Annotated in this window: 54 protein-coding genes, 2 pseudogenes and 1 riboswitch (1 of these 57 only partly in view); of the genes and pseudogenes, 34 read left to right on the top strand and 22 right to left on the bottom strand. The window is 58.1% G+C overall.

The genetic code is table 11. From position 1 onward, the window contains the following. A protein-coding gene (locus tag F8N44_RS28305) for an ABC transporter ATP-binding protein (protein ID WP_150652646.1) crosses the window boundary here: on the top strand, positions 1–1096 show its 3' portion. Its footprint begins 764 nt before the window's first position; only the last 1096 of its 1860 coding nucleotides appear in the window; its start codon lies beyond the left edge, outside the window; it ends in the stop codon at positions 1094–1096. A gap of 208 nt (positions 1097–1304) precedes the next feature. Then, entirely contained in the window at positions 1305–2294 is a 990-nt protein-coding gene (locus F8N44_RS28300) for a hypothetical protein (RefSeq protein ID WP_150652645.1), read from the top strand. Positions 2295–2503: 209 nt separating this feature from the next. On the opposite strand, the gene F8N44_RS28295 is transcribed toward F8N44_RS28300, so the two are convergent. After that, on the bottom strand, positions 2504–2917 hold the full coding sequence (locus F8N44_RS28295) for a PaaI family thioesterase (RefSeq protein WP_150652644.1): 414 nt from the start codon (positions 2915–2917) through the stop codon (positions 2504–2506). A 215-nt stretch (positions 2918–3132) separates the two neighbouring features. Between F8N44_RS28295 and F8N44_RS28290 the strand changes: the two genes are divergently transcribed. Continuing rightward, positions 3133–3663, top strand: a complete 531-nt coding sequence (locus F8N44_RS28290) for an adenylate kinase (RefSeq protein ID WP_150652643.1) — start codon at positions 3133–3135, stop codon at positions 3661–3663. An 18-nt stretch (positions 3664–3681) separates the two neighbouring features. On the opposite strand, the gene F8N44_RS28285 is transcribed toward F8N44_RS28290, so the two are convergent. The 3 genes from F8N44_RS28285 to F8N44_RS28275 all read right to left on the bottom strand — a co-directional run bounded on the left by F8N44_RS28285 (position 3682) and on the right by F8N44_RS28275 (position 7029). Next, on the bottom strand, positions 3682–4782 hold the full coding sequence (locus F8N44_RS28285; RefSeq protein WP_150652642.1) for a GlxA family transcriptional regulator: 1101 nt from the start codon (positions 4780–4782) through the stop codon (positions 3682–3684). A 53-nt stretch (positions 4783–4835) separates the two neighbouring features. Beyond that, complete coding sequence (gene gabP, locus F8N44_RS28280) at positions 4836–6236, bottom strand: GABA permease (protein ID WP_150652641.1); 1401 nt, start codon at positions 6234–6236, stop codon at positions 4836–4838. 310 nt (positions 6237–6546) lie between these two features. Beyond that, positions 6547–7029 (bottom strand): HIT family protein, encoded by a 483-nt coding sequence (locus F8N44_RS28275; RefSeq protein WP_150652640.1) that lies wholly within the window; start codon positions 7027–7029, stop codon positions 6547–6549. A 293-nt stretch (positions 7030–7322) separates the two neighbouring features. Here F8N44_RS28275 and F8N44_RS28270 point away from each other — a divergent pair, with 293 nt between their 5' ends. Then, the gene (locus F8N44_RS28270) at positions 7323–8855 is read left to right on the top strand and encodes a hypothetical protein (protein WP_150652639.1); all 1533 of its coding nucleotides are present in this window, start codon (positions 7323–7325) and stop codon (positions 8853–8855) included. A 222-nt stretch (positions 8856–9077) separates the two neighbouring features. Here the strand turns inward: F8N44_RS28270 and F8N44_RS28265 are convergent, their stop codons facing one another. Further along, positions 9078–14552, bottom strand: coding sequence for an AAA family ATPase (locus F8N44_RS28265; RefSeq protein WP_150652638.1), 5475 nt, complete (start codon positions 14550–14552; stop codon positions 9078–9080). Positions 14553–14581: 29 nt separating this feature from the next. Then, complete coding sequence (locus tag F8N44_RS28260) at positions 14582–15253, bottom strand: response regulator transcription factor (RefSeq protein ID WP_150652637.1); 672 nt, start codon at positions 15251–15253, stop codon at positions 14582–14584. Positions 15254–15452: 199 nt separating this feature from the next. Here F8N44_RS28260 and F8N44_RS28255 point away from each other — a divergent pair, with 199 nt between their 5' ends. From F8N44_RS28255 to F8N44_RS28235, 5 genes are all read left to right on the top strand, one after another. Then, entirely contained in the window at positions 15453–16469 is a 1017-nt protein-coding gene (locus F8N44_RS28255; protein WP_150652636.1) for a GlxA family transcriptional regulator, read from the top strand. A 130-nt stretch (positions 16470–16599) separates the two neighbouring features. Then, on the top strand, positions 16600–16965 hold the full coding sequence (locus F8N44_RS28250) for a response regulator transcription factor (RefSeq protein WP_150652635.1): 366 nt from the start codon (positions 16600–16602) through the stop codon (positions 16963–16965). Between the two features lie 217 nt (positions 16966–17182). Continuing rightward, a complete protein-coding gene (locus F8N44_RS28245) occupies positions 17183–18385 on the top strand; it encodes an NAD(P)/FAD-dependent oxidoreductase (protein ID WP_150652634.1) in 1203 nt (400 codons plus the stop codon). Positions 18386–18438: 53 nt separating this feature from the next. Continuing rightward, a complete protein-coding gene (locus tag F8N44_RS28240; protein ID WP_150652633.1) occupies positions 18439–19368 on the top strand; it encodes an MBL fold metallo-hydrolase in 930 nt (309 codons plus the stop codon). Positions 19369–19527: 159 nt separating this feature from the next. Next, on the top strand, positions 19528–20004 hold the full coding sequence (locus F8N44_RS28235; protein WP_150652632.1) for a short chain dehydrogenase: 477 nt from the start codon (positions 19528–19530) through the stop codon (positions 20002–20004). Positions 20005–20050: 46 nt separating this feature from the next. On the opposite strand, the gene F8N44_RS28230 is transcribed toward F8N44_RS28235, so the two are convergent. After that, complete coding sequence (locus tag F8N44_RS28230) at positions 20051–20485, bottom strand: DNA methylase (protein WP_150652631.1); 435 nt, start codon at positions 20483–20485, stop codon at positions 20051–20053. 193 nt (positions 20486–20678) lie between these two features. Between F8N44_RS28230 and F8N44_RS28225 the strand changes: the two genes are divergently transcribed. The 4 genes from F8N44_RS28225 to F8N44_RS28210 all read left to right on the top strand — a co-directional run bounded on the left by F8N44_RS28225 (position 20679) and on the right by F8N44_RS28210 (position 22150). Beyond that, positions 20679–20927 carry a DUF6555 family protein gene (locus F8N44_RS28225; protein ID WP_150652630.1) on the top strand — a complete coding sequence of 83 codons (249 nt, stop codon included), beginning with the start codon at positions 20679–20681 and terminating at the stop codon, positions 20925–20927. Between the two features lie 2 nt (positions 20928–20929). Then, on the top strand, positions 20930–21322 hold the full coding sequence (locus F8N44_RS28220; protein ID WP_150652629.1) for a GFA family protein: 393 nt from the start codon (positions 20930–20932) through the stop codon (positions 21320–21322). A gap of 110 nt (positions 21323–21432) precedes the next feature. Further along, a complete protein-coding gene (locus tag F8N44_RS28215) occupies positions 21433–21720 on the top strand; it encodes a hypothetical protein (protein ID WP_150652628.1) in 288 nt (95 codons plus the stop codon). Between the two features lies 1 nt (position 21721). After that, complete coding sequence (locus F8N44_RS28210; RefSeq protein ID WP_150652627.1) at positions 21722–22150, top strand: hypothetical protein; 429 nt, start codon at positions 21722–21724, stop codon at positions 22148–22150. A 111-nt stretch (positions 22151–22261) separates the two neighbouring features. On the opposite strand, the gene F8N44_RS28205 is transcribed toward F8N44_RS28210, so the two are convergent. Continuing rightward, positions 22262–23269, bottom strand: coding sequence for an NAD(P)-dependent oxidoreductase (locus tag F8N44_RS28205; protein WP_150652626.1), 1008 nt, complete (start codon positions 23267–23269; stop codon positions 22262–22264). A gap of 495 nt (positions 23270–23764) precedes the next feature. Between F8N44_RS28205 and F8N44_RS28200 the strand changes: the two genes are divergently transcribed. After that, entirely contained in the window at positions 23765–24127 is a 363-nt protein-coding gene (locus tag F8N44_RS28200; RefSeq protein ID WP_137216921.1) for a DUF6124 family protein, read from the top strand. Between the two features lie 1128 nt (positions 24128–25255). After that, positions 25256–25723, top strand: a complete 468-nt coding sequence (locus F8N44_RS28195; RefSeq protein ID WP_150652625.1) for a thiol-disulfide oxidoreductase DCC family protein — start codon at positions 25256–25258, stop codon at positions 25721–25723. On the opposite strand, the gene F8N44_RS28190 is transcribed toward F8N44_RS28195, so the two are convergent. The 3 genes from F8N44_RS28190 to F8N44_RS28180 form a co-directional block, all read right to left on the bottom strand. After that, the gene (locus F8N44_RS28190; protein WP_150652624.1) at positions 25707–26198 is read right to left on the bottom strand and encodes a DUF2269 family protein; all 492 of its coding nucleotides are present in this window, start codon (positions 26196–26198) and stop codon (positions 25707–25709) included. The genes F8N44_RS28195 and F8N44_RS28190 overlap by 17 nt on opposite strands. 1 nt (position 26199) lies before the next feature. Then, positions 26200–27327 (bottom strand): saccharopine dehydrogenase family protein, encoded by a 1128-nt coding sequence (locus F8N44_RS28185; protein ID WP_150652623.1) that lies wholly within the window; start codon positions 27325–27327, stop codon positions 26200–26202. 115 nt (positions 27328–27442) lie between these two features. Next, positions 27443–28195 carry an autotransporter outer membrane beta-barrel domain-containing protein gene (locus F8N44_RS28180; protein WP_224794825.1) on the bottom strand — a complete coding sequence of 251 codons (753 nt, stop codon included), beginning with the start codon at positions 28193–28195 and terminating at the stop codon, positions 27443–27445. 276 nt (positions 28196–28471) lie between these two features. Continuing rightward, a riboswitch (cobalamin riboswitch) is annotated at positions 28472–28678 on the top strand. 91 nt (positions 28679–28769) lie between these two features. On the opposite strand from F8N44_RS28180, the gene F8N44_RS28175 reads away from it, so the two are divergent. From F8N44_RS28175 to F8N44_RS28160, 4 genes are read left to right on the top strand one after another with little or no spacing between them, the layout of a single operon-like run. Next, on the top strand, positions 28770–30707 hold the full coding sequence (locus tag F8N44_RS28175) for a TonB-dependent receptor plug domain-containing protein (protein ID WP_150652622.1): 1938 nt from the start codon (positions 28770–28772) through the stop codon (positions 30705–30707). After that, entirely contained in the window at positions 30707–31066 is a 360-nt protein-coding gene (locus F8N44_RS28170) for a (2Fe-2S) ferredoxin domain-containing protein (protein ID WP_150652621.1), read from the top strand. Before F8N44_RS28175 ends, F8N44_RS28170 begins: the two co-directional genes overlap by 1 nt. Beyond that, on the top strand, positions 31063–31983 hold the full coding sequence (locus F8N44_RS28165) for an ABC transporter substrate-binding protein (protein ID WP_150652620.1): 921 nt from the start codon (positions 31063–31065) through the stop codon (positions 31981–31983). Before F8N44_RS28170 ends, F8N44_RS28165 begins: the two co-directional genes overlap by 4 nt. 50 nt (positions 31984–32033) lie before the next feature. Continuing rightward, positions 32034–32237 (top strand): PLD nuclease N-terminal domain-containing protein, encoded by a 204-nt coding sequence (locus tag F8N44_RS28160; protein ID WP_007916127.1) that lies wholly within the window; start codon positions 32034–32036, stop codon positions 32235–32237. Positions 32238–32298: 61 nt separating this feature from the next. Here the strand turns inward: F8N44_RS28160 and F8N44_RS28155 are convergent, their stop codons facing one another. Then, complete coding sequence (locus F8N44_RS28155) at positions 32299–33525, bottom strand: zinc-dependent alcohol dehydrogenase (protein WP_150652619.1); 1227 nt, start codon at positions 33523–33525, stop codon at positions 32299–32301. A 315-nt stretch (positions 33526–33840) separates the two neighbouring features. On the opposite strand from F8N44_RS28155, the gene F8N44_RS28150 reads away from it, so the two are divergent. The 3 genes from F8N44_RS28150 to F8N44_RS28140 all read left to right on the top strand — a co-directional run bounded on the left by F8N44_RS28150 (position 33841) and on the right by F8N44_RS28140 (position 36988). Next, a complete protein-coding gene (locus F8N44_RS28150) occupies positions 33841–34317 on the top strand; it encodes a hemerythrin domain-containing protein (protein ID WP_095118528.1) in 477 nt (158 codons plus the stop codon). 102 nt (positions 34318–34419) lie between these two features. Further along, entirely contained in the window at positions 34420–35484 is a 1065-nt protein-coding gene (locus F8N44_RS28145; protein WP_150652618.1) for an NAD(P)/FAD-dependent oxidoreductase, read from the top strand. A gap of 103 nt (positions 35485–35587) precedes the next feature. Next, positions 35588–36988 (top strand): PLP-dependent aminotransferase family protein, encoded by a 1401-nt coding sequence (locus tag F8N44_RS28140; RefSeq protein ID WP_150652617.1) that lies wholly within the window; start codon positions 35588–35590, stop codon positions 36986–36988. Here F8N44_RS28140 and panB read toward each other — a convergent pair whose 3' ends face one another. Then, positions 36989–37804, bottom strand: coding sequence for a 3-methyl-2-oxobutanoate hydroxymethyltransferase (panB, locus tag F8N44_RS28135; protein WP_150652616.1), 816 nt, complete (start codon positions 37802–37804; stop codon positions 36989–36991). It lies immediately after the preceding gene. Positions 37805–38098: 294 nt separating this feature from the next. On the opposite strand from panB, the gene F8N44_RS28130 reads away from it, so the two are divergent. Together F8N44_RS28130 and F8N44_RS28125 are read left to right on the top strand one after the other, a co-directional pair. Further along, a complete protein-coding gene (locus tag F8N44_RS28130; RefSeq protein WP_150652615.1) occupies positions 38099–38521 on the top strand; it encodes a bleomycin resistance protein in 423 nt (140 codons plus the stop codon). Between the two features lie 154 nt (positions 38522–38675). Next, positions 38676–40217, top strand: coding sequence for a class I SAM-dependent methyltransferase (locus tag F8N44_RS28125; RefSeq protein ID WP_150652614.1), 1542 nt, complete (start codon positions 38676–38678; stop codon positions 40215–40217). 117 nt (positions 40218–40334) lie between these two features. On the opposite strand, the gene F8N44_RS28120 is transcribed toward F8N44_RS28125, so the two are convergent. After that, positions 40335–40805 carry an anti-virulence regulator CigR family protein gene (locus F8N44_RS28120; protein WP_191630966.1) on the bottom strand — a complete coding sequence of 157 codons (471 nt, stop codon included), beginning with the start codon at positions 40803–40805 and terminating at the stop codon, positions 40335–40337. A gap of 106 nt (positions 40806–40911) precedes the next feature. Between F8N44_RS28120 and F8N44_RS31915 the strand changes: the two are divergent. From F8N44_RS31915 to F8N44_RS28105, 3 genes and pseudogenes are all read left to right on the top strand, one after another. After that, positions 40912–41025 (top strand): annotated as a pseudogene (locus tag F8N44_RS31915) (methylmalonyl-CoA epimerase); the annotation flags it as partial. 65 nt (positions 41026–41090) lie between these two features. Then, positions 41091–41999, top strand: a complete 909-nt coding sequence (locus F8N44_RS28110; protein WP_150652612.1) for an alpha/beta fold hydrolase — start codon at positions 41091–41093, stop codon at positions 41997–41999. Positions 42000–42168: 169 nt separating this feature from the next. Beyond that, positions 42169–42324 carry a DUF2986 domain-containing protein gene (locus tag F8N44_RS28105; protein ID WP_077572520.1) on the top strand — a complete coding sequence of 52 codons (156 nt, stop codon included), beginning with the start codon at positions 42169–42171 and terminating at the stop codon, positions 42322–42324. Positions 42325–42589: 265 nt separating this feature from the next. Here the strand turns inward: F8N44_RS28105 and F8N44_RS28100 are convergent, their stop codons facing one another. Continuing rightward, positions 42590–43474 carry an ETX/MTX2 family pore-forming toxin gene (locus F8N44_RS28100; RefSeq protein WP_150652611.1) on the bottom strand — a complete coding sequence of 295 codons (885 nt, stop codon included), beginning with the start codon at positions 43472–43474 and terminating at the stop codon, positions 42590–42592. Positions 43475–43717: 243 nt separating this feature from the next. On the opposite strand from F8N44_RS28100, the gene F8N44_RS28095 reads away from it, so the two are divergent. The 3 genes and pseudogenes from F8N44_RS28095 to F8N44_RS28085 all read left to right on the top strand — a co-directional run. Next, entirely contained in the window at positions 43718–44440 is a 723-nt protein-coding gene (locus F8N44_RS28095) for a helix-turn-helix transcriptional regulator (protein WP_191630963.1), read from the top strand. A gap of 149 nt (positions 44441–44589) precedes the next feature. Continuing rightward, on the top strand, positions 44590–45138 hold the full coding sequence (locus tag F8N44_RS28090; RefSeq protein ID WP_224794824.1) for a GNAT family N-acetyltransferase: 549 nt from the start codon (positions 44590–44592) through the stop codon (positions 45136–45138). Between the two features lie 46 nt (positions 45139–45184). Continuing rightward, positions 45185–45683: pseudogene (locus F8N44_RS28085) on the top strand (helix-turn-helix domain-containing protein); the annotation flags it as partial. On the opposite strand, the gene F8N44_RS28080 reads toward F8N44_RS28085, so the two are convergent. From F8N44_RS28080 to F8N44_RS28050, 7 genes are all read right to left on the bottom strand, one after another. Further along, a complete protein-coding gene (locus tag F8N44_RS28080) occupies positions 45643–46398 on the bottom strand; it encodes a class I SAM-dependent methyltransferase (RefSeq protein WP_150652609.1) in 756 nt (251 codons plus the stop codon). The pseudogene F8N44_RS28085 and the gene F8N44_RS28080 overlap by 41 nt on opposite strands. A 116-nt stretch (positions 46399–46514) precedes the next feature. Beyond that, positions 46515–46949: an SRPBCC family protein gene (locus tag F8N44_RS28075; protein WP_150652608.1), complete on the bottom strand. Its 435-nt coding sequence runs from the start codon at positions 46947–46949 to the stop codon at positions 46515–46517. Positions 46950–47013: 64 nt separating this feature from the next. Further along, on the bottom strand, positions 47014–47400 hold the full coding sequence (locus F8N44_RS28070; protein ID WP_150652607.1) for a nuclear transport factor 2 family protein: 387 nt from the start codon (positions 47398–47400) through the stop codon (positions 47014–47016). Positions 47401–47481: 81 nt separating this feature from the next. Beyond that, the gene (locus F8N44_RS28065; protein WP_150652606.1) at positions 47482–48225 is read right to left on the bottom strand and encodes an SDR family oxidoreductase; all 744 of its coding nucleotides are present in this window, start codon (positions 48223–48225) and stop codon (positions 47482–47484) included. Positions 48226–48271: 46 nt separating this feature from the next. Then, complete coding sequence (locus F8N44_RS28060) at positions 48272–49375, bottom strand: alkene reductase (protein WP_150652605.1); 1104 nt, start codon at positions 49373–49375, stop codon at positions 48272–48274. 133 nt (positions 49376–49508) lie between these two features. Continuing rightward, the gene (locus tag F8N44_RS28055; protein ID WP_150652604.1) at positions 49509–50765 is read right to left on the bottom strand and encodes a cation:dicarboxylate symporter family transporter; all 1257 of its coding nucleotides are present in this window, start codon (positions 50763–50765) and stop codon (positions 49509–49511) included. A 112-nt stretch (positions 50766–50877) separates the two neighbouring features. Continuing rightward, on the bottom strand, positions 50878–51303 hold the full coding sequence (locus F8N44_RS28050; protein WP_026000724.1) for a VOC family protein: 426 nt from the start codon (positions 51301–51303) through the stop codon (positions 50878–50880). 156 nt (positions 51304–51459) lie between these two features. Between F8N44_RS28050 and F8N44_RS28045 the strand changes: the two genes are divergently transcribed. The 4 genes from F8N44_RS28045 (at position 51460) to F8N44_RS28030 (ending at position 55970) form a co-directional block, all read left to right on the top strand. Next, positions 51460–52338 carry a LysR family transcriptional regulator gene (locus tag F8N44_RS28045; protein WP_150652603.1) on the top strand — a complete coding sequence of 293 codons (879 nt, stop codon included), beginning with the start codon at positions 51460–51462 and terminating at the stop codon, positions 52336–52338. A 144-nt stretch (positions 52339–52482) separates the two neighbouring features. Then, entirely contained in the window at positions 52483–52758 is a 276-nt protein-coding gene (locus F8N44_RS28040; RefSeq protein WP_150652602.1) for a hypothetical protein, read from the top strand. Between the two features lie 168 nt (positions 52759–52926). Then, positions 52927–55311 carry a DUF3772 domain-containing protein gene (locus F8N44_RS28035; protein WP_150652601.1) on the top strand — a complete coding sequence of 795 codons (2385 nt, stop codon included), beginning with the start codon at positions 52927–52929 and terminating at the stop codon, positions 55309–55311. A 197-nt stretch (positions 55312–55508) separates the two neighbouring features. Then, the gene (locus tag F8N44_RS28030) at positions 55509–55970 is read left to right on the top strand and encodes a DUF3574 domain-containing protein (protein WP_150652600.1); all 462 of its coding nucleotides are present in this window, start codon (positions 55509–55511) and stop codon (positions 55968–55970) included. Positions 55971–56205 lie beyond the last annotated feature (235 nt).

The raw sequence follows: 56205 nt of genomic DNA, 5'->3' as shown, positions 1-56205 counted from the left end.
GCTCACCGGTTTTCGCCAGATGCGTCTGGTCAGCCAGTTCGAAATCGTCAATCAAGCGCTGGTGGTCGGGCTGATTATCGGCGCCGGCGGCTATGCCCTGTGGCTGTGGCATCTGGGCCAGGTCGGCACCGGTGCGGTGGCGGCGATTACCGCCATGGCGTTGCGCATCAACGGCATGTCGCACTGGATCATGTGGCAGATGACGTCTCTGTTCGAAAACATCGGCACTGTGCAGGATGGCATGGCCACCCTCACCCGCGGCCCCAAGGTGCAGGATGCGCCGAACGCCAGCGTGCTGGTGCCGGCTGGCGGCGCGGTGACGTTCGACAAGGTGAATTTCAACTACAACGGCGAACGTCAGGTCCTCGACAATTTGAGCCTGAGCATCCGCGCTGGCGAGAAAATCGGCTTGGTCGGCCGCTCCGGTGCGGGCAAATCGACGCTGATCAATCTGCTGCTGCGGTTTTACGATGTCGACAGCGGTGAGATCCGCATCGACGGGCAAAACATCGCGCACGTGACGCAAGACAGTCTGCGCAGCGCAATCGGCATGGTCACTCAGGACACGTCGCTGCTGCACCGCTCGATACGCGACAACATCGCCTACGGTCGCCCGGACGCCACCGACGAAGATATCCGCCGCGCCGCCGCCAATGCCCAAGCCGACGGTTTCATCAGCCAGCTCAGCGACAAGCAAGGCCACAGCGGCTACGACACCCTGGTCGGTGAGCGCGGCATCAAGCTTTCAGGCGGCCAGCGCCAACGCATCGCCATCGCTCGCGTGATGCTGAAGAACGCGCCGATCCTGTTGCTCGACGAAGCCACCAGCGCGCTGGACTCTGAAGTCGAAGTGGCCATTCAGGAAAGCCTCGATGAAATGATGCAGGGTAAAACCGTGATCGCCATTGCCCATCGGCTGTCGACGATTGCGGCGATGGATCGACTGATTGTCATGGATGAGGGGCGGATTATCGAGCAAGGGACGCACACTGAACTGCTCAACAGAAACGGCATTTATGCGCGACTCTGGCAGCATCAGAGTGGTGGGTTTCTGGGTGAGGATCAGGGCGTGGCGGCGGCGATGGATCAGGCTTGATGGGGCTGAGCCCGAATGGGAGCGGTCGTACAAGAGCGACTGCTTCCCGTAGCCTCCCGACTCTCAAAACTTCCAACGATATGGTTGACACTGATGCTCATCATCGCGCTGCGCGGCGAAGGCTCAAGGCCGACAATTTCAATGCTGGCTTGGGGCAATCTGCAGCTAAGATATAAGTCCGATTTCGCCACATAAGGTTTTTTTGCGAATGAGCAGAGGTATCAAGATGCTGTCCGCACTGGATGCTGCCAACCGGCCGCAATCACTCCAGTCCCTGCAGCAATTGATTGACACTAACCAACTAGTCCCCCCGCTCCGGTGCGACGGGAAAAGTTGCCTGACGCCCGTTCGGTTCGTGCCGCAGCGCATAGACCCGAAAAAAGAGAATTCGGTGAGGTCGGCCTACATAGGGTTGACGGCAAGTGTATCGTCAGATCACACCGTGACCTGTCAATACAATGCTCTCGCGCAGCTCAATGCCATTCTGGCCGCTCAGTCGGATCCTAACTTCATCGGCGCGCTGGACAAAGGAGCGAAGGAACTGCGTCTATTGCTGATGCACAATAAAATCGGGGGGGAGAATCAGCCAGCAATTACAGGAGCAGATTCAACGGCTGACGGGCGCTCCGCGCAACGTAAATCAAACAACTACAAACCTACCAGTACTCAACTGGATAGCTACCTGCGAACGACTGCCGATATTCTCAAATTACGTAAGCTCTGTGAGGACGACAAACTGCTTGCGCAGACCCTCATCTTGCGTTTTGGGCAGCAAAAAATTTCTTGGAGTGATTTTTATTTTGAGCATGGCCGTTACGAAGACGCGTGGAAGATGGCAAATAAACAAGGGGATGCATGTCACCCTTTCGCAGTAATGGGAACAGTGGAACAGTTCCGCGCACCCGCCGACGGAGCGGAGCACCCGATTGGCTGGCTAAAATTTAGATCGGAACGGGACAAGCCGAACGCAAAAAACGTTGCGAACTCGTTTTCAATCAGTGTTGGCGCCCGGGAATTAGCTTGGTTGAGAGCATTCCCTGCTGGCACAGAGATCATTATGTTTGGCGTCTGGAAGGCATCGAAACCAACAAAGAATATTTATAACGTTCCCAGCGACCCACCTAGGCAAATCACCTACTCCAATCACGGCTTAATTCTCTATCCTAAATTTCACTCCCAGCTCTTTGAGGTAAGTTAGTCGCCTCCAGGTTGCCAAGAAAAACGCAGTGCACAGCAGGCGAGGTTAGTCAGGCTCCTTTGCGTCTGCGCCCAGGGCCGGAATAGCGAAGCCTGGTGTCGCAAATCAGCGTTTTCAACACTGGCCCCCGGACGAATTAACCTTCAACTACTCGCTGTGCATCAAGATGCGCTCTACCGACTGCCAATGCCGTAATAGGCAGGCACAGCTCAACCCATTGGCACCGCAAACACCGCACTGGCCCGCGCAACGGTTCGCTCACCAACATATAAACCAACAGCGGCAAACGCCAGTTGGCGTCCTTTTTTCGAGTACTCGAGGCGCACTTCCAGCCACTCGTTCATTTTTACGGCACCGAGATAATCCAGGGTCATGCTCGCAGTGATCAATGGCTGCGGAGGGTCGCTGGAAAATGCCATGGCGTACCCCATACCGACATCGGCCAACGTCGCCAGTACACCGCCATGCAAGGTGCCCCGGCCATTGGCATGGCGTGAGTCGGTCAGCAATCCCAGTTCCAGTTGCAGCCCACTACCCTTCGCGTAGATCGGACCAAGCAGATCAAGCAGCGGACTGCTGCGGGTAAATGGGGTGTAACCCTCGGGAATTGCGGTGGCGTCCATGATCCCTCCGTGTGCCGGCGACTCACCGGCGTCATTGAGCTGAATACTTCGATTCAGTCGCAAGGTTTATGGGGAATCATGTAACGGGGCAAGCACTATACGGATGCGGAATCTGCAGCGATAAAACGTGCGTCCAGAATGAACGGTACTGACACCCGGGGAGCTATCTTGATACCTTGCCGAACCCGAAACAGGCACTTGTTCAAGGAGGAAAATTGCGTATCTACATTACAGGCGCTTCGTGTGCAGGCGTGACGACATTGGGGCAGAACCTCGCCCTTTTGCTCGACCTGCAACACGTCGATGTCGATGATTATTACTGGCTGCCCACCAATCCTCCGTTCACGACTAAACGACTACCCGATGAACGCGTTTCATTGATGCAGCGAGAACTCGGCGACGACGATTGGGTGTTGACCGGCTCGTGTATCAATTGGGGAGATGCGCTGATTGCCCATGCCGATCTGATTGTGTTCGTTGTCACACCTACGCCCGTTCGCCTTGAGCGGCTGGCGGCACGGGAAAAGCAACGCTTTGGAGAGCGGATTGCACCCGGTGGCGATATGCATGAGATACATGTGGCCTTTCGAGAATGGGCCTCGCAATACGACAATCCAGACTTTTCAGGACGCAATCGAGCGTGGCACGAGTCGTGGTTATCAGCGCAAACAGCCCCGGTGTTGCGAGTTGACGGCATGAGAAGTACTGAAAAAATGGCTGCGGATGTCATTCAGGCTTTGTCGTGATCGCGGGAACCAGAACGATCAGCCCGTCGACGCCAGATCGCCACCCTCCACCATCCGAACGCTGGCAAACGTCGATTCGTTGCGTGCCTGATCAAACGTCGTCAGCGGCTTGATCATTGACGGCTGCGCTACCGGTTTACGGCTCATCTCAGAACCGGATCGCTCGTCGCTCGGCGGCACGCCAAAGTGCTCGCGATAGCATTTGGAGAAATGCGGAGTGGAGACGAAACCGCAGACATATGCCAGCTCAACGATCGACAAGGACGTCTGCTTGAGCAGTTGCCGCGCTCGAATCAGCCGCAACCTCAAGTAGTAACGCGACGGCGTGCATTGCAGGTATTTCTGAAACAGCCGCTCCAGCTGTCGCCGTGACAGGTCGACGTATTCGGCGAGGTTGTCCAGGTCGATCGGCTCCTCGACATTGGCCTCCATCAACGCCACCACTTCTTGTAGCTTGGGCTGATGCGTACCGACCACGTGCTTGAGCGGCACGCGCTGCTGGTCCTGCTCGTTGCGGATGCGTTCGTAGACAAACATCTCGGAGATGGCGGTGGCCAGTTCACGACCATGATCGCGCGCAATCAGGTGCAGCATCATGTCCAGCGGCGCGGTGCCGCCGGAGCTGGTGAAACGGTTGCGATCGAGGGTAAAGAGGCTGGTGCTGACGCTCACGCGCGGGAAAGCTTCTTGCATGGCCGCCAGAAATTCCCAATGCACGCTGCACTCGTAGCCGTCGAGCAACCCGGCTTTGGCCAGTGCCCAGCTGCCGGTGCACACCCCGCCCAAGCGTTTCGATTGACGCGCCAAGGCTTGTAACCAAGTCGTGTGCTCGCGGGTAATCGAACTCTGGATGCCGACGCCACCGCAGACGATGACCGTGTCCGCCACAGCGGGATTGCTCCACGCTCCATCCGGCGTGATCGGCACGCCGTCGCTGGCCCAGACCGCCGCGCCACCGGGGCTGAAGGTATGCCAGCGATACAGCGTTCGCCCCGTCAGTTGATTGGCCATGCGCAATGGCTCGACGGCGGACGCCAGCGACATCAGGGTAAATTTGTCCAGCAGCAGAAAACCAACGGTTTGTGTCTTACCGTCGGCCGCGGTGGGGGTCGATGACATCATTTCCTCATAAGGATCAGGCTGAGATGCAGCATCAGGTTAGGGTTAAACACCTACCCCGCCGACGTGACCCTCGCCGCCGGCGCAGGATGCCGCGACGTCAAAAGACCAATAAAGGAAATCGCCAGCGCCAAGCCGATGGTGGTGGTGACTTCGGTACGGTGTTCCGGGGTGATCATCATCACCGCCAGCGCGGCACAAATGAACACGATCACCAGCCAGGTCAGCCAGGGGAATAGCCACATGCGAAAGGTCAGTTCGACGTTGCGCTGTTGCAAAATCCGCCGCATGCGCAACTGCGATACCGCGATGGCCAGGTACACCAGCAAGGCAATCGCGCCGGAGCTGGCCAGCAGGAATTGAAACAGCCCGGCGGGCATGAAGTAGCTCCACACGGTGATTGACGCACCGATCACCGTGCTGGCGATGACCGCGGCGCGCGGCACACCTTCCGAGGAGGTTGCCTTGAGCATCTTCGGCGCATCGCCACGACGACCCAGCGAGAACAACATGCGTGAGGCAATGTAGATCGAGGAGTTCATGCAACTGGCCACGGCAATCAGCACGACTACGTCGACCATGAACTTGGCGTGGGGGATGTTCATGATTTCCAGCGCGCGCTGATAAGACCCGACCGAGGCCAGCAACGGATCATTCCAGGGCACCACGGAGATCACCACGAAGATCGACAGCAGGTAAAACACGCCGATGCGCCAGATCACCGAGCGCGTGGCCTTGGCAATGTTGCGCGACGGGTCATTCGATTCGGCAGCGGCGATGGTCACCGCTTCGGTACCGATGAAACTGAACATGATGGTGATGAACGCGCCGACCACCGCCGACAAGCCGTTGGGCGCAAACCCACCGTGCTCGGCCATCAGCCCGCTCAAGCCGCTTACTTCGCGATCGGGCACCCAGCCCATCAACACGGCAAAACCGACACCAATGAAACCAATGATCGCCACGACCTTGGCCATGGCGAACCAGAATTCGAACTCACCGTACTTGGACACGCTGAACAGGTTGGTCACCACCAGCGCAATGATCGAGCCCAACGCGAACAGCCAGGCATCGACGTGGGGAAACCACTGGTTCAACACATGCCCGGCCGCCAATGCTTCGATGGGAATCACCAACACCCAGAACCACCAGTAAAGCCAACCAATGGTGAAGCCCGCCCAGCGTCCGATTGCCTGGTCGGCATAGGTCGAAAACGAACCGGTGTCCGGATTGGCCACCGCCATCTCACCGAGCATGCGCATGACCAGCACCACCAGCAAACCGGAGAACAGATAAGCCAGAAGAACCGCCGGCCCCGCCGCCGCAATGGCATGCCCCGAGCCGACGAACAATCCGGCGCCGATAATCCCGGCGATGGACAGCATGGTGACGTGACGAGGCTTGAAGCCCTGCGCCAATTGGCTACTCGAATCCATGGAGTTCGGGCTGATCATTGGTTTTTTTATTCTCTGCTGATCGACATTCAAGCGAGTTGACTGGGCAAACGAGCACGATCGTTGCCTGCTGAACCTCGAAAGAAGCCCGTTCAACCGCCGCAGTTCTTATCAACCCCATGATCTGATGGGGTTATTTTGATGTGAAGACACGTCACCTTACCCGGCCTGCCGGACGACTCAATAGCCTGATTGCGCCATGATTGTGTCTGATATCGACATGCAAAGACCGAACAGTCGAGATCGACACCAATCAGTCAGCAAGAAGTCGCAGAATAGTTCGCGGGTTCGTTGTCCCTTGTTCCAACAATCAGCCAAACGCAATACGCAGATGTTTGATCACTTCTTCAATGGAAGGGCCTTGCGCCTGCGGTGGTATCGGGTTTTCACCAAACTCCCGCCAGACGAACAACGTCAGCTCTGCACCGTCAGTCGCTGACGCGGCACCTTCAGCGTGGGCAAACGTTTCGAGGAGCCGATATCGCGTGTCCTGCCAGAACAGCGCTTCGACCCAGTGATAAACCGGAATGAAATGGAAGTGGATCGGTAAACCCGGCTGATGCCCGTAGCGACCAATGTAGAGGTGTTTTGGCTTGAGTTGTCGCTCAATGACTTGCTGGGTTTTGGCAAGCAAACCGCCCAATTCGGCCAAGGCATCGGAGGACAACTCGGCCAGCGATGTGGTTTCGACCTTTGTCCCCAGCATCAGATAGCCGGGAAGCGTGTTCGCCAGATGGTGATTGATGATCCAGTGTTCGGTTTCATGAATGATGAAATTCGGGGCAATTTCCATGTGCCGGAGGTCCTGAAGCAATTGAGGTGCCAGCGTAACAAAGGCTGCTTTACGATGCCTGCTGCGTAGTTTGTCGCGTGTTCGAGGAAACGCCCGTAACGAATGGGACTTGTGGTTAGATATCCAGTCTCCGCTTGAGGCCGAGTGGAAAGATTTCAAGGGGCAGAACGTATTTGGAAATCAGATTCTGTTCACTTACAGCATGTATTTCAGGAACGCCAATAGCGCATTGCAAGAGTAGAAACCATTCAGACATATGACATGTCTGTCGCGGAATCCAAAGGACCGTAACAATGAACAATCATTTTCGCCGTAATACCCCTCCCAACGAAGATTATCCAGTTACCAGGCTTCCCACTCGTGCATACGCCCGCTTCGATCACCTCGAGGTCATCTCGGATACCAACTCTGTCCTGCTGGCATTCGACTTGGTCGATGGAGAATGGCTGGACCAGGAAGGACAAAAAAACCCGTTACTCAATGTCGAGCAACCCAACGAGGTTGCAAAGGCGTGGAGTAACTGGAAACAACTTCCTTTGCACCAAGCCCCCAATCCGTTCGAAGCCATGCCAATGTATCGGCTGGAATTCGAACTGTCTGACGGACGTGGATTTTTTGGATTACCACCACTCCCCTCGACAAATGATCTACGCGCCCTACGCAACGCGGCGGGAGATATTGAGAGGCTGTGGTTTGAGCTGGAAATTTACAATCAGCGCGGACAGGGACTCGAAGTGGCACAGCTTTATCCCGGACTCTTCGCTAACCCCGTCCAAGTATATATAAAGGGAAAAATGCCAAAGGCGCGAAAGAGTAAATCCCTGTCCACCGTTTTTTCCCTGAACCGTCTGCCGACCATCTCCACGGGCCAGTTGGAAATTGAGCTTTCCAACGCCACTGCCGATCTTTTAGCGGTGTATGACGTGGGGCAAGGCAATGCAAATGCGCTGATGTCGACTGAACATTTCTCTGCTGGGTTACCGACACACTATTACGACCTTGGCGCTGGCGTTTACAGAAACAAGCACACAACGCCTCACCCGCTAGCGTTTTGTTTCACCCAATCGCCGTCGATCATACTTTCCCATTGGGACGCCGATCATTGGGCTGGAGCCTACGCGCTTAACATCAACAACAATTATCCCGCGCTCAAGCGCAAGTGGATTGCACCACTTCAAGAGGTCGGTCCTCTGCACATCGCGTTTGCCCACGACGTCATCAATAACGGTGGAGAATTTCTCATCTACTCCCCGCTTCCCGGGCAGATCGGTAACGCCAAGCTATCGAAACAACGGCGTATCAGATTTATGTGCGGTCAAGGCAGAGACCGCAATGGCACCGGGATCGTCATGGCAGTGGAAGAGCCTGACAATATCCCTGCAAGAAGCTGGCTGCTTACTGGTGATTGCGACTATCTGCACTTCGTTAAACAACTGAGCCCGTTACCACCCGTGGGTATGGTTGCACCGCATCATGGCGCCGATCTGGACAGCAAGAGCCCCATCCCCAAACCACCAAGCAACGTGAATTACAAGCGGCTGGCATACTCGTTCGGCCCGGGAAACAAACACGGCAAAGCGGCAGTCCGGCATCCGACATCGCAAGGTGTGACACTTCACAACCATGCGGACTGGGATCACTATTTCTGGAGTTTGATAACTCCCGGCGACCGTATTCCCAGAGGCGATATTTTGGCGACCTGTGAGCATACAATCGTAACTGCGCGCGGCGGTGCATTGATCGGGTGGGATTCTCCCCCCGGAGCTCTAAGCGCGCCATGCCACGGCACCGCAATCCAATGTTCCGCACCGCTCATCCAGAGCTAGCGGAGCCAACGTCCTTTCCCTGGATGACCTGTAGAACGGAAGGCGAGTATGCATACGCATTGACAGTAAGACTGACAGTCTCGCCTTCGGAGCTGCTCCTCCAGGAATTTATTCCGTTGAAGTCCTGCTGTGCACCAGCATGACGATAATCGAACCCCAACTATTTCTCTGCTGTTGATCTGTCATAAACATCAGATCTTGAGACAGATGGGATTTTCAGATCTACATCTCTCCCTCCCCCATCGGCAACGCCAACACAACCCGCGCCCCACAGGGCGCATTCACCTCCGCCCACAAGCGTCCGCCATGCGCCTCAATGATCGTGCGGCAGATCGACAGCCCCATCCCCAGTCCGGTGGGTTTGGTGGTGTAGAACGCGGTGAAGACTTCTTCCGCGCGCTCGCAGGCAAATCCCGGCCCGGAGTCGCTGACGGTAATCCGCACGTTTCCACCGGCACGATCGCTGGTGATAGACAGCCGACGCTCGCCCTCCTCCATCACCGCCATGGCCTCCAAACCATTGACGATCAGGTTGAGCAGAACCTGTTGCAACTCAACCCGGTCGGCCAATACCGCCGGCAAGTCGCTGGCCAGTTGCACGGACACCACGACCCCATATCGAGTCGCCTCACTGCGCGTAAACCCGACCATCTCATCCACCACCGCATTGAGATCCAGCGCATGCCGTTGCGGTGGTGTCTTGCGGATCAGCGCGCGGATGCGACCGAGCACGTCGGCTGCGCGGTTGCCATCGTTGATGATGCGCTTGAGCCCCAGTTCGACTTCATCGGTGTTCGGCGGTTGTGCGCCGAGCCAGCGCAACGCGGCGTTGGCATTGGTCACGGTGGCGGCGATCGGCTGGTTGACTTCGTGAGCGATGGACGCCGCCAGCTGGCCCATGGTCGCCACGCGGTTGGCGTGGGCCAATTCCGCTTGCACCTCGCGATACCGGCGTTCGCCTTCGCGCACTTGTTCTTCCGCCTGTTTGCGTTCGCTTAAATCAAGCACGAATGCCACGCCCTGCTGCTGACTGGCTTCGAACGCGGCCAGACCGACAATCACTGGCATCCGACTGCCGTCCTTGCGGATGTATTCCTTCTCGAACGGCTGGGCGCGCCCGGTGCGGATCGCCGTCGCCAGCGCCGCTTCGCTTTCGGCGCGTCGTGCCGGCGGGGTCATGTCGCGCCAATGCACGTTTCCCGAGAGCAGATCATCGCGTTGGTAACCGACCATGCGCAGGAAAGCGTCATTGGCCTCGATGATTTCTCCTTCGACACTCCAGACAATGATGCCGATGATGTTGGCGTCGACCAGCCGGCGAATCTTTGCTTCACGCTCGGCGACGTCGCGATACAGCCGCGCGTTGTCCAGCGAGATTGCCGCTTGTGAAGCGACCAGCCGCAAAACGGCAATGCGCGCCGGGCTGAACACGCCGGCCGACAGATTGTTTTCCAGGTACAGCGCCCCAGCGACCCGACCTTGATTCATCAATGGCAGGCACAGGATCGAGCGGGCACCGTGCTGTTGCATGTACGGATCAGCGGCGAATGCCGGATCGGCGACGGCATCGTCCAGACATAGGGTTTCGCCGGTGCGCAGGGTCTGGTAGAGCACCGATTCGGCCAGCGCGGTTGCGTTGATCGGCTCATTGCAGAGTAATGTGCTGCTGTCGCCAATGCGGGTTCGCGCGGCGATATACGGCGTCTCGCCTTCGGTGAGAATCAGCACACCCTGCTCGGCGCCGGCCTGTTCGATGGCGGTGCGCATGACCGTTTCAATCAACCGGTCGAGAACAATTTCGCCAGACACGGCCTGGGACACCTTGAGCACTGTGGCCAGATCCAGATGCTCAACGGCGGTGATGATGGTCGCAGTCGCGCTCGGCGGCGCGTCTTCCTGGCGCAGAAAACGGTGCCGCCGCTCCAGTTGCCGCACCTTGCCATCGGCGCCCCAACGCAAGTAACCGTAGCGCGCGTCTTGCAGGTAGACGCGGGCGATTTTCGCCAGACCGCGAGCACCGTAGAAACGCGCCGCCAGTTCATTGGCCAAAGCCTCGATGTGAACGAAACCGCTATCCACCGCCAATTGAATCGCTCGCTCGTACAGCAACTCTGCCTCGATCATTTGCCCCGCAACCCGCGCGATTTCGGCGCCGACCAGCGCTACATGACTGGCGAAGGTTTCGGCACACTGTTGTGCCCAGATTTGCAGTTGATCGTGGTGCTCTGCCAAGCGTTGCAGTGGATCGGTATCGGCGTCGCCGTGAACAGCCAACGTCAGCGCTGCGTAGAAGTGGTATTCGGCCTCCTCGAAAAACGAAGAAATTACCCACATCAATTCCCGGGCCTGGGCCGCGCATTCAGCGGCCGCCGCGTAATCCCCGGCCAGATAGCGCGCCTGCAACTTGCGCACCCAGTATTTGCCCCGGGCCAACGCCAGATCAGGCGCAGCGAGGTTCGTCTCGAAGCGCGTTTCATCAAATTGTTCATCGTTGAAACAGCCAAATTCCACAGTCTGCCCGCGCAGCATGCGGATCAATGCTCGTTGGCAACTCATGAAGCTCACCACCAACCCGAAGCGGATTTTCTGCGCGTAGGCCAGCCCCGCCTCGGCCTGAACCTGCACCTCCGCCAGCGGCTCGCCAATAAACAGCAGGTCAGAAATCAGGCTGTTGCCGGCATAGGCCGCGTAGGGCAAATCGCCGATGCGGTTCGCGGCGCTGAGTGCACGGCGCAGCAATTCGCGGCACTCGCGCACCGGGCGCATCCAGCGCACCACGAAGATCGAGAAGCACAGATAAGTGCTCGCCTCGTAGCGTGTCAGGCCGCGGCGGTCGACCAGATCACACCCCAAACGGCCAAAGTGGTAGCCAGCGGCATAGTCACCGAAGCGCCGCCCGGCGACACGGGCAACGTTGGCGTAGAGCACGCAAGAGGCATCGCAATTGCCATGTTGCAGGCTCAGGCTGACGGCTTTGCAAATGGTCAGGCAGGCAAGGTTGGCATCCGACTGCAACGCCGGTGCGAACAGCTTGCTCAACGCATCCAGCGTCACCAGTGAGGCCGGATCCTCCATCAACGGCAGGTCGATCAGTTGTTCTATGCTGCGCTCACCCAGTTGCACCCAGATCTGCTGGTATTCCCGGCGCACTTGCTGATCGTCCGGATGTGCCGTCCAGTCGATGCCAACCTGGCGCAGATAGGCCAGGCAGACGGCAACCGCGCGGTCGCTGCGATCGAGCAAAAGGTAGACATCCATGTGCAGACACGTCACCGCGGCGCGCTCCACTGTGGTTGCCGCGCGCTCGGCCAGAACCTGCAGTCGGGCGTCGGCCAGCGCCAATTGTCCGGTAAGAAATTCGCACTCGGCGCGGTTCAGCTCCAGGGCAAACGCCAACTCATGGCGGCTGTCATAGCCTTGTTCACCAAGCACCGTCGCGCCCGCGCCCAAATAGGTCAACGCGGAGGTGTAAGCGGTCGAAGCCTTGGCACGCTGACCGGCGAGCAGGTTGAATTCGGCCAACTGCTCACGCTCGGACCGGGCGCTGATCAGGCTGGCGCCGCGATTGAGCTGGCCGACGATTTCAAAGATTGCCTCTTCGCGGCCCTCGCCCGGCGTTTGCAGCGCCAACAGCCGGCCGATGCGCAAATGCGTCTGCGCACGCTCGGCTTCGGCAATCAGCGAGTAAGCCGCCTCGTGCACACGGTCGTGTGCAAACGCACAGGCGCCGTCCAGCCGTTCAACCAGATCCTGGCGCACCGCCGGCCACAGCGCCGCGTGCACGCGAGCCGTGGACAGATCGAGGACAGTGGCCAGCGTGTCGATCCGCGCGACGTTCCCCAGGCACGCCAGTTGTTGCAGGGCCTGGCGGGTTTCCAACGGCAAACGCGCCAGCTTGCCGACCATCAGATCGACAACGTTGTCGGTGTAACCTTTGCCGTTGATCAACTCCAGATCCCAGCGCCAACGGCTGAATTGATGGTCGTAAATCAGCAGTTCTTCCTCGGCGAGAGCCTGGAGAAACTGGATAACGAAAAACGGATTGCCGCCGGTCTTGTCCAGTACCAGCCGCGCCAGAGTGACGATGCTCGCGGGTGGGCAGCGCAAGGATTCGGCGATCAGTTGTTCGATGTGCACACCGGCGAGCGGGGTCAGGCGAATCTCGTTGATGTGCGCGCCGGCACTACGAATGGCTTTGAGTTTGCTGCTGAGCGGATGGTCGGCATCGACCTCGTTATTGCGGTAGGCGCCAACCAGCAGCAGATAGCCAACCTCCGCGCGGGTCAGCAGATCTTCGAGCAGATCCAGTGTCGCCGCATCCAGCCATTGCAGGTCATCGAGGAACAGCGCTAACGGGTGTTCAGGTCGGGCGAAGACGCTGATAAAGCGCTGTAGCACCCGCATGAACCGCTGCTGAGCTTGTTGCGGTTCAAGTTCCGGCACCGGTGGCGGCTCGCCGATAATCAGTTTCAATTCGGGGATCAGTTCGGTCATCAGCCGCGCGTTCGGTGACAGTGCCTGCAACAGCGCCGCGCGCCATTCAACGAGCACTTCGCGGCGCTTGCCCAGCAGCGTGCGCACCAGTCCTTGAAAGGCCTGAACCAGCGTCGCATAGGGAATATCGCGCTTGTACTGGTCGAACTTGCCGGAGGCGAACAGCCCCCGCGACGGCACCAGCACTTTATGCAACTCGCTGACCACCGAGGACTTGCCGATGCCGGAATAACCGGAGACCAGCACCATTTTCGGCGATTGGGTTTGTACCACGTGGGCGAACGCATCGATCAGCGTTTGCACTTCGCGCTCGCGACCGTAGAGCTTTTCCGGGATCAGCAGGCGATCGATGGCGCCCTGCTCGTTCAGCGTGAATGTCTCGATGTGCCGGGCGCGGCGCCAGTCGTCCAGGCAACGGCGCAGGTCATGCTCGACACCGGCAGCGGTTTGATAGCGCTCTTCAGCGGTCTTGGCGAGCAACTTCATGACCACCCGCGAGAGCATCACCGGCACGGTGGCCACTCGTTGACAGGCCGGCATCGGCAACCGCGCGATATGGCAATGCACCCACTCCATCGGGTCATTGGCGCTGAACGGCAGCGAGCCGGTGAGCATTTGATAAAGGGTCACGCCAAAGGCATACAGATCACTGCGCGAATCGATCGAGCGATTCATCCGCCCGGTTTGTTCTGGCGCCATGTAGGCCAGGGTGCCGGCGATGGTTTCCGGTGGCTCCGGCGCCTGCCGTTCACGGGGCAGACGTGAGGCGAGACCGAAGCCGGTCAGCCGTGCCTGGCCGTCGCTGCAATTGACCAGAATGTGTTGCGGCTTGAGGTCTTTGTGCACCAGACCGCACTGGTGCAGCCGGCCCAGCGCCACGGCGATATTGATTGCCAGCAGCAGGCCGGTCTCGGTGTCCAGCGGAGCGGTCAGCAAGCGCGACAGCGGCTCACCGCCGGGGTCGTCGAACACCAGGCATGTCGTTGCGCCTGCGCGTTCAAGGACTCGCGGTTGCAGCGCCCATTCAGCGTTGAGATAGTCCTTGAGGCTGTATTCATGCGCCAGGCGATCAAGGGTCGCAGGCAGCGGCTGAGCGAGGGCCGGGCGCATCACCAGAACACTGTGACTGCTCTCCCTCTGGTCGCGTTCGCGAGCAAACACCCGTTCGCCGTCGTCCCACAACATCTGCTTTTTGCTGGCCATCTGTGTCGACACCGTCAATGGGTTGCTGCTCAACCGTTGCGGCGCGCGGGCTCGATGCCCAGGGTTTCGGCTATACGCACCAGATCCGCCACTGAGCGGGCTGACAGTTTTTTCATCACCTGGCCGCGATGGACTTTCACCGTCACTTCGCTGAGGTTGAGCTGCGCCGCGATCTGCTTGTTCATCAGCCCACCGATGACGAAGCTGAGCACCTCGCGCTCACGCACGGTCAGCGTCTCGTAGGCCAGGCGCATAACCGCGCCAGATTGCTCGGCAATCAACCGCGCACTGTCCCGGGCCAGCGCGCTGGCCACGGCGTCGAGCATGTCCTGATCGCGAAACGGCTTGGCGAGAAAGTCCACTGCACCGGCCTTCATCGCCTTGACGGTCATGGCGATATCGCCATGACCGGTCATGAATACGATGGGAATGCGCACGCCGGTCTTTTCCATCTGCTCCTGAAAGGTCAGGCCGCTTTCACCCCGCAGGCGCACATCGAGCACCAGACAACCGGGGACATCGCGTTTGGCCGATGCAAGAAAATCCTGGGAGGTTTCGAAGGTCTGCACCTGCAGGCCGATCGAACGCAGCAAACCGTCGAGAGCCTGACGCATGGAGGCGTCGTCGTCGACCACATAAACCACCGGTTCCCTCAGCACGGGCGGGCTTGCGCTGGGGCTGGAATGCGACCACAGAGTCATCGTGAGTCCTCGACGAGATCGCAACGCGTGCGATGTGCAGGTGAATAATCTAGTCCATGATGGCAAACGCAGCCAGATGCCAGCCAAACGGTCGCGCAGCAGGCTAGCAGTCGGCGCACGTTGCCGACAGGCCAGAAAACCCTGAATATCGGCCATGCCGTAACCGTCCCACTTCAGCCGATTGAACAGGCAGATTTCGATGCCCAGCGTTTCCCCGCAGCCCGGCACTTCAACCGCGCAATCACGCGACGTGGTTTTCATCGCCTACCCGCGAATGAGCCTGCTCGACCTCAGCGGTGCACAAACGGTGTTCTGGGCCGCGAGCAAAGCAATGTCCGAACGCAGTCAAGCGGGCTATCAACTGCACACCGCCAGCCTTGAAGGCGGGTTGGTGCACACCGTCGAAGGTTTGGCCGTCGACACCCGCGCGCTACGCGATCTGAACATGGCCACACTGGATACCCTCGTCGTCCCCGGTGCCCCGGACATCTGCCAGACCCTAGACGAGCATGGCCAACTGACCGACTGGCTGCGGCGCGAGGCTGCGAGTGCGCAACGCGTGGTCTCGGTGTGCAGTGGCGCGTTCCTGCTGGCCAAGGCTGGCCTGCTCGACGGCTGTCGCGCCGCAACGCACTGGGCCATGTGCGAGACGTTGCGCGAACGCTTCCCGACGATCGAAGTGGATGCCGATGCGATTTTCATCCAGCAAGGGGCGGTGTGGACATCGGCGGGCGTCACGGCCGGTATCGATCTGGCGCTGGCGCTGGTCGAGGCGGATGCCGGCCGCGAAGTGGCCTTGCAGGTCGCCCGCGAACTGGTCGTGTACCTCAAACGCCCCGGTGGTCAGGCGCAATACAGCACGTTGCTGCAAGCGCAGGTGCAGGACAGCCCGTTGTTCGACCCGCTGCACCTGTGGCTGATGGACAACCTCGGCGATCCCAGACTGAGTGTGGAGCGTCTCGCCGAGCAGGCCAGAATGAGCCTGCGCAATTTCACCCGGGTCTACAAACAGAACACCGGCCGCACGCCATCCAAAGCCATCGAACTGTTCCGCCTCGAAGCGGCCAAGCGTCTGCTGGAAAACTCGGCGCACAACATCGACAAGGTCGCGCGTCTCTGCGGTTTCGGTGATGAAGAGCGTCTGCGCGCCTGCTTCCAGCGTCACCTGTCGATTTCTCCGCGTGATTACCGTAGTCGCTTCACTCGTGAAGGCTGATCGCCGGAAGCGCTGACTATCAAAGGGTCTCGACGCGCTATACCTAGGTATAGTTTTGCGCCAGCGCGGACGGCGTATGGTGCAAGAACGACAGGAGTCGTCACGCTTGCCCATCCGGTCAGGGAGCCCTATGCACAACACGGTTGTCATTGCAGTGGTTGACGACGACGAGGCCATTCGCAGTGCGCTGGAAAGCTTGTTGCGCGCCAGCGGTTATCGGGTGCTCAGCTATCCGGGCGCCCAGGCGTTCCTTGACTCAGAAGGCCCGGCACAGACGCATTGCCTGATCTCCGATATCCAGATGCCCGGCATCAGCGGCACCCAACTTTATAAAGAGTTATGCGCGCAAGGATGGCGCATTCCGGTGATTTTCGTCACCGCCGATCCCGATGAAATGCACACCCGCGCCCCCGGCGTCATCGCTTGCCTGGCCAAACCCTGCTCCCCGGAAATTCTGCTCAGTCACATCGACACGGCCCTGAACCTTGCCCGGTAGTGTGTTCGATACCTTCGTATACCTCCCTTCGACCCATGCGTAATCCACGCACACCGATGGACAACTGCGCCCGCGCCTCCCACGCCATAGCATTGCTTTCGACAGCGGGCGATTAAGTGCCATGCAGTACGGCAAGCAGTTTGCGGCGGCCAGTGATCGTCACGCCAAGGTCGAAACGACCCGGGTTTATTCATCCATCAGCGTCAGGGAGCACATTATGAAACAGCAATTATTGGTGATCGGTGCAGGGTTCGGTGGGCTATGGAGCACGTTGAGCGCCGCGCGTTTGCTGGATATGCATGACCGCAACGATGTGGAAATCACACTGCTCGCCCCGCAAGCCGAACTGCGCATCCGTCCGCGTTTCTACGAACCCGATGTGCACAGCATGTACGCGCCGCTGGATGCACTGTTCGCTGCCGTCGGTGTGCGTTTCGTCAAAGGCACCGCCGAGAGCATCGACGGCCAGGCACGTCGCGTTGGTTATCGTGATGAAAGCGGTCGTCCGGGTGAGCTTTCTTACGATCGACTGGTGCTGGCCAGCGGCAGCCAACTGGCCCGTCCGCCGGTGCCGGGGCTGAAAGAGCATGCGTTCGACGTAGACCAGATCGAATCGTCGGCGCGCCTGGAACGCCACCTCCATTCGCTGGCCAGTCAACCGGTCAGCAAGGCCCGCAATACCGTGGTCATCGCCGGGGGTGGCTTCACCGGTATCGAAACCGCGACCGAAATGCCGAGCCGTCTGCGCGCCATTCTCGGTGACGATCAAGACGTCCGGGTGATCATCGTCGACCGCAGCAAAGACATCGCTGCAACCATGGGCGACGGCATTCGCCCGTCCATCATCGAAGCATCAAAAGAACTGGGCATCGAATGGATCGTCGACGCCAGCGTTGCCGCCGTGGATGCCAACGGCGTCACCCTCGCCGACGGCCGCCACATCGAGAGCAACACGGTGATCTGGACCGTGGGTTTCCGCGCCAGCCCGCTGACTGAACAGCTCAATGCCGAGCGCGATGGCCAGGGTCGTCTGCACGTCGACGGCAACCTCAAAGTGCAAGGCCTTGAACACGTGTTCGCCGCCGGTGATGTCGCCCGCGCCGCCACCGACGACGTCGGTAATTTTTCGGTGATGTCCTGCCAGCACGCGATCAGCCTCGGCCGTCACGCCGGCAACAACGCCGTCGCCGATCTGCTCGGCGTGGCACCGACCACCTACCGTCAGCCGAAATACGTGACCTGCCTCGACCTGGGCGCCTGGGGCGCGGTGTACACCGAGGGCTGGGATCGCCAGCTGAAACTGGTGAAAGACGAAGCCAAGGAACTGAAGACGCAAATCAACAGCGTATGGATCTACCCGCCGGTCGCCGAGCGTAGCGCCGCTCTGGCCGCTGCCGACCCTGCGATTCCCGTGGCCTGATCTGCCCCGAGCGCCCAAGAACCGATGTCTTGCCTGATAAAAAGGAGAACACCATGACCATGCATCTGGATTCCTTCACCGCCAACAGCGCCACCCTGCAAACCCCGACCGAAGAGCTGGTGCCGTCGCGCTACGCGCTGCGCCTCGGTGACATCGACGTGATGGTAATCAGCGACGGCGTTCTGCCGCTGCCGACCCAGACCATGTCGACCAACGCCGATCCCGCCGACCGCGCTGAGTGGTTCAAAGAGATGCATCTGGGCCCCGACGCGTTCGACTGGGCACTCAATGTGCTGGTGATACGCAGCGGCGAGCAGGTCATCCTCGTCGACGCCGGACTTGGCGGCCAGTTCCCCGGCTTCCCCCGCGCCGGGCAGTTTCCCAAACGCCTCGCGGCGGCCGGCATCGACCTCGCAGACGTCACCGATATCGTCATCACCCACATGCACATGGACCACATCGGCGGACTGCTCGTCGACACGGTGAAAAACCGCTTGCGCGACGACGTGCGCATCCACGTCACCGCCACCGAAGTCGATTTCTGGACCTCGCCGGACTTCACCAGCACCGACATGCCCGCGCCGGTGCCGGACGTGCTGCGCTCGACCGCCAATGCGTTCATCCAGCAGTACCAAAGCAAGCTGCGCATCTTCGAAGACGCGTTCGAAGTCGCCCCCGGCGTAGTCGCCAAAATCACCGGTGGCCACACCCCGGGCCACTGCGTGGTCTACGTGACCTCCGGCGCCGAACGTCTGACTTTCGCCGGCGACGCCCTGTTCCCGGTGGCCTTCGACCACCCGGACTGGCACAACGGCTTCGAGCACGACCCGGATGAAGCGGTCCGCGTGCGCGTGCGCCTGCTGCAGGAAGCCGCCGCCAGTGGCGAACTGTTTGTCGCCACGCACCTGCCCTTCCCGTCGGTCGGCCGCGTTGCCGTCAATGGCGAGGCGTTCCGCTGGATTCCGGCAATCTGGGATTACTGATTGAGCTAGCGCCACACCGCTTCGCCCGGCCTTGGTCGGGCGAAGTTGTTTTCGCCTGTTACAGATCCGTTCCGGGACAACCGCTACCTTTCCTCTTTTACATGGAACGACGGTCGATCCTTGTTCTCTACCGCTGAACCTACAGCGGAGGGATTGACCATGATTGCCCCTGAAACCGGTATGAAACCGGGTGAGCGCTATCGCATTGAAAGCGTCGAGCGCGCGCCGCAATTTCCTGGATTTTTTCTCGACGGCAAGTATTACCTGGGCCCCGAGTTGCAGACGGCCGTCGGCTGGCTCGAAGGGCAGAATTTCCTGTATGACCAACTCGATCCCAATGGCGAACCGGTTTATCCGGACAGAATCGTCGGCACGATCACCGCGCGGACACTGGAACTCTCAGATGGCCTGCGTATGAGCATCGAGGAAATACCGTTTCAGGCAGAAGCCGTTGCGCCATTCCAGGCGCCTGACGAAGTGATCATGGAAACCCGACCACTGGCGTTACCTCAGCGGCGTACAGCCACTGGTTTTCGACAGCCAATGCAACCTTCGGCGCTCCTGGTTGCAGGCGCTGCACTGCTGGTTGGCCTGTGCCTGTTGGCGATCAATCGTTCTGGCCGTCGAGTCAAATAGGCTTTGCGCGATCTGGGCGGTGAGCGCTTTTCGTCACGGCCCACGATCAAAAGCTGATCACAGCGCTTGCCTCGCGCATAAAGATTTCCACGGTTTTCGGACCGATGCCGTCGAACTCCGCCAGGCGTTTCTCAAACGCCGGACGATCAGCGCTGGCCTCGACCATATGGCTGATCTTGCCCGCGTACTCGTCGTTTAACCTGCGTGCCAAGGCGTGCAGCCGTACGGCGGTGGTCTCGTCGTAACGCACGTAATGCGCCTCCCCGAGCATCGCAACCAGCTCACGATGGCTGCACGCAGCGAGTTTGCGCGGAGTATCGCGCCCGTGTTTATCGGCAATCACCCGATAGGCTTCGGCGGCGATTTCGGCCTGTATCCGCTTGCCCATCAGAAAACTGGCAAGTAACCATTTGAACAGGCCGCCGTCATCGTTGTGCTGGAGGTGAATGTTCAAATCCCTGGCGCTGATCGTCTTGTTCACCGAGTACCTCCGGGGTGAAATCGTGAGGATTTTTCATGCTCTGTCTGCGTGGCAGAGGCTTGATCTTTAGGTCACCGCCGGTTCCAACCGTTCAAAGCAAAACAATTGTCAGCAGCCTGAAACAAACCCCGAAAATCCTTTGAATTTTTTTCGTCGGCAAAACTCATTTGCGTATGAGCGTAAGGAGGAACGCATGAGCAACGTCGACATCTTCGTCATCGAATACAAACTTCACGGCCAGCCAAAATCGTTCGTCATCCGCGCAAAAACCATGCGCAACACTGACGCATGGCATTGGGCGAGTTGCGATGCCGGCATCGCGCCGATTCCCAAACCCGGCAAGCCACCGTTGAAAGTCATCTCCAAACCCCAGGCCGAGCGTTTCGGCATCACCGAGGTGAAATGGCGCGAAACGGCAACGGTGGACTGGATGGAGGCTTAGTCGTGCTCAAACAGATAGGCAACACGCTGATCCGCCGAGACCACCGCGCGAGTTGCCATTGCGGCGCCGTCATTCTCGAAATCCACCTGCCCGAAGGCCTGCCCACGCCCCACCGCTGCGACTGCTCGTTCTGCAAACGCCGAGGCGCAATTGTCGCCGCAGTGCCGGCGGCTGACCTGAAAGTGATCCGCGGTAAGTCTGCGTTGTTGAAGTACAGCTTTGGCCAGCAAGTGGCAGAGCACTTCTTCTGCGGGAATTGCGGCATTTACACCCATCACCGACGTAGTACCAATCCGCATGAGTTTGGTTTCAATGTGGGGTGTCTTGAAGGGGTTAATCCTTACGATCTGGGTGAGGTGCCGGTGGCGGATGGAGGGGCTTGGCAGTCGCCGTGAGATTCCTGTGGTTAATGTGACTGAGTTAAGCTCATTTGATTGAGGGGTGAGTTTCATCTCCTCCGAGCAGAGCGAATCGCCTGGCCCGATAGTCTGACTTCAGGAAGTTTATGACCTCAAAATTGGCAATCTCGAATCTTTTAGGGCCTTGGCACGGGGATGTCCATACCGGGCTGATGCAACGCTGCCAGGAGTCATGGGATACACCGCTAATGCATTTGAGCGATCTGATGGTCGCTACTTTCTTGAATCAGAATATCGCTCCCGAACAGCTGTTGATCGAGGCAAAAGAGCGCATCGAAGTTCGCGAAAGAGATGGCTCCGAGTACTTCGACGGCCAGCTTCTCGAAGCGATAGAAAATGTGAGGTCTCGGGGGCTGGATTTTTCTGGAGTTTGATATGGGGTTCTCCTCCACGCTTTGGGCTTGGTACGGCCAGAATGAGTACAAGCAGGTTCTTGCCGCGTGCGAAGTAATCGAAGCGCTTGGGTTTCTCGCCCAACCCTCGGACATACAGCAGGCAACTATCCCGGATTGCCCCGCCTGTGAAGTCTGGTCCGAGATGATTCTTCCGATAGAGAAGGTACTTTCAATCTGCGGCAGCGGGCTACCGGAGGACGTGAAGAGCCGGCTGGAAGACATTTGGCAGCGATGCAATAGCCTTACCGAGGCCGCATTTCATTGCCATGATCGCCTGATCTTTGAGCATGAAGAATGGATGCCCATCAGGACACGCGCCAACGAGTTGATGGCTTTAATGGATTCGACGGAAATCCATCCATTGCTGGATGACTTGCTATTGGACTGTAAAAAGTTGCTCTCGGAATAATTCGCTGAGTCGTTCACGCTTGCCAAAACGGTTTTACGTTTCAACAGTTGAGTGAATGCGCAGCACCGCCGACCTGAATGAGCGGCACGTCGGCGGTGCTGCGCAGAACGGTTACTGCACTCGCAGTTCCAGCAGTTCACCCCCCTCTTTGTTCAGACGCTGCAGATATGAACCGGCGTCGAGCAACTGATAAGGAAAGTAAAGACCTGCCGGAGTCGGCGGTTGACCATCCAGCCCAAGCAATCGCTCCAGCAGCATGGCGACGCTCAGCCCCGTAAGTGCCGCGGCGCCTGCCGGGTGAACGAGGGCATGCCGGGTGTGCAACGATCGCCCTTGATGATCCTCACCGACCATTTCGATGAGGATCTCGGTCGACATCGGCCGACCCGCGCGTCGCGAAGAACTGACCCCGCTGGCGAGATTGAACTGCACATTCGCCGCATCGGTGGCCGCCGCCAGCCCAGTGACATCAATCGACGAGAAACCGCTGGCTTGCATCGGCGTACCGTCCAGCGCATGGAAGCTGACGTTCTTTTCCGACCCTTCGCGCCAGATGTAATCCCCCTCGCGCCGAGTCAGGGCGGCGGGCAGCATTTTGTTCAGGTGTTCAAAATCCTTGGCCACCGTGGGTCCGCCGCCGTCCTCCTCGTCGACCAACGCATCGATGCGAATATCGCGCACCCGGGCAAAGGCCTCGGCAAGGTGCAGCGCCGTCACCGTCGTTGCACCCACCATCCATTCGTAACCCAGCACGATGGCGGATGCGTCAGGGCGATGGATGTAACTGGCGATTTGCGGCGCAATCTCGAAAATGCCGGACGAAATACTCAGGTGCGGCACCTTGCGCTGCTGCGCGAAACGCAACCCGGCAAGAGAATGATCCATATAGAAAACCGCCACGGCGCTGATCGGGCGATTGTCCAATCCCAGGTCATCTGCCGCAGGATCAATGACCACCCCCTGCGCCCCGCCCATTTCCTCGGCGGCTTGTTGAGCTTTGGCCAGGTCGCGACCGCCGATCAGCAACGGGACGTCGGGATGGGCGGCGCGCAACGCTTCGGCAGAACGATGGCCGATGGCGCCGGAGCCGCCCAGAAACAAAATCGGATGAACTGACATGGGTATCCTTCCTCGTCTTTTTGGGTTGCAACCTAGTGTTGGTGCGCGCGCGGGCGTGAGGGTTCCAGGCCATTGTCTGAGCTGGAGGGCGGGCCGACGAATGTCATCTTGAACGGAGTGTGGATGAGGCGTGTTTAGGTGTTTTTCGTAGCTGTTTAAAAGACACGTCGCGTTACCGGCTCAAGGCTACAACGTCTTGCGCCGTTGCCTACGACTACGCCAGAATCCGCCGGCTTGTGCGTCTGGGATGCAGGTTTTATCGTTTCCGGGTCACTGAACAACAGTGATGGGGTTTGGTAGCCCGCTTCCATATGACGCATAACGTCACCGTACGCAGATGCTTTTTCAGCATTTGTCTTATGGTGGCCATGCGCAGGGCGTCCTCGGGCGCGCCGGATTTTCCATATGGGCCGGTCTACCAACCTTCGTATGGCCACCACCTTTCGTTTGGTAGCGAAGGTGATGGCTCCTTAAGTCCCATATGGAGCTTCATCTATGTTCAAACCAACGCCGAATCCACCAGAAACCGATCCAGTTTCACCCTACAAATTCCCGGACTCCCGAACCCTCAACGACGCAGCCGAACGCGCCCTTGACTACTACCTAACGCCAACCCAGCGCATCATGGGCAGCGACCAGAAACACGCCCCCATGTTTCTAGCCAACGCCGACTACGACAGCGAGTCCCTGCTCGTCAACGCCAGCGAGTCCCTAAGCTCAGCCACCGAAATGCTCTGCAACTTCGCCGCCCTCCTGGACCCAGGCCACCGCAAAACTGCGCTGGGGATTGCGCAAGTGGTAATGCTGGGGGAACTGGCGGTGAATCAAGCACTGGATAAAGTTGTGCCGGTGGATTAAAAGTTTTTTCCCTTTTCAACTTCGGGACAGCAACTTCGGGGACAGAACCAATTTAAAAACGTGGTTTGCCCCCTATTGCTCCCTATTGCTCCACAAAGGAATTTTATTGTCAAGCTGGGCCTTAAGACTGGAGACGATTGTATCTACGCAATCTAGGGACTCATCCAAGTACCCAGTTCGAATATCAAGCCTTCCAAATGGATCTTTTTTAATGTTAACAGTAGATCTTAATATACTATCGACTTCCGAGCCAGATTGTTCTGCACATTCACCATTTGCATGAACAAGAATATTTCTCACCTTGCGAAGTGTATGAATTTTCCCAATGAGTCCTTTATCAAATTGCAATTCCATCCTCGCGATTATTTCTAACGACTCGCTCAGATATAAGTTTTTTGACATAACCTCATTTAACTGCCGACCAATATAGCGAGCAACTGTTGATAATAGATACTCTAACGCGCTGTATGTTGATATCAATATTGCGTTTGACAAAATCCTCTGGTGCTGCCCGTAATGCTCGTAAATCGTCTGCCTATTTATCTCTTGAAGGCAGTAAAGATCTCTTTCATCTAACTCGCCAGGGTTATACTTAAAGGTCTTATTCCCTGCCTCTAACCTTGTTGACTCCAAAAGTGCTGGTATCAGCTCTTTTGTTTTCTTTACGCTTTCAAAGTATTGCTTTGAGACGCAGTCAACCAGAAACGCTGCTACTTTAAAAATCTCCTGTTTTTTTGATCGCCTATTTGCATTTTTTCTTTTTGCTTAGAATTTCTTTTTTTTCGACTCAACTCGCTCTCCCTTTCAATGAACTCCCTAAGGCCAAAAAATTAAAATGGCTACTTTGGAAAGTAGTGTTAAAAAATTCGGCCGTACTTGGCGCATCATAAGAGTACGCTTCGGGATTAAAATCTTAACTTTCAGATCACATTTTCTTACTCAAATCTCGATGGATAGCATACTAAAAGATTGCATCTGCTGGACTGTAGGTTCAGGTGAACCAGGTTTTTTCAACGAAATAGATCAAAAAAGTTCGTCGCGAAGGTCTGCTTCTGTCCGAACTCAGTCATTCGCGAACAGCTGCTTCCAGAGCTATGATCGCAACATCCAGCTCTCAGACTTATAACGATGCCAACCCCAAAGCTTCGCCCAACCCCCGCCCCGCTCCTCAACCCCGGCGAATCCGTGGTCCTGTTCGACGGCGTGTGCAAACTCTGCAACGGCTGGGCACGTTTCCTTATCCGCCACGACCACCAACGCCGCGTGCGTCTGGCCGCCGTGCAATCGCCCGAGGGTCAGGAGCTTCTGGCATGGGCCGGTCTGCCCATCGACCAATTCGACACCATGGCCGTCATCCGTGACCGCCACTACTGGGAACGTTCCGACGCTTTTCTAGAAGTCATCCGCCAATTACCCGCCCGCTGGCAGCCATTGCGCCTGCTACGCGTATTCCCTCGCGGCCTGCGCGATTGGGCTTACGACCGCATCGCGCTGAACCGCTATCGCCTGTTCGGCAAATACGACACCTGCCTGCTGCCCACTCCAGACCACGAACAGCGCTTCCTGAAAGCAACGGCGTCTACACCAGAAAGCTGAACAACTGCACGGGTGTCATCTTCGTCACCATCATCAGCACGATGACGAACATCCCGGAAAAACCGAGCACGCCCATCCAGAACCATTTGCGGTAAACCGCTTGATATTGCTCATCAAGCCCCGCCCCCGCCTCGCTCGCACTTGTCGCCATCACATACAGCCGCTTCTGCAACAGCAACACCGGCAGCCACAGCGAGCCGACGCAGAGGAAAATGATCAACGACGTCAGCACCCACTCGGTGCTCATGGTCAAGCCTGAAAGCCGCATCAACAGATAACCGCTGATGATCTGCACAAACCCGGCCGGTGTGGTGATCCAGGTGTCGAAGCCCACGACCATGCGCGCGACGTGGGCAATCACTTGTGGATTGCGCGTGCGGCTGGCGGCAATCAGGTAGAGGTAGGAGCCCATGCCGAAACCGAACAGGAAGATTGCGGCGATGATGTGCAGGTACTTAAGGCACAGATAGAGCATGTCAGCGCTGCCCGTCCGAGAAGTTCACGGCCAGGCTCAGGTTGGCCGGGTCGTTGATCGCGGCCATGTACTCGGCGACGCTGATCTCGCCCACGCAAGGTCGGGCGCCGGGTGGCGGCACGTAGCCTTGCGCCATTTTCGTCGCCAATGCTACTGCGGCGCAGCTGGGGATTTCCGGGCCTTTGTCGTTCAGGGCGGTGAGTTGCGCGGTCATCGACAGCGGTTTGCCGTCAACGCCAAGGCCCTGCACGTCGATGTACATCGCACTTTTGCCATCGCCGAAACGCTCGAAATGCGTGCCCAGGCGATGCAGTCTACCGGCCCACAAGGCATGGTCGCGCACCAGCCCGATTTTCAGCGCCTGAGCCAGCAGACCGTTGGCGATGCCGCCGAGCTTGAGACCGGCACCTGCCTTGAAACTCAAGGTCTGCGCACCATACCGCGCGGCGAAGATATCCATGTCCGGCACATCGACGTTGGCCAGCAGCCGCATGCCCATCTGCGGCATTTTGCGCAAGGTCAGGTCCAGCCACCCCGACACTTCGTGCACCTTGCCGTTTTTCAGTTGTTTGATCGGTTTGCCGGCGTAAGCGAGTACGCCTTCAATGGTCGACAGCCCCGGCATTTTCGCCGACGAAGAAATACCATGTTCGATCGAATCGATACGCGAAAAACGCTGGCGCTGTTCATCGATGATCGCGGACGACAGCGTCGGCACCGAGCTGCAACCACTGAGGATCGCCACGCCGGCCTGCTTCGCCCGTGTGTCGAGAACGTCGATGCCATTGACGAACGTGCGGCAGTCCGCCAGATCGCAGTAGTTCACGCCAGCGTCGATGCAGCTTTCGGCGACCGCATAGGATTGCCCCTGAAACGGCCCGCCGGTATGCACGACCAACTGAATGTTCAGCGCACGCAATGCGGCTTCGAACTCTTCGCCCATGGCGTCGCCACACCAGCCTTCGCAGACGTTGCCCGATTGGCTGTTCAGGTCATCGAGTTTGCGCTGCAATTTGCGCGAGTCACGACCCGAAAGCACCAGACCGATGTCCGGCATCAGCGCCAGATGCCGGCACACAATGCTGCCGAAGTTTCCGTAACCACCGACCACCATCACCCTGAACGGCATGCAATTCTTCCCTAAATCAATCCATCAAACAGGCGTGCAGGATATAGGGCCGAACGTCAGCAAGCCATCCACTGTAGGCCTTCGCCTGCAGGGTTATGCGGTGTACCCGAGTGCGCTAGAAATTGATCTTGAACCCCAACATCGCGTCATACCCATGGCTGTCGCCATCAAAGCCCTGCCGATAGCCAGCCGAAGCGGTGAACGTGGTGCGCCGGTTGGCCTGGTAATCCACCCCCACATTGACCTCGCCCCACGTGCCCTGAATGTCCGACTCGAACGGGATGTACCCCGACTCTGAGGAAAACTCGGTTTTCGGCTGCCCCTTGAATTCATGCCAGATGCTCGGCCGGATCCAGCCATTGGTGCGCCGTGCGCTCTTGTCGACACCCTCGGTGTCCCAGTCCTTGGCGATGCGCACGCCGGCGCGGCCGATCAGTGAGTCGACATCCTTGAAACGAATTTTCGCGCCGACGTCATCACTGCTGTCCAGATCGACAGAGCTGTAGATCGCCTGCAATTGCGGCTCGATGTACCAGTCTTTGTCGACTTCGAACGGGTAGCCGTTTTCCAGCGAGGCGGTGTAGCCCCAACCACGGGTTTTCAGTTTGGCCAGGTCGTTGGGTTTGGCTTCGATGTCGAAGCGGTTGACCTGCAACACGCCGTCCAGATACCAGCCGGAGGGGCCGAAGTGCGTCCAGTAGGCGCCGACGCCGTAAGCGCGTTGGCATTGTTGCCACGACTGTTCAACGAGGAACCCGCCGTCGTGGTGATGGTGGTGCCCGTCTGGGTGCTGATCGACGCATCGACGCCGGCCGCCGGTAAACAGGTTTGCGAGACGTTGTAGGCACCCGCCGCCAAAGGCCCGCACGCGGCCTGAACGTCTGCGAGCATCGGGGTGTTGGCCATGGCGACCAGTAATGCGTTGCGAATGAAATGCGGGGCGTGCCCACCGTGAGGATGGCCGCTGGCAACGTGCATGAAAACCTCCTTGTTCAGCGTGCCTGGCGTATCCCTCACGCCTGTCGACGCCGCGCGATATTACGTTGTGATGACCGCTATAGACCTTAGTAGTTATTTCGAAAGTTGGTAATTCGCGGACCGGGAGTCGGCGCCGGCAAGTTGACGAACGGTCTGTCGAATGTTCAGATGCCGCCCAGTTTCAGGTGTCCCATGCCGCCGTGCATGGGGTGAAACGGGAAACCGGTACGTTCTTTTCGAACAAGTCCGGTGCTGCCCCCGCAACGGTATGCGCGTGATGCTTTCGATAGACCACTGTGGCCACTCGGCCATGGGAAGGTGAAAGCCTCGATACGCGCGAGCCCGGAGACCGGCCTGGAATTTCGTTTGGCAAAATCCTGCGGTGGGCGGGCATGGGCCGGTATTGGCTGTGCGCGATGCCTTCTCCTGCATGCTCTTCTGCGAAGATCCTTTTCGAGAAGACAATGATTCGACCTTTCAACACTTGTGCTCCAACCCTGTTCCTTGGCTGCCTGTTCAGTCCGCTGCTGCTGGCCGATGACGCGCCACTGGAGCTCAATCAACAAATCGTTTCTGCACCGTCAGTGGAATCCACCACCGTCGCCGACATGGCGAAGTTCGGCAGCAAAGTCGAGATTGTTACCCGCGAGCAGATCGAACGCGCCGGCCCCAGCGCCGATGTCAGCCGCGTGATGCAGATGTTTATTCCCGGCCTGTATGTCGCGCCGAAAAACGGCCCGTTCGACTACGGCACCTATTCGCTGCTCGGCGGGCGCAACGATGACACGCTGATCCTGCTCGACGGCGTGCGCCTGAACAATCGTCTGTACGGCGGTCTCTATCTGGACACCCTGCCGGCCAACGCCATCGAACGCATCGAAGTGCTCAAGGGTGGCCAGAGCCTGTTATTCGGCACCCAGGCAGTGTCGGGCGTGATCAACATCGTCACCCGCAGCCCGCAATCGCGCAAAGCCGCCGGCGAAGTGAATCTGGGCGTCGACAGCTTCGGCGGCACCAGCGAAGACGCTCGGGTCGAAAACATCTTCAGCAACGGTTTCGGCGATCTCGGTTTGCTCGCGTACGTCAGCCACAACGTCTCCGACGGTTACCAGCCCTATCGCAACCACGACATGAAAAACGTCAGCGAGAAGAACCGCGCCTACGAAGTCACCACCTTCGGCGGCAAAGCGATTCAGTCGTTTGGCGAGGATGCGCGGCTGGAACTGTTCTACCAATACGCCGACGCCAACCTCGATTTCGCCCGCCCGGTCGACAACCACAAAACCACCAACGACCGCGTGCAGCAGATCGCCACGGCAACGTTCGAGCAGGCCATCAATGAGCGCCTGAGCTACTTCATCAAAGGCCATATCAACGACTGGGACACGCGCTACACGCGGGTCAACAACGTCGCCGGCGGTGGCAAAAAAGTCATCAACCACAACGACTATTGGGGTTTCACCGACTGGGGCGTGCAGGCCGAAGGCAAGGCTGAACTGCCCGGTGGCCATGTGCTGGTGTTCGGCAGCGACAACCAATGGTTCAAAGGCCAGGACGATGTGCTGATCATCGACAACGACAAGGCCGAAGCCCATGCGTTCTACACGCAACTGCGCCCGCAGATCGACGCCCTGCCCGACTGGCACCCGAGCATTGGCGTGCGTCACGAAGCCATGAGCGGCGGCGACAGTGCCACGGTGGGCATGCTCACTTCTCTGTATGACCTCAACGACAACTGGTCGGTGCGCGGTCAGTACGGCAGCGCCTACAAACTGCCGAACGCCGAGCAACTGTTCGTCAACGAGCCGGGCGACGAGATCGGCAACCGCAACCTGAAACCAGAAAAAAGCCGCAACGCCGAACTGGGTGTCGACTACAAAGGCTTCCTGCTCGACCGCGAGTTCAGCGCCAGCGTGACCCTGTTCAAACGCAAGATCGACGACCTGATCACCCTCGATGACATTCAGTGGGTAAACGGTGAAGGCACGATCCAGATGCGCGGCTTCGAGGCCGACGCCAAACTGGCGCTCAACGATCGGTGGAGCCTGCAAGCGGACATGACTCGTAACCTCACCGAGTCGCGCACCGGTGTGACGATCAACGACATCCCGAGTTTCTTCGCCCGTTCGCGGGTGGGTTATGAGTCGGAAAACCATCTGTGGGGTGCCGGCGGTGCGATCCGCTACATTCGTGACATCAAAAGCTCGAAGCAGGTCGCATACGGCAACTATTCAGTGGTCGACGTCGACGCTTATCGCTACCTCGACAACGCCCATCAACACCGCGTAAGCCTGCTGGTGGAAAACCTCTTCGACCGCGATTACGTCACCAGCCGTTCGAGCAACGTCGATAACCTCGGCCGGCCGTTCACCTCCGAAGTGCGCTACACGTACCGCTTCTGATGAGTGACATAAAAACCGTGGACGGCGTCGACACGCACCCGGACTGGTCGCACGTGCCCGAGCACGCACGCCATGTGTTCCTCTGCACCGGCCCGCGTTGCACCCAGCGCGGCGCCTTGCAGTTATGGAAAACCTTGCGCCGGCATTTACTCGCGCATGATCGCATCGAGACACCGGGCGGTGTTTTGCTGACGCGCACGCACTGCCAGTTTCCGTGCAATCAGGGGCCGATCGTGACGGTGTACCCGGAGCGCTGCTGGTATGGCGTGCGCAGCCATGAAGATGTGCAGCGGCTGGTCGAGGGGCATCTGGTAGGCGGTGAAGTGGTTGCGGATTTGCTGATCAAGGTGCGGCCATGAGCAGGTTGTGGCTGTTGCTGAGTGCCCTGCTCTGCGCGGCACCGGCTCTCGCCGACAGTTACCGTAACTGCGGCGAGGACTGGCACGCCTTTCAGCCATCACGCATCGTCGCGCTCAATCAGCATGCGGCGGATCTCGTGCTGGCACTGGGTGCCGGGCCAGCGCTGGTCGGCGTGGCGTATCTGGATGACACCGGAGCCGGGCAGCGCCAAGCCGAGTATTTCGGTGTGCCGGTGATCGCGCGGCAATACCCGGCCAGCGAAGTGCTTTACGCTGCGAAGCCGGATCTGGTGATCGGCGGTTTTGCCACGGCGTTCGGCGACGGGGTGACCTCACGCTCGGGACTGGCGCGCAATGGCGTGGGTTCGTATCTGCTGGAATCGGCCTGCAACGGGCACTCGCTGGATTACTTCGCGCATGTGCGCAATGACTTGCTGACGCTGGGCAAGCTGCTGCACCAGCAGCAAAAAGCCCAAGCGTTGATCGACTCCATGGAAAAGGACCTTGCCAGGGCCCGAGCCTTGGCCGGTACGGGTAAACCATTGTCCGTGTTCTATCTCGACAGCGAGGTCAAAGGCCTCGACAGCGAGGGGCAGCGTGGTTTTGTCACGCCGCTGTTGGCCGCCGTCGGTGCGCGCAATGTGTTCGCCGACATCGACCTCTATCGAGTCACCGTCAACCGCGAAACCCTGCTGGCCAGCGACCCGGACGTGATCCTGCTGGCCGACGCCGAATGGTCGCCCGCCCGCCGCAAACGCTACCTGTTGACCCACGACCCGGTCCTCTCGCAACTGCGCGCGGTGCGCGACAACCGCATCATCGAAATCCCCTTCACCCACCTGCTGCCGACCTTCAACAGCGGCCGCGTCGCCTTGGAACTGGCCCGCCAGCTCAACGCCCTGAACAAAAATAAATGAACCCGCCGCCCTCCACGCCACCTAACGAACAGACCATCAGGAGGTAGCCAATGCAAATCGAAACCGTGTGGATCGTACTGGCGGCAGTTCTTCTGCTTATCGAACTCTGGGCCATCAATCGGGTGCGCAAGAGCGAGGGGAAAGCGAGCAATAAAGGCGTGTGGATCGTGCTGATCGTGTTTGTGCCGTTGTTCGGCTTGATTGCCTGGGCGTTGGCGGGGCCCAAGCATGTCAGTCAGCATTCGGCGTCGTAAGACAACTCATCAGCCGTCGCGCGGGGCGTGCCATCGGCAACGCCCCGCTGGTCAACGTTGATCAACTCGCGGGTACCAACGGCGGCATCTCGGCCGTTTCCGCCAACGGCACATCACTGCCACCCGGCGTCAGGATCACTTTGCGACAGTTCTCCTGCTTCTTGTCGAAGATCTTGTAACCCTCGGCGGCCTGCTCAAGCGACAGCCTGTGGGTGATGATCGCGTCGGGTTGCAGTGCACCGGTCTCGATGTATCCGAGCAATTCGGGCAGATAACGCTGCACATGGGTCTGGCCCATCTTGAACGTCAGGCCCTTGTCGAACGCATCGCCAAACAGGAAACCATGGATAAATCCGGCATAGACACCCGGCACACTGACCACCCCGCCACGGCGTACCGCCGCAATGCACTGACGCAGGGCCTTACCGCTGCTGCCTTCGAGTTTGAGCGTGGCCAGTACCGTTTCCGTGGTGCTGCCCTTGGCTTCGAACCCGACCGCATCAATGACCGCATCGACGCCACGACTGCCCGGCGTCTGGCCAATAATCGTGTCCGCCGGATCATCGTCGTCATCGAAATTGATCGGTATCACGCCATAGGTGCGCTGCGCGTATTCCAGCCGATAGGGATGATGATCGACCATGAAGAAGCGCTCAGCGCCAAGCATTTTCGCGCAGGCAGCACTGAGTAATCCGACTGGTCCGGCGCCGTAAATGGCCACGTTCGAGCCCTGACCGATCTGCGCATTGAGCACCGCTTGCCACGCGGTTGGCAGAATGTCGGACAGAAACAGGACTTTCTCGTCCGACAGCGTGCCGGGGACGATGAAAGGCCCGGTATTGGCCTTGGGCACCCGCACCAGCTCCGCTTGCCCACCGGGAATGCCGCCATACATCCGGCTGTAGCCGAACAGCGCGGCCGGCGGTGGTATGCGCTTCTTGTTCATGGCCGCACCGGCGCCGGTGTTGGTGGTTTCGCACGCGGCGTAAAGTTCTTGCTGGCAGAAAAAACAGTCACCACAGGCGATCACGAACGGGATCACCACCCGGTCACCGCGCTGCACAGCAGTCACACCTGGCCCGGTTTCCTCGACAATGCCCATGAATTCATGGCCAAAGATATCGCCATGCTCGACCGTCGGTATCTTGCCCCGATACAGGTGCAGGTCCGAGCCGCAGATGGCGGTGGCCGTCACTCGCAAAATAATATCGTCGGCGGCTTCCAGCTTTGGATCTGGCACGGTTTCGACTCTGACGTCATGGGCGCCGTGATAGGTCATTGCTCGCATGGTGAGTTCCTCGATCGCTTGATTGAAATGGCTGCTGTTTCCCATACGGCAGGGCAATCTCAAAACGAGTTCAGAACGCTTTTGTACATTCGGATCAGCGGCCCGTGACCGGGACTAAACCGTGATCTGCAATGTCCGCAACGCGCTTTTCATGCAGGCTGCACGAAGGCTTTTTGCCTGTGCCGTAGCAAGTCCTAGATCCAGCGCGATTGAACATCTGTCAGGGACTGGCACGCCAAATGCTGTGGATTCAGAGCATTCACAGCGCCGTGAGACAACGGTCTGTGTTCACTCCGTGACAGCAGAGGCAACGCCATGAACGCCATCGACCTTCTCAAAGCCGATCATGCAAAAGTCAAAGACATCCTCAGCCAACTGAGCGACTCAACCGAGCGTGCACTGAAAAAACGTGTCGAGCTGTTGGGCAAACTGGAAATGGAAATCACCATCCATACCCGGCTCGAAGAGGAAATCCTCTATCCGGCGTTCAAGGCCGCCGGCAGCAAGGAACAGGACGTCATGTACTTCGAAGCCAAGGAAGAACACCGCACCGTGGACTCACTGGTGCTGCCCGATCTGAAACTCACCGACCCGGGCACCCCGGAGTTTTCCGGTCGGGTGAAAGTGGTCAAGGAACTACTGGAGCACCATATCGAAGAAGAGGAAACGGAAATGTTTCCTCAGGCGAAAAAGCTTCTGGGCAAGGAAAAACTCGAAGAGTTGGGCGCGCAGATGGAGGCCATGAAGGCCAGCTACAAGAAGGAAATGGCTGCCGGGAATATGGCCGCTTAACGTGTTGCAAGCGGACGAGCCCGGCTATGGCCGGGCTTTTTCTGGTTGCTCGCAGCGTCTTCCTGCTGCAGGATCAGTCGATCGACAACAGGGAATGTTGAAATGGATCAGAAAGTGCGTGAGCGAATCGTGGTGGTTGGTGCGGGCATCGTCGGCGCCTCACTTGCGTACCATTTGTCAGGCAAAGGGGCGCACGTCACGCTGATCGAGGCTGACGAGATCGCGAGCGGCGTGACGGCAAGCTCCTTCGCCTGGCTCAATGCCACGCACGCCGGCGCTGATCCGATTGCGCCGTTGCGCGGTATGGCCATAGAAGCATACCGACGACTCGAAACCGAGCTGCCGGATTTGCAGATTCGCTGGACCGGAGCTTTGTCGTACAACGAATCAGCAGAGTATCCGGCGTCGGCGACATTGTTATCGTCTGACGAGGTGCTTGCCCGCGAACCCAATCTGAAAATTCCCCCGCCGTGCGCGTTGTATCGCGCGGAAGAAGGCGCACTCGACGCCGTGCAGGCCACCCACGCCTTGATTGCCGGCGCCCAGGCGCGGGGCGCGCAATTGCTCACGCACACCCGAGTGACCGCTTTCAAAACCTGCAACGTAGATGTCACCGGCGTTGAAACCACAGCGGGCACGTTTGATGCCGACCTTGTTGTGCTCGCCGCAGGGACTGGCACCCGGCAATTAACACAGATGCTTAACGTCTCCCTGCCCATCGACGCCTCGCCGGCCATTTTCATCCGCTACAAGACCCAACCGGGCCTCGTCAAAGGCATCATCTCCAGCCCCGAAATGGAAGTTCGGCAAACTGCCGACGGCACGTTGCTGGCCGCTGAAGATTATCTGGGAGAGGCGTCGGGCAACTCGCCGACAGACATCGCCCGGCAAACCGCCGAAGCCATACGCAAAGAACTTCACGGGGTGTCTTTCATTGCGCCGCAAACCGTCGCCGTCGGAATCCGGCCGATGCCCGCTGATGGCATCCCCGTGGTCGGTTACTTGCCAGGTGTCGGCGGGATCTACGTTTGCGCGATGCATCCCGGTGTGACGCTCGCGGCAATCGTCGGGCGCCTCGCCAGTGAAGAGCTGCTGGATCGCCAGTCATCTGCGGCCCTTGTGCCGTGCCGTCCTCAGCGCTTTTTTCAGAACTCAGGCGACGCTTGATTTAGACTCGCCGACGTCTTGCAGCAAGGAATGCGCACCGGCAACGCATGGTCATTTTGCGCAACTCGGACAGCGAAAAATCGCAGTGAACAGGAGAACAACATTGCCGGTCCCCAAGCACACCGCGTTCGCCTATCAAACGGTCTATCACTACATCGTCGGCCTGATTGAGGTAGCCAGTGGCACGACTGAGCAGAAGCTGCCGTCCCTGCGACAACTGGCCCTGCGCCTCGGCGTTTCGGTGTCGACGACCAAATACGCCTACGCATTGCTCGAGGACGAAGGCAGAATTCACGCCAAAGCCAGGTTCGGTTATTTCACCCGGTCAATACCGGCGGCGCCTGTGAAGACCCACTCCGGCAACCTTCTCGACCACGTCTTCGCCAGCGCCCGTCAGCCCGGCATGCTGGCCCTGAGCAGCGATGCGCCGGCGATGCTGCTGTCGCTGCAGGGGCCGTTGTTGATGATGGAGCGTGAGCTGACTCGCCAATACCCGCCCTCGAATGCACCGCTCTATCAGCCTCTTGGCGAGCCGGAATTGCGCGCGGCCCTGGCGGAACGCTACACCCGTTCCGCTCGCAATCACTGGCAGGCCGAGCAGGTGTATATCGGCGCGGACCTGCGTAGCGTATTGGAGTTGTCGCTCAGTGCCTTGAATCTCGGTGGCACTGTGGCGCTGGTGGAGTCGCCCTGCTCGTGGGCAATTCTGCGCCAGTTGCAGGCGGCCAATATCCGCGTCATCGAAATGCCCCTCGACGATGAGGGCCGCTTCAACCTGCCTGCATTGAAGGCGTTACTGATGCGCGAACCGGTGCGCCTGGCGGTGTTTTCCTCCACGGTGAATATTCCTCAGGGCCAGTTGATGCCAGCACAGGATAAACAGCAGATCTGTCGCTGGCTGGCCGAGCGGGATATATGGCTGTTTGAAAACGATACGTGGGGCGAATTGTGTTTCTCCGATTCACCCGCGCGCTATCGCGACTTTGCCGATCCGGACAAGCTGGTGGTGTTCTCGACATTCGACAAGATTATTGGCGGCGAAGCGCCGTACGGCTACGTGCTGTGTCGCCAGCAGGCCGCGCAATTTCATCGACTGTTTATGCAGCGCGGATTTCGCCTCTCGCCGATGCGGCAGAAAGCGATTGCCAGACTCTACAACTCCAGGCGCATTGACCAGCACCTGACTATGCTGCGCGCGCTGTTGCTCAAGCGCAGGCAACAGCTGCAGACCTTGCTGGAAGAGCACGGCAACGACCAGTGGCAGGTCGTCGCCCCGCAAGGTGGTGCGAGCTTCTGGCTCAAGGCTGTGCGTCCGATCGACATGCAACGGGTGTTCGAACGCCTGCTGGCCGAGCGGATCGTCATCGCCCCCGGCGAAATCTTCAGCCAGCAAGGTGACTGGAAACAGCATCTGCGCCTGAGCTACAGCCTCGACTGGGACAAAGACATCGGCCACGCGGTGAGACAACTGGCGCAAGCTATCGGCGCAGAACATCCGACGTAACTAGAGTCCATAACAATGCCGCGCTTCAGGAAACCGGCCATGGCGCACATCGTCAGCAAACTGCGCACAAGCCTCGCTGATCACCGCGCCGACATCGGCGTAGCGTTTGACGAAACGCGGCAGATGCTCACCGCCCAGGCCGAGTACATCTTCGGTGACCAGCACCTGCCCGTCGCAGGCCGGTGAGGCGCCAATGCCGATGGTGGGCATTTTCGACTCCAGGGTAATCTGCCGCGCCACGCCCTCCGCCACGCCTTCGAGCAACAGGCTGAAGGCGCCCGCGTCGAGATTGGCCCGGGCATCTTCGGCAATCACTGCACCGGTTTCAGCGGTCAGGCCCTGAGCCTTGAAACCGCCCATGACATTGACGAACTGCGGCATCAAGCCGACATGGGCCATGACCGGAATCCCACGCGCCACGAGAAACTCGACCGTCGGCGCCAAGGCCTTGTTGGCCTCCAGCTTGACCGCGTCGCAACCGGTGCGCGCCAATACCTGAGCGCAATTACGAAAGGCTTGCTCATTGGACTCCTGATAACTGCCGAACGGCATGTCGGCCACCACACAGGCCAGACGCGTGCTATCGACCACAGCCCGCGTGTGGCCGATGATTTCTTCGAGCTGCATGCTCAGTGTCGAGGCGCGGCCATAACCGACCATGGCCGTGGAGTCGCCGACCAGAATGAAGTCGACGATGGGGTCGATCAGCTTGGCGATACTGCTGGAGTACGCCGTCAGCGAAACGATTTTCTGTTGGCCTTTCATGGCGACCAGTTGCGGCACGGTCAGGCGTTTGGTGCGGGTATGCAGGCTCATGGGCGAACCTCCGAGGCTTGCGTCCGTGAACGATAAATGTCGCCAGATTGAATGCGTAACGCTTCCATACAGTGCCCAATTCCAAAGGATTCGAGCGCTCGATTATTCGTTTAACGCCAGAACATTCAATGCACAGATTTGCCTGAAAAAGCGACCCAGTTGCATCCCGTGTATTCAAATGCCGATTGGCGCCGGTATGCTTTATTTCGTCGTTTGAAGCAGGATACGAAGAAAATTCAGCGCCCAATTCATCGAATTTGATCTCGGGCCACACGTCGAAACGGAAGTCACCGCATGTTCGAACGCAACAAACTGGTCCCGGAATTGATGGTGACCGACCTGCAAAAAAGCCTGGGGTTTTGGGTGTCATGCCTGGGATTCAGCATTGCTTATCAGCGGCCCGAAGACGGCTTTGCCTATCTGAATCTGAATGGCGCACAGGTCATGCTCGAACAGATTGATCCGCAGGCCGGCCAGTGGTTGACCGCATCGCTGAGCAAGCCATTTGGACGAGGCATCAACCTGCAGATCGACGTTGAGGCAGTCGCGCCGATCATCGGTCATCTCGGGCAGGCCGGTTTTTCGCTTTACCGTGACTGCCAGGACACTTGGTATCGCGCAGACAATATCGAAGTCGGCCAGCGCGAGTTCATCGTTCAGGATCCCGATGGTTATCTGGTCAGACTGGTAGAGCGCTTGGGTGAACGAGCCATTTGACGATCTTGAATAACCCCTGCGAAAAATCCGCATAAACCCTATCGAATGGTGCCATCCTGCCGACAACATGCTGATGGACACCGAGCGGTTGTCACGACGCAAGTCCACCTCCCTGTAAGTGCCACTTTCCATTACGATTCAAGAGGCTGCACCCATGAGCAATGCCTGGAACGAAGGTTATTTCACCGACGAAGGCTACACCTACAGCTATAGCCGGGAAATCAATCCGGTTTTCCAGCGTTACTGCTTGTTGTTGCGCGGCTTTGCCGGCCTGGACAATCCCGACGGTTACCACTGCGAACTCGGTTTCGGTCAGGGTGTGTCAATCAATATTCACGCCACAGCCAGCCCTGCCGGTTTCGTCGGTACGGACTTCCACCCCGGTCAGGCGGCTCACGCCATTGCGCTGGCGGAACTCAGCAACAACGGCGCAAGACTCTATGACGACAGCTTCGAGCAATTGCTGGCGCGCCATGATTTGCCGCAATTCGACAGCATCAGCCTGCATGGCATCTGGACCTGGGTCAGCCGCGACAACCAGAAACTGATCGTCGAATTCGCCCGCCGCCACCTTAAACCGGGTGGTCATCTCTACGTCAGTTACAACGCCTTCCCGGGCTGGTCGCCTTCAGCGCCGTTGCGCCAGTTGTTCAGCCTGCACGACCGCTTTGCCAGTCACTCGACGCGGCCGGATCAACGCATCGATGCCGCGTTGCAGTTTTCCGAAGCGCTGCTGGCAGCCAACCCCAAGTACGCCATCGCCGCGCCGAGTCTGGGTGCCCGGCTGCATACCATCAAAGGTCAGGACCGCCAATACGTCGCTCACGAATATTTCAATCGCGACTGGAACTGCATGTATTTCGCCGACATGGTGGATGCACTGGCCCCGGCCAAGCTCGATTACGTCACGACGGCGGTGCCGCTGGATTCGGTCGACGTACTCAACCTGAGCGCTGAAGGCCTGGCCTTTCTCGACGGTATCGAGCACCCGATAATGCGCGAGCAGGCGCGTGACTACTTCGTCAACCAGGCTTTCCGTCGCGATCTGTACGTGCGCGGTGCCAACCGACTCAGCGCGACCGAGCGCCGGTCGCGCATGCTCAGTACGCGATTTGTGCTGATGCAACCGACAGAAAACATAGCGTCCAGCGTCACCGGCCCCGCTGGCGAAGCGTCACTGCAAGCGGAAATTTACGGCCCGGTCCTCAATGCACTCGCCGGCCAGACCTACGAAGCCAAAACGATGCAGCAGGTGCTCGATGCGGTGTCACCAATGGCCTACGACGATCTGGAACAGGCCATCGCCATCCTGGTCAGCATGGGCGCGGTAGCGCCTTGTCAGAGCGAAGCCGCCGAGGCGCTGGTGTACGAACGCTGCGCCGCGTTCAACCTGCAACTGTGCAAGCGCGCGCTGTTCAATGCCGACATTCAGGTGTTGAGCAGTCCGGTCACCGGGGGTGGCGTCACGGTCAGTCGTTTCCAGCAACTGTTCCTGATTGCGATCCGCCAAGGTAAGCAGCACCCGGCGGAGTGGGCGCAACTGGCGTGGAGCGTCATTGCCGAACAAAACGAAGTGTTGGTCAAGGACGGCAAAGCGCTGACCACCGCCGATGCCAACATCGCCGCGCTGACCGAACAGGCCCAGGCGTTTGCCGAGCAATCACTGATCGTGCTGAGTGCTTTGAAAATCGTCTGATCAAAGTGGGTGGCGCGCCGTGTTGCAGGCAAATCTACTGCCACTCGCGCCATCAGCACAGACCACTGCCGGCAGGCAAAAAAAACCTGGCCACTGCAGCATTTCCCAAGGGGCGTCTTAATCAAACGCCCCGTTGAGGACCTCATAAATCAGCCCGGTTGCGAGCGCAACGAGGAGCAGGTCCGTGCCCACCTGCTGCCATTCATAACCATCGTAATGCGGCAGATGACCGACCAGACGTCCATCGAGTTTTTTCGCGATACCGGGCGGCAACGGTTTGCCGCGTGCAAGATTCTTTTGAATGCCCGGTGGCAGCGCAGGCCCCGGACTCCAGTAGTCACGGTAGCCGCCGACAATCCCGAGCACATTGCCGCGATCAATGCTTGGGCCATGACTCCAGTTATCACCGGAGTTGTTGCCCTTGTTGCCGCCATTGCCTTTCTGGTTACCGTGTCCCTGCACGTCCTGCGAATTGCCCTTGCCATTGCCTTGGCCTTTTCCATTACCGGGATCAGCCAATGTCATCGCCGAACTGAAAACCAGGGCCAGGGAAGAAATCGTTGCAATCAACGTGCGTGACTTGATCATCGGGCGTGCCTTCATGGTGGGATGCTCCTGTGTCAACTTGACGTTACACATCAGCTTAGTTTATTCCGGCTGACCGACCATCGATTACAGCCCAGCCCATCGACACCCGTCCGGAACGCGCATCATCTGGCTGCCGAAACGCTTAGGACATTTCTCGATCGAAATTCTTGAAGAGCAGGCGCTGGGGGCGTTTATCGAGGCGGCGTTTGCTTGCAGATGAAACTCCGCCGGCCCTGATCGATACGTCTACGCTCTCTCCATCCCCCCACGCTTGGAGACTTCGTCATGACTCGTCCGCTATTGGCCGCCCTCGCCTTTATGGCCCTGAGTTTCCAGGCTTTTGCCGACATCGTCTCCTTCCCGCCGACATTCCACACTCAGGACATCAAGGTCGAAGGCGCCACCCTGCACGTGCGGGTCGGTGGCAAGGGGCCGGCCGTGGTGCTGTTGCATGGCTTCGGCGATACCGGCGATATGTGGGCACCGCTGGCGGCGGATCTGGCCCGTGACCACACCGTAGTGGTGCCGGATCTGCGTGGCATGGGGTTGTCGTCGATCCCGGAGGGCGGCTACGACAAGAAGACCCAGGCCGGCGACATTCGTCAGGTGTTGAGCGCACTGAAGATCGAGCATTCGGTGGTTATCGGGCATGACATCGGCACCATGGTCGCGTTCGCCTATGCCGCGCGTTATCCCGAACTGACCGAGCGGCTGGTGGTGATGGATGCGCCCGTGCCCGGTATCACACCGTGGAACGACATCGTTCGTTCGCCGATGCTCTGGCACTTCGATTTTGGCGGTGCGGACATGGAGCGTCTGGTGGCCGGACGTGAGCGCATCTACCTCGACCGTTTCTGGAACGAGTTCGCCGGCACACCGGCCAAAGTCGATGAAGGCACCCGTCAGCACTACGCCAAGCTTTACGCCCGCCCTGGCGCCATGCGCGCCGCATTCGCCCACTTCCGCAGCATCCGTCAGGACGCCCTCGACAATGCTCCGGTTCTGCAGAAACACTTGAGCATGCCGGTGCTGGCCGTGGGCGGTGAAAAGTCCTTCGGCAACAATGAAGCGATCGTCATGCGCAATGCTGCAGACAACGTGACCGAGGTGGTCATTCCAGCAGCGGGACATTGGTTGATGGAGGAAGCCCCGGCGCCGACCATCAAGGCTGTACGCGACTTTATCGCCATGTGAGGAATTGGCATTGCCTTGGCCCGAGGCTTACGTCAGGATTCGCCCCTTTTCGAGGGCAAAGCGCAAACGTGGAGATAATGGACCGGACGTCGACCGACGGCGCAGCCATTGATGCGTACGTTTACGCCCTTCGCTAACCGATATTCAAACTTGCAGACCGGGTAGAAACATGAATCGCCAAAAGAAACTCAAGCAGTTGTTCAAGGAAAAGGCCAAAAAGGCCAGCGCCAAACTCGCGCCGAAAAAACCCAAGTACATCAGCAAGGCTGACCGGGCGAAACTGGAAGCTGAAGCCGCAGAGCCAGTCGAAACCAGCGAAAGCTGAAATCCCCCTCAGCTACAACGGCAACGGCCGATCCTGCACCACCCTTTTCATCACCAGCGTCGAGGTCAGCAGAGCGTCTGGGTTGATCATGATCATCATTGCGCTGGTACTGTTTATTGAGCAGTGGCGCGGCTGATCTATGCTGCCTGTTTGCCTAACTGAACCCAGCATTCCCCTTGAATGGCCGGAAACAGACTTTGAACCTGGCCAGCCCTTCTTTTTTCAGAAGTGCTGGCCGGGTCGACTGATTAATCAGAGACGACCGTCAATCCACGTTATCTCTCGATTCATTGATAGCTGAGATGGTTTTAAATTCTACTTCCGGTCGAGTACTTACATAACCGTAATAGGTTTTGACCGCTTCTGATTTTCCGGGATATGGCTGTTCATGGGCGATGGTTTTCAAGCTCAGGCCCATGCTGCTGTGGAACGTCCCGCTGGCCTGAGCAGTCACCCCGCCGCCCTGTACGATGTAGCCGGAAGTGCTGATGATGTTATGTTGAATACACTCGGAGAAAACCTGTTGAACCGGGATGAACCACAAATAGTGGTAATCACCGTTATTGTTGATTGCCACTTTATTATTGAACCAGATGGCAACGTATCCTTGCAGCCAGACGTTCCCGACCCACTGGGTATTCAGTTCGGTGAAGCTCAAGTCGACCTCACCCCATCCGTGGGTGTGGGGAGAAATTGGCACTTTGGTCGACGCACCATAATTGGAGGCCTTGGACTCGCTCGCGCCCTGCGTTGAAGACAGGGTCATTTCAACGGTACTGCTTGTTTCCGCGCCACCTACTAGTGGAATGCCCGCGTTGGCTTTTACCGTGACGCCGACTTTGAGTTGTTCCGTAACGCTCCAGGTAAAGGTATCCGTCAAGCCTTGTTGCAAACTCACCACATGTTCTATGACCTGACCGCCGTCATTGACAGTGTCGTATTTACCTAACAGAGCGCTGCCACCATCTTTTTGCACAAAACTCGAGTACACCAGATCTCTCGGTGGCGTCACATTGGTTTGATATTGCATGTAATTCTTGGTGTCTTTGTTACGGGCATATTGTGTGCTTTCAGTAAACCAGCAGGTTGTTCCGTATTGAGCAGTTTTCCAGCGCCCCCATGCGTTAGTGATCGTGTCGATATCATTCATGATAGTTTTCTCCATTATTTCAGGCAGATTCTTCACCGTACTCGGCTGCCCATCAATGGCAGCCACGATCAGCGTGGTTGAAAAAAACGCCCTATAACTACTAATGTTGATAGTTTTTCAACATATTCATGTGCTACGCGACCTTATCTCTGAGTCGACTTGCGCCTGTCTGGTTGAAAACTCTGCAACCTCTAGCTAGCCTGACGGTTCGCCCCTGATACCGAATCAAGGATAGATATGGTCGTGGCTAAACATAACGTTGATTTTCGACAAGCATTTGACTACGCGCGAGTTTCATTCGCGGGCACGTTTCAAAAGGAACTGACAAGGAGGATCCTGCTAAAGACAAACTGCAGCCATTATGCAATTTTCTACAAGGCGGCAGTCCCCGTATCACTTCCGAAAGTCTATCTCACTGACAACTTTGACTTTTCCTGTCGGGTTATCTACGACCAGGAAAAAATCTGGATGATGGACCCGGTTCTGGATATAGCCAGTGACGTAGAAATACATCACTGGAGCAACGGGCTGCCCCTGTCGTCACCGAGCATTGTCACATTGGTAAAAACGTCCGCAGCCAATCGCCTGGCAGATGCTTCGACTTTAATTTATCCCATGCGTAACGGCAGCGTGGCGTCATTGACTCTGATTTGGGCGAACGCAGACCGACCCGACATTGACTTCAATGAAACATACGAAACATTGTTCTCGGAATCACGAATGGTCGCCAAAAAAATAAGTCACCTGTCGAAATGCAGCCAATCCGTGGCGAGCAGTCAGCTAAATATTCGTGAAGTACGCATAATGCGCCTGCTCGCTGATGGCCTGACATCCAAGCAAGTGGCCGACACCATCAACGTCACGCGTGCGACCGTATACTTTCACGTCAAACAGTTCACCCGAAAAATGAATTCTTCAACACGTTCAGAAGCCATTATCAAAGCGGCGTTGCTTAGAATGATATAAGGCAAATTACTTGCCGGATAAAAACCCGAATCATCAAAGCAAGCTCTAAGACCGAGTGGCCCCACGAATCCCCCTCGAATTGGATCTTTCCTTGACCGTTCCCCGCCCTAAACTGGCCGCACCCCCCGGATCGACCAGGAACGGACACCATGCCTGTAAACAAATTCGACTGCCAACCCGCTCTGTACGGAAGCACGCTGACACTCAGGGCGTTGACCGCCAGTGATGTTGAAGCAATGTTTCTAGCCGCCAGTGACCCTCTCATCTGGGCCGGCCACCCCGCCAGCGATCGCTATGAACGGCAGGTATTTGAAGCGTACTTCGCGGCACGACTGGCCAGCGCAAAAGCACTCGCCGTCATCGATATCGAGTCGGGGCAGATCGTGGGAATGTCCAGCTACTACTCCCCGCCTGATCAACCCGAAAATATCGCCATCGGCTACACCTTTCTGGTGCGGGCGAAATGGGGTGGCGATGCCAATCGTGAGTTGAAGCGATTGATGCTGGAGCATGCCTTCAAGACCTACGACATCGTCTATTTCCACATTGGCCCCGCCAACATTCGTTCGCAAAAAGCGCTGTTGAAAATCGGCGCCGGGCACTTATATGACGCCGAACTGAACCTTTCCGGGGCACCCGCCCTGTGCAAGTGCTACGGATTATCCAGAGCACAGTGGCTGGCGAACCCGCAGGCGTAGCAGCATTGCGTGCACGTGCCCTGACCCCAAGGGGATCACCAGTAAACAAGCGGCGCAGCGCCTCGGACTGCCGGGGCAATGCCAGGTGCTGGAGATGTCGCCGTTGTTGCGCCACCTGCTGTGAAAAGCCATCGATGTCCCCGCGCTATTCCACTCAAGGGCATGAAGGCCATTTAATGGGGTCGCTGCTGCATGAAATCGCCAGCATGCCTGCGCTTTCGCTCAACGCGCCGTTGCCGGCAGAACCTCGATTGGCGACGGTATGCCGTGCGTTTCTGCAACAACCTTCTTTGCAGGTCGGTATTGATGAAATGGCGCACCGTGCGGGCATGAGCCGATGCACCTTTACCCGACACTTTCGGCTGCACACCGGGATCAGCTATATCGAATGGCGGCAGCAAGCCAGTCTGCTGGCGGCGATTGTCATGCTGGGCAAAGGTCAGTCGGTCACACAGGTCGCCATGGACTTGGGTTACAGCAGCTCCAGTGCGTTTGCGACGGTGTTCAAGCAAGTGTTGGGAGAAGTGCCGAGTCGCTACTTTTAGAGGCGTCCGTTTTACACGTCAGCCACGCGCCCCAGAACAAACTGCTGAAGAACCGCGTCGCTTCACCAAATCCCGCCTCGTGCAACAGCGCCTGAACCGCCGCCTCGGAATGCGGTGGATCGGCGCCTTGCAGAATCTTGCCCAGCTTGGCCTTCACCTCTTCTGCGCTGGCGCCCTGCTGTCGCCAACGCTGGCCCCACGCTTCCAGCAACAATGGCTGACTGGCATAGGCGTAATGGTTGCCCGCGACAATCAGCGGCGCGCCCGGCTTGAGACGTGCGTGAATCGATTGCAGGATCTGGCGCTTGGGTTCATCACCGTTCAAATGATGGAGCACGCCGATCAACGTCGCCGCGTCGAATGATGCATCCGCCGGCAAGTCCTCGACATCCCCGAGGTGCACTTGCGTCCGGTGCAGCAAGTCGTTGACCTCCAAATGCTGCACGGCGGCTTCAAGCATCGGCGCGGAAGGATCAACGGCGATGAAACGCCACTGCGGTTCCAGCGCCGCCATTGCAATGATTTCCTGCGCCGTACCGCCAGCGCCGACCACCAGTATGTTGGCCGGACGCGAACCGAGACTGGCGGCCAACATGCAGGCCGCCAGATCGTGACAGGTGTCGTAGCCGGCCAGGGCGATGCGGCTTTGTCGGGCGTATTCGCTGGCGCGCAAGGTGTCGAATTTTTCTGCGGGAGAGGTCGAGGTTTGGCTCACGGCAATGCTCCTTGTTTTTGAGCACGCTACGCCGAAGTGAGCGCGAGGAAAAATTCATTCGTCTCATGCCCTGCATTCCTCGCAGGAATGCGGGCGTGTAAACGTTGTGTGCTGTGTTACTCAGCCAGTAATGCCTGCAGCCCATTGTGACCGTCGACGATCAGGCTGCGGATCAGTGCCTGATAGTGCTCAGCGTCATTCGGCTCTTGAAGATCGAAACTCGCCGACCAACTGAGGAGCGTTTTGTCTTGCCCGGTCAAAGCGACCAGCTTCACGCTGGCCACATAATTGTCGAGCGGCAAAGGCGCCTCTTCAAAGCGGTAGGACAACGTTAACGTTGATTCATCAACCGACAACAGACGCTCTCTGACAACTGCCCCATCGGTCAGCGAGAGTGTGCGAATGCAACCTGGCCTTTCAGCCCCCCCGCCCTCGATATGGCTGCTCGCAATCGAAGGATGCCAGGCCTGAATTTCGCCAAACTGCCTCACTACGTTCCAGATCTTTTGTGCATCGCCGTCCATGACAGCGGAAAACTCAACCATCGACATGGCATAAACCCTTGAAATGGATGTTCGCCGATCCCGGCAGCAGACTGCCGGGATCGATGGGTACTCAGCCCTCGAACTGGTGATACACCTTGGCGATGACCTTCCAGGCACCGTCGATTTTGATCAGGGTCAGGTAGTCGTTGTAGTCGGCGCCAATTGCATCCGTTTCCATATCCACACGCACCACCGCAGTGGTCGGTGTGATCGCCAGCACGTCGAGTCGCGTACGGATCTCGGGAGCTGCACCGTTCTTCTCGACAAAATCGAACAGGTTCTTGATCGGGCCGCCGAGCAGTTCGCCGTTGGTGAAACCGTACATCACTGCCTCTTTATGGAAGGCTTGAGCGACGCCTTGCGCGCTACCCATGCGAAGGCCTTCTACGTATTGATTGGCGGTGGCGATCACAGCGTTGTATTCAGCAGTCGGCACGGCTTTGATGTTCCTGGACATGGTTGTTTCCTATCGTTGGAGGTGAGTGACAAAGGCTGCCGGGAGCCAGGATTGGCACCCGGCAGCAGGAACAGCCGACGGTTACCAATCCTGGCGCGTCGGCGAAATGATCAGATCGTTGACGGTGACGTTTTCCGGCTGGTTGAGCGCGTAGATCACGGCACGCGCGATATCGTCAGGTGCGATGGCGATGCGGTTCAGTTCTTGGGCGGCCTTGCGCCCCTCTGGGTCAATGACCTTGTCCGCCCAGCCGGTATTGATGACGCCGGGGCTGACCGTATTGACGCGGATGCCGTGCTGCACGCCCAACTCCTTGCGCATGGACTCGGTCATGGCCTGCACGAAAAATTTGGTAGCGCTGTAAACACCCGCCGCTGGCCCGACCTGATGGCCGGCCACTGAGTCCATGTTGAGGATCTGCCCGGACTTCTGCTCCAGCATCTTTGGAAGTACGGCCGCTGTGGCATTGAGATAGCCTTTGATGTTCACGTCGATCATCTTGTCCCAATCCGCCACGGCCAGGTCGACCCAGTTGGAGAACAGCATCAGCCCTGCGTTGTTCACTAGAATGTCGACAGCGCCATAAGTGTCCTGCGCGAATCTGGCGAGCGCCCGTGTTTGATCCAGTCGGGTTACATCAGTGGTAAAAGCGGCCACGTCGTGACCGGCATCACGCAACTCGGCGACGAAAGCCTGCAGACCCGTTGCGTCCAGAGCAGCGGCAACCACGCGAACCCCTTGTGCCGCCAGCGCGCGCGTCGTGGCCGCCCCGATACCGGAAGATGCGCCGGTGACGATGGCGACTTTGTTGTGTAGATAATTCATGTTCCGCTCCTCTTTACAGTGAATGCGATTGCGTCCGGGTGGGTATTCAGGCGTTAGCGGTGGGCCAATCGATGTAGCCTTTGGCGCCCCCACCGTAGTAACTCTCACGCGGCGCAATGGTCAGTTCGAGACCGCGCTGCAGACGCGCCACCAGGTCGGGGTTGGCAATAAACAAGCGACCAAACGCCACCGCATCGATACGGCCCTGCGCCCGCCGTTCAAGCGCCATCGCCAAGTCGTAATTGTTGTTGCCAATGAACGCGCCTTCGAACTGCCCACTCAACGCGTCCAGATCCACGCCCACCGGCACGGTGCGCGACGTGGCGGTAGCGCCTTCGACGAAATGCAGATAAGCCAGATTGAATCGATTGAGTTGTTGGATCAGGTAGCCGTAAGTCGCCATGACGTTGCTGTCGGGCGGCGTATTCCCGGCATCGGGGGTTACAGGTGAGAGTCGGATACCGACGCGGTCGCTGCCCCAGATGGACACCACCGCTTCGGTGACTTCCAGCGTCAGCCGCGCACGGTTTTCGATGGAGCCGCCGTACTGATCGGTGCGCTGATTGGTCGAATCGCGCAGAAACTGGTCGAGCAGATAACTGTTGGCAGAATGCACTTCCACGCCATCGAACCCGGCGCGCTTGGCGTTCTCGGCAGCCAGTTTGTACTGCTCGATGATTCCTGGAATTTCCGAGGTCTCAAGCGCTCGCGGCATCGACACTTCGACGAAGCCTTTTTCGGTGTAAGTGCTGCCCTCAGCCTTGATCGCCGAAGGCGCGACCGGTGCTTGGCCATTGGGCTGCAACTCGACACTGGAGAAACGCCCGACGTGCCACAACTGGCTGACGATTTTTCCGCCCGCGGCGTGTACGGCATCGGTGACTTTTTTCCACCCGGCGACTTGCTCTTGCGACCAGATTCCCGGGGTCATCGCATAGCCGCGCCCCTGAGCGGAAATGTTCGTCGCTTCGGCGATGATCAAACCGGCACTGGCGCGTTGGGCGTAATACGTCGCGTGCATTTCATTCGGCACACCGTCGTCAGCCATCCGGCTGCGCGTCACAGGCGCCATGACAATTCGATTGGCCAATTGCAGCGCGCCCATGGTCATGGGCGAAAAAAGGTCGGTATCCACAGCGTTATCAATCATAAGCACTCCAAAACAATAGACCAGTCGTCTAGTAAAAAGACCCAAAAAAACGCCCCTTTCTAAGCGGGCGTGCACTCGTTATCAGTGCGGTTCAAACAACAGATATGCGTCGTACCGACTCGCGGTTAAAGACTCACACTTCGGCCGCTGGACGAACGCTTGCAGGTTCAAGCGTTGCTCTTTCCCACTTGGCAATCACCAGCGGCGCGATGGCATTGCCCAAGACGTTCAGCGTGGTCGTGCCGCTGTCGATGATCCTGAAAATACCTGCGATCAACGCCACACCCTCTAAAGGAAGACCGGCCGAAGCCAACGTTGCGGAGAGGATGATGATGGCAAACCCAGGCACCCCCGCCGCGCCTTTCGAGGTCAGCACCATCGTCACCACCAGCAGGATTTGCTGCGACAGCGACAGGTCGATGCCATAGAGTTGCGCCACGAAGATCGTCGCCACGCCGAGGAAAATCGATGCACCGTCCAGATTGAAGGCATACCCGACCGGCACCACGAAACTGACGATCCGACGCGGCACGCCGTAGCTCTCCAAACGGCTCATCAACTGCGGCATGACGGCGGCGGATGCGGCACTTGAGAACGCCAGAATCAATTCACTGCGGAAGTAGCGGATCAATTTGAAAATGTTCTCGCCAATCAAGTAGCAAATGCCACCGAGTATCACCAAGGCGAAGACCACCAGCGCCAGGTAAACCACGCCGATCAACTTGAGCAACGGCAAGAGCGAGGCGAAACCAAACGTTGCGACAGTCGCGCCGATCATGCCGAAGACACCAATCGGCGCGTAGGCCATAACCATTGAGACGACCTTGAACATCGCATCGGAAAGGCTCTGAACCAGCGCAATGGCCGGTGCACTCTTTTCTCTCGGCAGCGCATTCAGGGCGAGGCCGAACAGCACGGCGAAGAACAGCACCGAGAGCAATTTCGCTTCCGACATCGCCACCAGAACATTGTCCGGGACGATGTTCTGCAGGATCACCAGCGCGCCTTTTGACGGCTCCATGTTGATTGACGCCGTGCCGTGGGACAGGCCGGAAATATCGGTGCCGGTACCCGGCTCGAAGATATTTGCGAAACACAGGCCGACAACAATCGCCAGCGCGGTAATCGCAAAGAAATACCCCAGCGACTTGATGCCCATGCGGCCAAACGACTTGTTATCGCCACCGCCGGCAATGCCCAGGATCATGCAGCAGAACACAATCGGTACCACCACCATCTTCATCATCTTGATAAAGATGTCACCCAGAGGCTTCAGAATCTCCGCGCTGACCCATGTTTGATACTGCGGATGGGTATTGAAATACCAACCGACGAGCACGCCAAGCAGCAGCCCGGCAACGATTTGCCACACCAGGGGAATACGTTTCATGTCTAGCCTTTTTGTTGGAATGAAAGGTCTGCGCTAAGGGCAGTTGCTAGAGTCATGAGCTTCCAGCTCACTTGAGACCGAATGGCACAACCGGGTTGTGCCATGACGTTTGTCACTTGGCGAAGAGCTGGCTCATATCCTTGAAAGCCTTGAATTCCAGAGCGTTGCCGCAGGGATCAAAGAGAAACATGGTGGCTTGCTCGCCAACCTGCCCCTGAAAGCGAATGTACGGTTCGATCACAAACTCGGTGCCAAAAGACTTCAGGCGTTCGGCCAACGCTTCCCACTGCTGCCATCCCAAAATGATGCCGAAGTGCGGAACTGGAACGTCATGACCGTCGACCGGGTTGCTGTGAACGCTTTCCTGGGACGCGGTTTTCGGGTGTTCGTGAATGACCAGTTGGTGGCCATAAAAGTCGAAGTCGACCCACTGAGTACTGGAGCGCCCTTCTTCAAGACCAAAAACTTCACCGTAAAAGGTGCGCGCTGCAGCCAGATCGTAAACGGGGATAGCGAGGTGGAAAGGCGAGAGGCTCATCAGAACTCCGATCATATTGTTGTGGGTGGGTGAACATTCCTGCCGTCATCGGCGCCTTGGGTTCAGCCGCTGCCGGGGGATGGGAAACATCCTAGGACGGAAAACAAAACATAAAAATCAATATATATTTCTTAGAAACACAATTAATATTTGTGAATGATCAAAGAACTGAAAACACTCATCGCCGTTGCGCGCGAAGGTACTTTCGCTGCAGCAGGCAACAAAATCGGCCTCACGCAGGCCGCCGTCAGCGCCCAGATCCAGCGTCTGGAAGCTGAACTCGGCTTCGAGCTTTTCGACAGAAAGGGGCGCTCGGCACACCTCAACAAAATGGGCCAGCAGATCCTCCTGCAGGCGCAAGAACTGCTCAGGCTCTACGACAGCCTCGGCTCGACGACGGTGGGGTTGCCGCCCAGCGTGCTGGTCAACATCGGCGCGATTGCTTCGGTGCAGCGCTCTTACTTGCCTGACGCGCTGGCAAAGTTTCACCAACATTGCCCGCAATGCCGATCCCGGGTAGTGCCGGGCTTGTCGATGGAACTGGTCAACCTGGTGGATGCTGGCGAGATCGACATGGCCGTGATCATCCGCCCGCCCTTTTCACTGCAGAGTGATCTGCGCTGGACAACCTTGGCGCTGGAGCCTTACCGGTTGATCGTGCCACGCGATGTGCCGGGCGATGACTGGTCCCAGTTGCTGTGCAGCCAGCCGTTCATTCGATATGACCGATCTTCCTTTGGCGGCAGGCAGGTCGACCGCTTTTTGCGGCAGATGCATTTCACACTGCGTGAGGTCTGCGAACTGGATGAGCTGGAAGCAATTATCAAACTGGTCGAAAACGGTGTCGGGGTGGCGTTGGTGCCGCAAACGGCGCCCGATTTTGCATGGCCTGCCGGTGTAAGGGTACTCGACCTCGGGCAGCACACCTTCCACCGAGATATCGGGCTGGTGCACCGCTCTCGCCAGACCTTCACCGAGCCTGTGCGGATGTTGGCTGAACTGATCAGTGCTCAGGTGAAGATGGGGTATGAATAAATCATGGCTTTGATTGTTGATGCCCTTCAACAAACAACCATTAACTGTATCAATAACGACCATTGATTCAATAAAGTTCTCTTATCAGGCTCGCGGCGTAAGATCGGCTCCAGACCCAACCACTACCCCACGGAGCACACACTCATGAAACGCCAAGCCCTTGTCAGCATCGCTTTCTCGCTCTTCGCCCTGAACGCTTTTGCTGCTGAATCTGCCACCCAGACTGATCCACTGTTCAGCGATGCCGTAGCCGCCGCCACTCAGACCGATCCACTGTTCAGCGATGCCGTAGCCGCCGCAACCCAGACCGATCTGCTGTTCAGCGACGCAGTAGCCGCCGCAACCGAAACCGATCCGCTATTCAGCGACGCAGTAGCCGAAGGTGGTTCAGACCGTTTGATTGAACGCCGTGCCGTCTGAATGCTGCGCTTCAACGCCGTCACCGAAGAAAGGCCCGACCTCACCCGTCGGGCTTTTTTCGTTTTGAAACTCTGCTCACCGGCCCTGCTGTGCCCGAAAGTTTTCCTCCCTGATCGGCTCGATCACCTAACCTCATAGACTGTGTGATCCATTCGAGCCGCCTCACCCATGCGCAACACATTGAAGTCGTTGTTTTTTGTCACGTTCATGCTGCTGGTTGGCGGTAGTCCGACGCTATTGGCTGCCGACTTGCCGGCGCCGGTAACCACCGCTGCCGCGCCGTTGCCGGTGATTTCGCAAAGCGATCTGCAAGCCTTGCAACAACGCCTCGATGGCCTCAAACAACAGATTTCCGCCGCGAACAACTACAACCAGCTCGAAGGCCCGCAGGATCGCGTGCAGGCATTCATTCTGGATGTCGACCGGTTGTCGGCGGCGTTGTTGCCGCAGCAGGCGCAACTGGCCGTGCAGTTAGGGGTGTTGGGAGCGGCGCCAGATGCCGAGGTGGCGGCGGAACAGGCGGATATCGTCGCGCAACGGGCGTCGCTGGCGGAACAGAAGAGCAAGGTCGACGGCACGCTGAAAAGCCTGGCGGCATTGAAGCAGAGTGCGGCGGATCTGATTACGCAGATCGCCGGCATCCGTCGCACGTTGCTGGAAAGCGAACTGACACTTGGCACCGACAGCGTGTTGAGTCCAAGTTTCTGGTCGCCACTGGTGAATCCGACCGAGGATGATCGTCAGCGTCTGCGTTTTTTCGTCACGCAGGTGCGTGACACATGGGCCACCGTGTGGGCCCCGGGCGAACGCGTCTACACCAGTTTGTTGATGGCGTTGGCGCTGATCATCTGGACATTCGGACGCCGGTTGGCCGAACGGGGCCTGACCTGGGTGTGCATTTACCGCATGCCCGAGGGACGTCTGCGCCGCAGTGCGCTGGCGTTCGCCTCGGCGCTGGCGACCATTGCCACCACCGGCATTGCCTTGCAGGTGCTGTTCTATGCCTGCACCCGCCACCAACCGTTACCCCCTGTGCTGGAAACGTTTTCCGAAGAGTTCGAGAAGGTTGTATATGCCTGCGTGCTGATCACCGGGCTTAGCCGCGCGTTGCTGTCGACCGAACATCCCTCATGGCGTTTGCCGGCGATCGCCGACCCGGTGGCGCAGGCACTCAAACCCTACCCACGCCTGTTGTCCTGCACGTTACTGATGCTGGTGACGCTGGTGCAGGTCAGCAATGCCACCGGCATGAGCAGCCAGATCGTGATCGCCGGGCGCGGGGTCATTTCGATCGTCGTGCTGGCAATCGTGACGGTCCTGCTGTTGCGCGTCGGCAAAGTGCGCAAGGCACTGGTCGCGGCCAATGATGCCTCGGCGGCCAACAGCACATTTGCCGGGGTGATTTACACCATCGCGAGCATCTCGATGTTTGTCTCGGCGATTGCCCTGCTCACCGGCTACGTATCACTGGCACGGTTCATCAGTTATGAGTTGGTGTGGGCGTACATCGTGTTATCGGGTTTCTATTTGCTGATTCAATTGGTCAAGGACGTCTGCGAACACGTGTTTTCACCCAGGCACGCGAGCGGCAAGGCACTTAAACAGTTGCTCGGTATTGGTGATCGACGGCTTGATCAGATCGAGATTCTGCTGTCGGGTTTCAGTCGGGCTGCGCTGCTGTTGCTGGCAGTCATCGCTCTGTTTGTCGGCGGCATTGGCACCACCCTCGGGCAATTGGCGAGCAACATCATGGCCATCCTCGGCGGTGCCGGGTTGCGCAAGCTGAACATTGTCCCCGGCCACCTGCTCAATGCCGTGCTGGCGTTGATGATCGGTATCTGGCTGATCCGCGCCCTGCGCCGCTGGCTCGACAATGAATTCCTGCCCAAGACCGACATGGACCCGGGCATGTGTGCGTCGCTGAGCACGCTGTTTTCCAACATCGGTTATGCCTTTGTGATTCTGCTGACACTGTCATCGCTGGGTGTGCAGTGGACGAATCTGGCGTGGATTGTCAGTGCGCTGTCGGTGGGCATCGGCTTTGGTTTGCAGGAGATCGTGAAGAACTTTGTCTCGGGTCTGATTCTGCTGACGGAACGACCGGTGAAGGTCGGCGACTTGATCAGCATCAGTGGTGTGGAAGGCGACATCCGCCGCATCAACGTGCGCGCCACGGAAATCCAGCTCAGTGATCGCTCGATCGTCATCGTGCCCAACTCGCAACTGATCTCGCAGAACCTGCGCAACGTGACGTTGGGCGGCAGCGCTCAAGGCGTGGCGGGACTGGAGCTGGTGTTCCCGCTGGACATCGATCCTGAAGAGGTCAAAGAGCTGCTGCTCAACACCTACCGGGAGAACGAAACCATCCTCGATAAACCGGCGCCGTTTGTGCGTTTCAGCAAGTTGTCGCCGGATGGGATTACCTTGTCGGTGACCGGTTATGTGGGCAGTCCGAGGATTGTCGGGGTGACCAAAAGTGATTTGCTGTTTGAAATTCTCAAGCGGCTGGGAGCGGCAGAGATTGCGTTGGCGAAACCACCGGCGAGTGCGTAATGAATCGGTGAGGCTCTGGCATGGAATATTTTCGCTGTCTGAAAAATCGCTTTCGCGAGCAGGCTCGCTCCCACATTTTTTGCGCGGTGAAGGGTTATTCCCGAAGCGCCTAAATGCCTGCTTTTTAGGTCTTTATTGGCGGTCAGACAGCAACCTTATACTCGAGCGGTTTACTCATCGTTCAATAAGGATGTTCCATGCCTCAACGTCTTTTCCTGGCGGCCTTGTTCCTGGCCGTCGCCGGTTGTGCCAGCCTTCCTCCTGCGTCCGTTCATACCCATGATCCTGCCAGTTCGACCTTGCAAGGCGATGCTTCGCGGCCGGCGCAGGCGCAATGGATTCGTACTGAGTTGTACTTCTCCGTGGGTTCGATTGATGGCAAGGAAGGTGCGGTCAGCCCGGCGCGCTGGCGTGAGTTTCTTGATCAGGAAGTCACGTCGCGGTTTCCTGATGGTTTCAGTGTGTTCGATGCTTATGGGCAATGGCGGGATAAGGGCGCTCAGGCGCCTGAGCGGTTGAGTACCAAGGTGATTGTGATTTTGCATGAGAACAGTGAGAAGAATGTGGCCAACATCGAAGCGATTCGTTTGGCTTACAAGCGTATTACCGGGGATTTGTCGGTGCTGCGGTTGTCGCAGCCGGCGGAGGTGTCCTTCTAAGAGCCCCTCACCCTAGCCCTCTCCCCGAGGGAGAGGGAACTGATTGGGGGATATTGGAGAAGTACGCCGACCTGAACCTGCTTCACTGAATCCGTAATCGATTTCGACCTGTATTTGCCTCACTGAATCCATAATCGATTTCGACCTGTATTTGCCTCACTGAATCCATAATCGACCTCGACCTGTATTTGCCTCACTGAATCCATAATCGATTTCGACCTGTATTTGCCTCACT

Source organism: Pseudomonas fluorescens (assembly GCF_902497745.1).
Lineage (GTDB): Bacteria > Pseudomonadota > Gammaproteobacteria > Pseudomonadales > Pseudomonadaceae > Aquipseudomonas > Aquipseudomonas fluorescens_BM.
Note: the sequence above shows the minus strand (reverse complement) of the source record. Positions and strands in the feature narration are given on the sequence as shown.

What these genes read in the sequence shown, in the direction of transcription:
- F8N44_RS28255 (WP_150652636.1), top strand. Translation starts at nt 15,453, where the DNA reads ATGCCCAGCGTTTCCCCGCAGCCCGGCACTTCAACCGCGCAATCACGC.
- F8N44_RS28215 (WP_150652628.1), top strand. Translation starts at nt 21,433, where the DNA reads ATGACCTCAAAATTGGCAATCTCGAATCTTTTAGGGCCTTGGCACGGG.
- F8N44_RS28225 (WP_150652630.1), top strand. Translation starts at nt 20,679, where the DNA reads ATGAGCAACGTCGACATCTTCGTCATCGAATACAAACTTCACGGCCAG.
- F8N44_RS28090 (WP_224794824.1), top strand. Translation starts at nt 44,590, where the DNA reads ATGCCTGTAAACAAATTCGACTGCCAACCCGCTCTGTACGGAAGCACG.
- F8N44_RS28030 (WP_150652600.1), top strand. Translation starts at nt 55,509, where the DNA reads ATGCCTCAACGTCTTTTCCTGGCGGCCTTGTTCCTGGCCGTCGCCGGT.
- F8N44_RS28105 (WP_077572520.1), top strand. Translation starts at nt 42,169, where the DNA reads ATGAATCGCCAAAAGAAACTCAAGCAGTTGTTCAAGGAAAAGGCCAAA.
- F8N44_RS28205 (WP_150652626.1), bottom strand. Translation starts at nt 23,269, where the DNA reads ATGTCAGTTCATCCGATTTTGTTTCTGGGCGGCTCCGGCGCCATCGGC.
- F8N44_RS28250 (WP_150652635.1), top strand. Translation starts at nt 16,600, where the DNA reads ATGCACAACACGGTTGTCATTGCAGTGGTTGACGACGACGAGGCCATT.
- F8N44_RS28165 (WP_150652620.1), top strand. Translation starts at nt 31,063, where the DNA reads ATGAGCAGGTTGTGGCTGTTGCTGAGTGCCCTGCTCTGCGCGGCACCG.
- F8N44_RS28245 (WP_150652634.1), top strand. Translation starts at nt 17,183, where the DNA reads ATGAAACAGCAATTATTGGTGATCGGTGCAGGGTTCGGTGGGCTATGG.
- F8N44_RS28160 (WP_007916127.1), top strand. Translation starts at nt 32,034, where the DNA reads ATGCAAATCGAAACCGTGTGGATCGTACTGGCGGCAGTTCTTCTGCTT.
- F8N44_RS28170 (WP_150652621.1), top strand. Translation starts at nt 30,707, where the DNA reads ATGAGTGACATAAAAACCGTGGACGGCGTCGACACGCACCCGGACTGG.
- F8N44_RS28265 (WP_150652638.1), bottom strand. Translation starts at nt 14,552, where the DNA reads ATGGCCAGCAAAAAGCAGATGTTGTGGGACGACGGCGAACGGGTGTTT.
- F8N44_RS28235 (WP_150652632.1), top strand. Translation starts at nt 19,528, where the DNA reads ATGATTGCCCCTGAAACCGGTATGAAACCGGGTGAGCGCTATCGCATT.
- F8N44_RS28185 (WP_150652623.1), bottom strand. Translation starts at nt 27,327, where the DNA reads ATGCCGTTCAGGGTGATGGTGGTCGGTGGTTACGGAAACTTCGGCAGC.
- F8N44_RS28075 (WP_150652608.1), bottom strand. Translation starts at nt 46,949, where the DNA reads ATGTCGATGGTTGAGTTTTCCGCTGTCATGGACGGCGATGCACAAAAG.
- F8N44_RS28055 (WP_150652604.1), bottom strand. Translation starts at nt 50,765, where the DNA reads ATGAAACGTATTCCCCTGGTGTGGCAAATCGTTGCCGGGCTGCTGCTT.
- F8N44_RS28100 (WP_150652611.1), bottom strand. Translation starts at nt 43,474, where the DNA reads ATGAATGATATCGACACGATCACTAACGCATGGGGGCGCTGGAAAACT.
- F8N44_RS28120 (WP_191630966.1), bottom strand. Translation starts at nt 40,805, where the DNA reads ATGATCAAGTCACGCACGTTGATTGCAACGATTTCTTCCCTGGCCCTG.
- F8N44_RS28150 (WP_095118528.1), top strand. Translation starts at nt 33,841, where the DNA reads ATGAACGCCATCGACCTTCTCAAAGCCGATCATGCAAAAGTCAAAGAC.
- F8N44_RS28155 (WP_150652619.1), bottom strand. Translation starts at nt 33,525, where the DNA reads ATGCGAGCAATGACCTATCACGGCGCCCATGACGTCAGAGTCGAAACC.
- F8N44_RS28175 (WP_150652622.1), top strand. Translation starts at nt 28,770, where the DNA reads ATGATTCGACCTTTCAACACTTGTGCTCCAACCCTGTTCCTTGGCTGC.
- F8N44_RS28070 (WP_150652607.1), bottom strand. Translation starts at nt 47,400, where the DNA reads ATGTCCAGGAACATCAAAGCCGTGCCGACTGCTGAATACAACGCTGTG.
- F8N44_RS28200 (WP_137216921.1), top strand. Translation starts at nt 23,765, where the DNA reads ATGTTCAAACCAACGCCGAATCCACCAGAAACCGATCCAGTTTCACCC.
- F8N44_RS28130 (WP_150652615.1), top strand. Translation starts at nt 38,099, where the DNA reads ATGTTCGAACGCAACAAACTGGTCCCGGAATTGATGGTGACCGACCTG.
- F8N44_RS28270 (WP_150652639.1), top strand. Translation starts at nt 7,323, where the DNA reads ATGAACAATCATTTTCGCCGTAATACCCCTCCCAACGAAGATTATCCA.
- F8N44_RS28050 (WP_026000724.1), bottom strand. Translation starts at nt 51,303, where the DNA reads ATGAGCCTCTCGCCTTTCCACCTCGCTATCCCCGTTTACGATCTGGCT.
- F8N44_RS28295 (WP_150652644.1), bottom strand. Translation starts at nt 2,917, where the DNA reads ATGGACGCCACCGCAATTCCCGAGGGTTACACCCCATTTACCCGCAGC.
- panB (WP_150652616.1), bottom strand. Translation starts at nt 37,804, where the DNA reads ATGAGCCTGCATACCCGCACCAAACGCCTGACCGTGCCGCAACTGGTC.
- F8N44_RS28045 (WP_150652603.1), top strand. Translation starts at nt 51,460, where the DNA reads ATGATCAAAGAACTGAAAACACTCATCGCCGTTGCGCGCGAAGGTACT.
- F8N44_RS28040 (WP_150652602.1), top strand. Translation starts at nt 52,483, where the DNA reads ATGAAACGCCAAGCCCTTGTCAGCATCGCTTTCTCGCTCTTCGCCCTG.
- F8N44_RS28285 (WP_150652642.1), bottom strand. Translation starts at nt 4,782, where the DNA reads ATGTCATCGACCCCCACCGCGGCCGACGGTAAGACACAAACCGTTGGT.
- F8N44_RS28260 (WP_150652637.1), bottom strand. Translation starts at nt 15,253, where the DNA reads ATGACTCTGTGGTCGCATTCCAGCCCCAGCGCAAGCCCGCCCGTGCTG.
- F8N44_RS28240 (WP_150652633.1), top strand. Translation starts at nt 18,439, where the DNA reads ATGACCATGCATCTGGATTCCTTCACCGCCAACAGCGCCACCCTGCAA.
- F8N44_RS28190 (WP_150652624.1), bottom strand. Translation starts at nt 26,198, where the DNA reads ATGCTCTATCTGTGCCTTAAGTACCTGCACATCATCGCCGCAATCTTC.
- F8N44_RS28125 (WP_150652614.1), top strand. Translation starts at nt 38,676, where the DNA reads ATGAGCAATGCCTGGAACGAAGGTTATTTCACCGACGAAGGCTACACC.
- F8N44_RS28065 (WP_150652606.1), bottom strand. Translation starts at nt 48,225, where the DNA reads ATGAATTATCTACACAACAAAGTCGCCATCGTCACCGGCGCATCTTCC.
- F8N44_RS28035 (WP_150652601.1), top strand. Translation starts at nt 52,927, where the DNA reads ATGCGCAACACATTGAAGTCGTTGTTTTTTGTCACGTTCATGCTGCTG.
- F8N44_RS28300 (WP_150652645.1), top strand. Translation starts at nt 1,305, where the DNA reads ATGAGCAGAGGTATCAAGATGCTGTCCGCACTGGATGCTGCCAACCGG.
- gabP (WP_150652641.1), bottom strand. Translation starts at nt 6,236, where the DNA reads ATGATCAGCCCGAACTCCATGGATTCGAGTAGCCAATTGGCGCAGGGC.
- F8N44_RS28110 (WP_150652612.1), top strand. Translation starts at nt 41,091, where the DNA reads ATGACTCGTCCGCTATTGGCCGCCCTCGCCTTTATGGCCCTGAGTTTC.
- F8N44_RS28145 (WP_150652618.1), top strand. Translation starts at nt 34,420, where the DNA reads ATGGATCAGAAAGTGCGTGAGCGAATCGTGGTGGTTGGTGCGGGCATC.
- F8N44_RS28060 (WP_150652605.1), bottom strand. Translation starts at nt 49,375, where the DNA reads ATGATTGATAACGCTGTGGATACCGACCTTTTTTCGCCCATGACCATG.
- F8N44_RS28275 (WP_150652640.1), bottom strand. Translation starts at nt 7,029, where the DNA reads ATGGAAATTGCCCCGAATTTCATCATTCATGAAACCGAACACTGGATC.
- F8N44_RS28210 (WP_150652627.1), top strand. Translation starts at nt 21,722, where the DNA reads ATGGGGTTCTCCTCCACGCTTTGGGCTTGGTACGGCCAGAATGAGTAC.
- F8N44_RS28195 (WP_150652625.1), top strand. Translation starts at nt 25,256, where the DNA reads ATGCCAACCCCAAAGCTTCGCCCAACCCCCGCCCCGCTCCTCAACCCC.